We start from the raw sequence: 55846 nt of genomic DNA on the forward strand, positions 1-55846 counted from the left end.
CAGCAGCGGCATCCGCGCGGCCTGAAGTCCTAGACCAGCGCCCCGGCGTCGCGGCGAATGCGGGCGACCATCGAGGCCAGTCCATTGGAGCGCTGGGCCGAAAGATGGCCGCTCAGCCCCAGCTGGTCGAAGGCCTCCTTGGCGTCGAAGTCGAGGATCGCCTTGGCGGGCTTGCCCGAATAGAGCCGCAGCACCACCGCGATCAGGCCGCGCACGATGTGGGCGTCCGAATCCCCCCGGAAGGTGACGGTCCCGTCGGCGTGGGGCTCGGTCACCAGCCAGACCTGGCTGGCGCAGCCGCGGACCTTGTTGGCCTCGCTGCGTTCGGCGTCGCTCAGGGGGGCGAGTTCCTTGCCCAGGTCGATCACGTAGCGATAGCGTTCCTCCCAGTCTCCCAGGAGGTCGAACTCCGAGACCAGGTCGGCGAGGTCGTCTTGGATGGTGCGCATGCTGTCGGCGACTTAAGCGCCCGGCCGGGCCGGCGCAACCGCGGCGACGCAATCCACCGGCTCAGGCGGCGGGGAGCCGGACCTGGGCGGTGAGCCCGCCCGCGGCGCCCGGGATCAGCTTCAGACGGCCGCCCATGGCCTGGCACAGCAGGTTGACGATGGGCAGGCCCAGCCCCGCCCCCTCGCTGCGGCGGGTGAGCGCGCTGTCCCCCTGCTCGAAGGGACGCAACAGGCGGGGGATGTCGGCGACCTCCAGGCCCGGGCCCTGGTCGGCGATGCAGATCTCGATGTCGCCGCCGTCGCGCCGCGCCAGCACCTCGATGGCCGAGCCCTCCGGCGAGAAGACCACGGCGTTGTGCAGCAGGTTGGTGAGGATGGTGCGCAGGCCCCGCGGGTCGGCCTTCACCCGGGGCAGGGCGCCTTCGTCGCGGACGATGATCACCGTGTTGCGGTGGGCGATCTCCTCGCGCAGGCCGTCGAGGACGTCGTCCAGGGCGTGGTCCAGCGGCTCGTCGCGCAGGTCCATGTCCATGGCCCGGCCCTCCAGCCGCGCGATCTCCAGGATCTGGTTGACCAGGTTCAGCAGGCGCTGGCCGCTGGCGCGGATGATGCCGGCGTATTCCTTGTACTGCGGGGCGCCGAGCGGCCCGTAGAGCTCCTGGGAAATGATCTCCGAGAAGCCGAGGATGGAGTTCAGCGGCGTGCGCAGTTCGTGACTGACCATGCGCAGGAACGAGCGCTGGGTCTCGTCGAGGGCCGCTTCTCGCCGCGCGCGCGCGTCCCGCCGCGGCGAGCGGGCCGGCGGCGTGGCGTCGTCGAAGTCCGGAAGGGGGGCCGGTTGAGCCATGAAGGAGGGATCGCGCCTCTGTGTTGGTCCCCAACTTGGGCTCGCGCCGCTTACGATTTCGTTTCCTGTTGAAACTTCATGCACTTGGACTTCATCGCGCGGGACGCGAGCAGCCTCGCAGGGACTCACCTGCGACGGTAAGGTTCTGCGCTGGCGCCGTGCGTGCGCCTTGCGGGAGGTCCAGAGACAGATCGTGGTCGAGAACGCGTCCACCAGACCCATGGGGACCTCCGGCGGCCAGGCGCCGCGGGAGCTCCTGTGGTGGCACGCGACCTGGCTGGCGATCCTGGCCCTGGGGACGGGCGTCCTGCTGTTCTCACCCGTCATCCAGACCCCGGCCTCGATGACGGCCCTGGCCCTGGGGGCCGCCCCGGCCCTGGCCGGTCTGCTGCTGGCGCGCTCGCGCCACATCGCCGCCCACAGCCTGATCCTGTTCAACTGGGGCGCCGGCGGCGTGCTGGCCGCCCTGCTCACCGGCGGCGTCGCCGGGCCGATGGCCGTCTGGCACCTGGCCCCCCTGGCGGCGGCGGCGGCCATGGCGCGGATCGACCGCCTGGCCCTGGGGGCGGCCATCAGCCTGGCGGCCATCTGCCTGTCCCTGCTCACCGGCTACACCCTCAGCCTGCCTGCGCCGCCGCCCCCAAACCTGGCCGCCGGGCTCGGGGCCGTGGCGATCATCACCATCTCGGTCTGCCTGGGCGTGGCCCTGATCGTCCTGCAGCGCCGGGTGATCCTCGACACCCGCCGCCGCGCCCTCATCGAGGCCCGCCTGCGCGAAGCCCTGGGGGACCAGCCCCACCTGCTGATCTCCATCCATCCCGGCGGCAAGCTGGCGGCGGCCTGGGGCCCGGCGCCCCGCGGCCTCAAGGGGCAGATCCTGGTGGGCCGGTCCCTGTCGCAGCTGGCCACGCCGGCCGATCGGCCCCGGATCGACGAGGCCCTGCGCACCGCCATCGTCGAGGGCCAGGCCCAGGTGGGGTTCGCCCCCGCCGGCGCGCCCGCCCTGTGGCACGAGCTGACCCTGCGCCGGGTGAACCCCACCCGGATGACCGGCTCGATCCGCGACGCCGGCGCCCAACGGGCCCGCGAGGCCGCCCTGGATCAGGCCCGGATCGACGCCGAGACCGCCAACGCCGGCAAGTCCCGCTTCCTGGCCAATATGAGCCACGAGCTGCGCACGCCGCTGAACGCCATCATGGGCTTCTCCGACATCATGCGGCAGTCGCTGTTCGGTCCCATGCCCGACAAGTACGCCGAGTATTCGGCCCTGATCCACGAGTCCGGCGAGCACCTGCTGGAGCTGATCAACGACGTCCTGGACATGTCGAAGATCGAGGCCGAGCGCTTCGAGCTGCACCGCGAGGAGTTCGACGCCCGCGACGCCATCTCCGCGGTGATGCGGTTGATGCGCGGCCAGGCCGACCGCGCGGGAGTCAACCTGCGCGGCCTGATGCCCAAGGATCCCCTGGAGGTCACCGCCGACCGGCGGGCCCTCAAGCAGATCGCCCTGAACCTGATCTCCAACGCGCTCAAGTTCACCCCCAAGGGCGGAGCCGTGACGGTGACCGCCCACGCCGAGGGGCCGGTGCTGGAGCTGATCGTGGCCGACACCGGCACCGGCATCAGCGCCACCGACCTGCAGCGCCTGGGCCGGCCCTTCGAACAGGCCGGCGGCGCCGATCAGCGGGCGGCGGGCACGGGTCTGGGCCTGTCCCTGGTGCGGGCCTTCGCCGAGCTGCACGGCGGCGAGATGGCCATCGAAAGCCAGCTGGGGGAGGGGACCACGGTCAGCGTGCGCCTGCCGGTGATGGAGCTCGAGCCCCTGGCCGCGGCCCCGGCGACGGAAGAGACCACGAGCTAGGGCCTAGCGATTGGCGACCTGCAGGAAGGCGCGTCCGGCGGCGAAGTCGCCCACCTCCACATAGGCCCGCCGCGGGGCCCGGCCCTCGAACAGGAACTCCACCATCACCGCCTCGCGGGGATCGAGGCCGGCCAGGGTGCGGGCGGCCTGGGCCGGGAAGCGGAAGGCCCAGCCGCTCTTGAGGTCCTTGGGCAGCAGGTCCAGTCCGGCCCGGCTGCGCGCCTCCGCGGCGTAGGCGGTCTGGGCGGCCACCGGCGGCAGGCGTCGGGCCAGCGCCATGCGCTCCAGGCTGTCGCCGCGGGCGTCGAGATAGGGGCCCAGCGTCAGGGCGACGTCCCGCAGCACCAGGCGGGCGGCGTAGGGCGCCGCGCCGTCCTCGAAATTGGCGACCGCCATCAGGCGGTTGGCGCCGATGCGGCCGGCCAGGCCGAACACCATGGTTCCGCCGTCGAAGGCCGCGTCCTGGGCCAGGCGCCAGCGGGCCGCGGTGGCCGTGGAGCTGCGGTCGGCGCGCCATTGGGAGACGTCGCCGGGATAGTCCATCTTGATGAGCTTGGCGTAGCCCTCGAAGGCCGTGCGCACGCGGGAGGCGGCGAGGTTGAGGTCGGCGGAGTCGCAGGCCGCTCCTGCGGCCTTCTGCGAGGCGCGGCGCTCCACGGCGCTCAGGGTGGCGCGATCGGCGCCGGCGCGCAGGGCCGCGCCCCGGGCCTGGGCACGCGCCGCCGCCAGGGCCGAGCCCACGGAGGCGTCGAACAGGCCGCATCGGGCGTCGGCCGCGGTCATCACGGTGCGTTCGTAGAAGAGGTCCACGCTGCTCGCGCTTGCAAGCCCTGGCGCGGCGCAGATCGCCGCGGTCAGACTGAGCCCCACCCACCAACACGCCGCGCGCCGCGCAGTTGTGCGCGTTGTGCTCGTCATGCTCTCTGCCAGTCCCGTATGCTCGGGACATTGGATGGCAACCTACGCCATTCGCCCTTTCCGTTCCGTTACGAGAGCCGCTCATGATTCTGTCCACGGACATCTGGGTCGCCGCCCTGATCCGCCGCGCCGAGCTGGCCGGCGGCTTCGGCGTGGTGGCGCGCAAGGGCGACGCCCGGGCCGGCAGCGTCCTGGTCCGGGTGCTGAACCTGGAGGACAAGACCACCCGGCTCTATTCGGAGGCCACCCGCGGCGACGGCGAGCGCATCTGGATGCGGCCCCAGCTCTTCGACAACGAGGCCGACATCGACCGTTATATCCAGCGCGCCCTGCGCATCGACCCCGACCTCTGGGTCGTGGACATCGAGGACAAGCAGGGCCGCCACTTCCTCACCGAGCCTGTGGAAGAGGGTTAGCCGGGGATTCACCGCCTTTGTGCACCGGCCTGAAAGTCGGCGGCGCCAAGGTGCGCTGGTGCTCCCCCAAGCCCAGCAGTGACCAAGGCCGCATGCTCTTCCTGATGAACGACGTGGTCCTCAACCTCGCCGGAATGCGGCTGGCGCCGAAGCTCTCGGGGCGTCGGTTCAAGGCCCTGTCCTTCAACGCCGTCAGCCGGCTGGGGCAGGAACTCTATGCCGAGGACCCGCTGCTGCACCTGCGCCGGCCCGAGCGGGCCAGGCGGCTGGCCACCCTGATCATGGCCAAGGCGCCGGCCATCAACGCCGCCCTGTTCACCGCCCCGGGCTTCGGCTGCGATCCGGGCGAGGTCTCGATGCGCTACCTGAACCTCGACTTCGAGATCATGGCCCGGCTCAGCAAGCGCCAGGACGACGGCGAACTGGACACCATCTGGGCCGATCGTCAGGTCTGGAGACGTCTGGCGGCCTGAGCCGGAACCACTCCGGCCGAAAACGGTTTGCGGAGTCTTCCGGTCGGAGCCTTGCGTGAACCTCCCAGTCCCCCTCGATCTGTCGCCCATGGAGGCTAGGCTGGTGGCCGCCCTGCCCGATGAGCCGGGTTGGCGGTTCGAACCCAAGTGGGATGGCTTCCGCTGCCTGGCCTTCAAGGATGGCGCTGAGGTCCAGCTGCAATCGAAGTCGGGCAAGCCCCTCACCCGCTACTTCCCCGAAATGGCCGCGGCCCTGGCCGCCCTGCCCGTCGAGCGGTTCGTCCTGGACGGCGAACTGACCATCTCCGTGGACGACAAGCTCTCCTTCGACGCCCTGCAGGCGCGGCTGCACCCGGCCGCCAGTCGGGTGGAGAAGCTCAGCCGCGAGACGCCGGCCCAGTTCATCGTCTTCGACTGCCTGGCCGGGGAGGACAGCAAGTCCCTGGTGGCCCTGCCGCTCAGCGCCCGGCGGATCGCACTGAAGGCCATCGCGGGCAGATTCAAGGGCTCCGAGGCCATCCGCCTCTCGCCAGGAACGGAGGACCGCGGGGCGGCCGCGGCCTGGCTGAACCAGTCCGGGGGCGCCCTGGACGGCGTGGTCGCCAAGCGGCTGGACGAACCCTACCAGCCCGGCGAGCGCGCCATGCTGAAGGTCAAGCAGCTGCGCAGCGCCGACTGCGTGGTGGGCGGGTTTCGCTATGAGAAGGACTCGAAGTTCGTCGCCTCCCTGCTCCTCGGCCTCTACGACGAGCAGGGCCTGCTGAACCACGTCGGCTTCACCTCGATGATCAGCGACGCCGAGCGCCCCGGCCTGACGAGGAAGCTGGAAGCCCTGGTCGGGCCGCCGGGCTTCACCGGCAAGGCGCCGGGCGGTCCCAGCCGCTGGACCACCGATCGCACCGCCGAGTGGTCGCCGCTGAAGCCCGAGCTGGTGGTGGAGGTCCGCTACGACCAGGTCACCGGCGCCCGGTTCCGCCATGGGACCCGCCTGCTACGCTGGCGGCCGGACAAGGCGCCGGCCCAATGCACCCTGGAACAGCTGCAGCCGGAGGCCGCGCCGGCTCGGGTGATCGCCGCGATCGGCTAGCGTCGGGGCTCCGCCTGCGCTAGTCCCCGCCCATGAGCAATTCTCCCGCCGCCGAGGCCGCGCGCCGGCGCACCTTCGCCATCATCTCCCATCCGGACGCCGGCAAGACGACCCTGACCGAGAACCTGCTGCTGGCGGGCGGCGCGATCCGCGCGGCCGGCGCGGTGCGGGCCCGCGGCGAGAACCGCCGGACCCGGTCGGACTGGATGAAGATCGAGCGCGAACGGGGCATCTCCGTCTCGGCCAGCGTCATGACCTTCGACCACGCCGGCCTGATGTTCAACCTGCTGGACACCCCGGGCCACGAGGACTTCTCGGAGGACACCTACCGGACCCTGACGGCCGCCGACGCCGCGGTCATGGTGCTGGACGCCGCCAAGGGGATCGAGCCCCAGACCCTGAAGCTGTTCGAGGTCTGCCGCCTGCGCGACATCCCCATCGTCACCTTCATCAACAAGATGGACCGCGAGGCCCAGGACCCCATCGAGCTGCTGGACGAGATCGCGTCGAAGCTCGCCCTCGACCCCGCGCCGCTCTACTGGCCGGCCGGCTCGGGCGGGCGGTTCAAGGGCATGCTGGACCTGCGCACCCAGCAGTTCCTGCCCTTCGCCAAGAAGACCGCCGACAACAAGGACGAGGGCCACCCCGCCGCCGTCGCCTTCAAGGGCAATGCGATGGTCAGCTACCTCGACCCCGAGGAGCAGGCTGAGCTCGAAGAGACCTCCATGCTGGTGGGGGAGGCGTCGAAGCCCTTCGACCCCCAGGCCTTCCTGGAGGGCCACATGACCCCGGTCTTCTTCGGCTCGGCCCTGCGCCACTTCGGCATCGACCAGCTGCTGGCGGGCCTGGGCGCCTACGCCCCGCCGCCCAAGGCGGTGGCCGCCACCAAGGGCGGCGAAGCCACCCACATCGCCCCGGGCGATCCCGAGGTCACCGGCTTCGTCTTCAAGGTCCAGGCGAACATGGACCCCAACCATCGCGACCGCATCGCCTTCCTGCGCCTCTGCTCGGGCAAGTTCGCCCGCGGCATGAAGCTGAAGGTGCAGAACACCGGCCGGCAGCTGTCGGTCAACGCGCCGATCATGTTCTTCGCCTCCGACCGCGAACTGGCCGAGGAGGCCTTCGCCGGCGATGTCATCGGCATTCCCAACCACGGGGTCCTGCGGGTGGGCGACAGCCTGTCGGAGACCGGCGCCATCCGCTTCGCCGGCCTGCCCAACTTCGCCCCGGAAATCCTGCAGCGGGTGCGGGTGAAGGATCCGCTCAAGGCCAAGCACCTGAAGAAGGCGCTGGAGGGCTTGGCGGAGGAGGGGGTGACCCAGCTCTTCCGGCCGCAGTTCGGCGCGGACTTCATCGTCGGCGCCGTGGGGCAGCTGCAGTTCGAGGTGATGGCCGACCGCCTGGCCAACGAATACCAGCTCGAGGTCCAGTTCGAGGCCAGCCCCTTCGCCGAGGCCCGCTGGGTCACCGCCGCCAAGGCCGAGCTGGAGGACTTCGTCACCAAGCACAAGACCGCCATGGCCACCGACATCGACGACCAGCCGGTCTTCCTGGCCAAGTCGGCCTGGGAGCTGGGCTATGTGATCGAGCGCTATCCGCAGGTGGCCTTCCATCGCACCCGCGAGCGGGGCTAGGCCCGTGGCCGGCGCGATCGTCTACGGGAGCCCGCCCTATGGCCTGGTGGAGGTTCCTGCCGGCGCGGTTCAGGTCTCGCCGATCCTGACGGGCTCCACCGCCCTGGAGAGCCTGGCCGATTCCAGCGTCGACGAAGCCGTCATCGCCGCCCCGCCGGGCACGGCCGAGCGCGACCATGCCCTGGCCCAGGCCCTGCGGGTCATTAAGCCCGGCGGTCGCCTCACCGCCTTCGCGCCCAAGGACAAGGGCGGCTCGCGCCTGAAGAAGTCCCTGGAGGCTTTCGGCTGCGAGGTCTTCGAGGAGTCCCGCAAGCACAACCGCATCTGCACGGTGGAACGCCCTGAGCATCCCCCCGGCCTGGAGGCCGCCATCGCCAAGGGCGCGCCGCGCGCCGTCGGCGGGTTCTGGACCCAGCCCGGGGTGTTCAGCTGGGACCGGGTCGATCCGGGCAGCGCCCTGCTGCTGAAGAGCCTGCCGCCGCTGAAGGGCAAGGGCGCGGACTTCGGCTGCGGGATCGGCATCCTGGCCCTCCAGGTCCTGGCCGCCCCGGAGGTCACGACCCTGACCCTGGTGGACATCGACCGCCGGGCCATCGAGGCCGCGCGCCGCAATGTCGACGACTCTCGGGCCGCCATCGTCTGGGGCGACGTGCGGCAGGCCGGCCTCACCGATCTCGACTTCGTCGTGATGAACCCACCCTTCCATGACGGCGGGTCCGAGGACCGGGCGCTGGGGGTGGCCTTCATCGAGACCGCCGCCAAGGCCCTGCGCAAGGGCGGGACCTGCTGGCTCACCGCCAACCGTCACCTGCCCTATGAGCGGCCTCTGGCCGCGGCTTTCTCCAAGGTGGAGCTGAAGGCCGAGGCCGGCGGCTACAAGATCTACGAGGCGCGCAAGTGAGCAAGCCGCCGATGGCCCGGCTCGATCGGCTGCTGGCCAATCTGGGCTATGGCTCCCGGCGCGAGGTCAACGCCCTGGTCCGCGCCGGTGGGGTGGTGCTGGATGGGGTCACCCTGAAGGACGCCGGGGCGAAGGTCCCCATCGTCCGCGACCTGCCCGCCCGCATGACCATCTCCGGCGCTCCGGTCGATCCCCCCGCGCCGCTCACCCTGATCATGCACAAGCCGCTGGGCGTGGTCTGCTCCCACCGCGAGCCGGGGCGCAGCATCTATGAGCTGCTGCCCGCCCGCTGGCGCGCCCGCATGCCGGGCCTCTCCAGCATCGGTCGGTTGGACAAGGAGACCTCGGGCCTGCTGCTGATCACCGACGACGGGGATCTGCTGCACCGGGTGATCTCGCCGCGCCACCACGTGGCCAAGCGCTACCTCGCCACCCTGGACCGGCCGATGAGCGGGGAGGAGGGGGCGATCTTCGCCGCCGGCGCCCTGATGCTCGAGGGGGAGGACAGCCCGCTCGCGCCGGCCGAACTGGAGGTTCTCTCCCCCACCGAGGCCGCCCTGACCATCACCGAGGGCCGCTACCACCAGGTGCGCCGGATGTTCGCCGCCGTCGGCAACCACGTCACCGCCCTCCACCGCGACCGCATCGGCGGCCTGTCGCTGCCGGCGGACTTGGCCCCCGGCGCCTGGCGGGTGCTGGACCAGGCCGGCGAGGCCTCGATCTTCGGATAGGCGCCACTTTTCGCCTCAAACGCGAAAATTCGTATTCCGTTAACCATAAACCACTGATTAACCACTTGTTTACGATCTCGGACCCGGCTTTGCTCCTTCCGGTCTGAACCCAGGTCAGGCGTCCCGTGTTGAGACGCCAGGGTGATCGGAGCCGCGACATGTTCGAGTTCGGTCGAGAATTGAAGCGCCTGTTCGGCGCCGAGGGCCTGAACACCCCGCGCGACGGCCTGACCGGCGGGGACTCCTCCCTGCTGGAGCTGCTGGACCTGGAGCTGCTGAAGGCCGAGGCCAAGGCCGCCGACGTGGCCGCCGGCCGCATCGGCGCCGCCGACCGCGCCCAGCGCAAGCTCGAAGCCGCCATCGTCTGGCGCGAGGTCGCCCGCCGCTCCGGCGACGCCGTGGCCCTGCGCAAGGCCGCCGCCACCGCCGAGGCCGCCGCCGACCTCTTCGACCGCAACCGTCGTCCTGACGGCTGGGCCCGCGCCCGCTGCGAACAGGCCTACTGCGCCATGCTGGGCGCCGAGCTGTTCGGCGACGAGGGCCTCAACGCCGCCGCCGACCTGGCCTTCCGCGAGGCCCGCGCCGCCGCCCGCGGAGGCCTGGCCCTGCCGCTGGCCGATGTCGGCATCGCCGCCCTGGAGGGCCGCGCCCGCATGGCCGCCGGCGACGCCCAGGCCGCCCGCGTCGTCGCCGCCCGCTTCACCATCCCGATCCAGGGCCTCACCGTCCTGACCAAGCGCTGCCGCGCCGCCCGCCTGCTGGCCGTCGAGGCCCGCCTGGTGCGCGCCGACCTGCTGCTGGGCTGGGGCGCGCGGCTGAAGGACAGCGGCCTGCTGCAACAGGCCCTCGACGACGCCGAGGCCGCCATTTCCGGCATGGACCCCGCCTACGAGCCCCTGAGCTGGGCCCGCGCCGCGGCCCTGCGCGGCCAGGCCACGGCCCTGCTGGGGGACGCCGCCGGCCAGATCGAGAGCGTGGCCGCCGCCATCAACCAACTCGCCGACGTGCTCAACGACCTGTCGCGGGAGCACAGCCCCCTGGACTGGGCCCGCATCCAGACCTCGCTGGCCGAGAGTCTGCAGGCGCTCGGCGAGGCCGGCGCCAGCGAGCGCGCCTACGAACAGGCCGTCACCTGCTACGACCGCGCCGCCATGGTGCTCAGGGAGATCCCGGCGCTCGCCCTGCGCGCCACCGCCGCCTCCAACCGCGCGCTTTGCCTGGCCCGCTCGGCAGAGCTCTCCGGCGACCTCAATGTGCTGGACGCCGCCGAGACCGCCTTCCGCATCGAACTGACCGCCATGTCGCCGGGGCGCGATCCCACCGCCTGGGCCCTGCTGCAGGTGAACCTGGCCCGCCTCTACGAGGCCCGCCTGGACATCACCGGCCGCGACCGCGGCGAGCGCGCCGCCGCCGCCCACGCTCTGAACGCCGCCCTCGACGTCTTCGCCGAACAGGGCCTGCGCTCGCTAAGCATCATCGCGTCGGACGCCCTCAACCGCCTGACCCACGGCTCTCCGAGGCCCGCCTTCTAAGTCCCAAGATTTAGACTCCTCAACCCTCGGGTGCGCATGCCAAGCTGCGCCTTGGGTTGGGGGAGCGCCTGTGATGCGTTGGAATGTTCTGGGTCCCGTGCTGCTTGGCGCGGCGACGATGGCCTCGTCGGCCCTGGCCGCCGACACGATCGTCCACGCCACTTGGCTCACCCGTCCGCGAGCGGAAGACTTGCTCGGGGTCTGGCCATCCGAGGCGCTGAAGCGAGGGCTCGGGGGGCGCGCGGTCCTGTCCTGCACGGTCACCACCACCGGGGCTCTCGTCGAGTGCCAGGTCGCCAGTGAGAGCCCGCCGGGCGCCGGCTTCGGACAGGCGGCGATCGCCTTAACCCCTCAATTGCTGATGTCCCCGGCGACCCGCAACGGCGTCCCGTTCGCCGAGGCTGGGGTCAAGATCTCCATAAACTTCACCGGCGCCGGACCCGAGACCGGTTCCCGCATCGGCGGCCAGATGAGCCTGGCCCCCATCCCGGTCAGGGCCATCTCCGACGTGCCCTGGATCGAAGCGCCCACCTACGACCAGGTGGTGGCGGCCTATCCGCAGAAGGCGCGGGACAAGGGAGTCGCCGGCCACGTCGTCCTGAGCTGCACCTTCAAGTCCGACGGCCGCCTGACCGGCTGCTCCACCGTGCGCGAGGAGCCGGACGGCTATGGCTTCTCTGGCGCCGCCCGCAGCTTGGTGGGCGCTTTCACCGCGCCCACGACCATCAATGGCCGCCCGGTCAGGGCCGCCACCCTGCAACTGCCGGTCTCCTTCGAGCCCAAGATGCTGGACCCCAACCACCCCACGGTCGGCAAGCCGCAGTGGACGGTGCTGCCCGAGGCGTCCGACTTCCAGGCGGGCTATCCGAAGGCCGCCCTGGCCGCGGGCGTTCTCAAGGGCCGCGCGGTCGTCAGCTGCGTGGTGGCGCCCGAGGGCAGGCTGGCGGACTGCTCGGTGGCGAGTGAAGAGCCCACGGGCCTCGGCTTCGGCGCGGCCGCCTCCGCCATCGCGCCGCAATTCCGTATGGGAATCTGGACGCCGGACGGCCTGCCGACCGTGGGCGCGCGCATCAAGGCCCCGATCCGCTACGAGCGGCCCGAAGCCGACGCCCCCGCCCCCAAGCCCTAGGCGGCGGCGACGTCGCCGGTCTGGCGGCGCATGCGCCAGAAGCGGATGGTGCGCTGGGCGGCTTCCAGGGGCAGGGATTCGTAGAGCTGGCCATATTCCCGGGCCCGGCCCATGGCGTTGGAATCCCGGTCCAGGATCAGCACGGCGAAGGTCAGGTACAGCGAACGGTCGAAGCCCGCCGCCTTGCAGACGATGGAGAGCGCATCCAGCTCGCGGCGCTCCAGGATGCGCCGGGCGGTGTGGAAATCGATGTCGGCCAGCTCGCACAGGGCCACCAGGAACTTGGTGGTCTCGCGGTTGCGCAGGAAGCCGGCCAGGACCGGCGGGGTGATGGCGCCGCGCAGGCGCAGGATGCGGACCGCCTTCTCGGCCTCGGCATAGTCGCCGGGCAGGGCGCCGTCGCGGGCGGCCAGGCGCTTGCGGCCGGCGGCCAGAGCCTGATCCAGGGCCTCGGGGTCGACCTCGGAATTGCGCTCCAGGATCTGGTCGCGCAGCCGGGCCTCCACCACGAAATACATCTCGTTCAGCAGGTCGACGGGCAGGGCCTTCCGGGCCACCACGGCCTGGTGCAGGGCCGGATTGTCGAGCGCGCGGTCCACCACCATCTCGTGGGTCTCGCGCGACATCTCGGCCCCCGAATTGGCCAGCAGGGTCCCGAGCGTCTCGTCGTCGCCGCGTTCCACGATGGCCTCGGACACCGACATCGGCACCACGGGGCGCTGGGAGATGGCGCGCAGGTGGTCCTGGCCGCGCGTGCGGGCCACCGACAGCAGGTCGTCCTCGGTGAGCGCGGTGGAGCCTTCCAGCAGGGGACGGGCCACCTCGATGGAGGCGTCGCGCGCCAGCGCCCGGATCAGGCCCGCCGGCGCGGGATCGGCGCCGGACATGCGCTGGGCGAGCTCGGCGCGGACGGCTTCCTCCATGTCCCCGGCCAGTTGGGTCAGGACATCGTCGAACAGGGCCATCTCGCCGGGCGCGCGGGGATCGTCGGTGGTGAAGAACAGGTCGGTGACGCCGCGCAGCAGCTCACGCCGCCGCTCGCTGGAGGGCTCCTGGGCCAGTTCGATCAGGTCGTGGAGCTTGGTGCGCGTCATCTGGGCTCTCAGAACGGGCGGCCGTCGCCGTCGTCGGACTCGTCGCGGCTGTCGTCGTCGGTCGTCTTGGCCTTGGGCGCGTCGGGGGGGCCGATGAAGACGTAGCGGTCGCCGGCCGGCGGCTCGGGGATCAGGTCGGGCTCCAGGCCATAGGCGCGGTGCACGGAATAGAGCTTGGAGGAGCCGCCCACGCTGCGCGCCGTCGCCGAGGCGTCGGCCAGCCGCTGCGGCGCGGCGATCGCGGCCTGTTCCGGCAGGGGGGGCGGGCCGCTGTAGAGGCTTGAGGGCAGGGGCGCACGGATCGGCGGCGAGGCCGGCTGCTCAAGGGACGGGGCCGGCGGCGCTGCGCGCGGCGCCTGAAAGGGCGTCTGTGGCGTGAAGGGCTGGTAGGCGGGCGGCCGGTAGGTGGTCGCCTGGCGCTCGCCGGGGGGCGGGGCCAGCTCCGCCGGGGGCGGGGCCTCCTGGCGGCCGCGGGAGAACTGGCCGGCCAGGGCCATGGGCTCGGGCCGCGCATAGGGGCTCGGCTGGCCCGACGGGGTGGCGTAGGCGCGCTTGTTGGACCAGGTCAGCATCGGGCCGGCGGGCGCCGGCGCCTCGACGGGCGCGCGCGCCTCGTAGCGGGGGCGATCCTCCTCCTCGGAGGCCGGATGGGCCGCGCGGAGCATGGCGGCGATGGCGAGACCTAGGCGCATGATCGGCGAAAGCTAGCCGCCGCCGCTTAACCCTGAGCTAACAGCCGTCTTTAACCCTGGCCTAACGGGCGCCCTTAACGGCCGCGCCACCAGGCCAGTCCGACCCGCTCCGCCCGCTCCAGCAGGGCGTGCAGGACCACCCCCATCAGCCCCAGGACCACCAGGGCCGCGATCATGCGGGCCGTCTGCAGCTTGTTGCCCGCGTCCAGGATCCGCCAGGCCAGGCCGCGCACCCCGCCCGACCCCGCGCCGAACTCGGCCACCACCGCCCCGATCACCGCCAGGCCGGCCGCAACCTTATGACCTTCCAGCAGAAACGGCACGGCCGAGGGCAGGCGCAGGCGCAGGACCCGCTGCAGGCGGCTGGCGCCATAGAGATCGAACAGCCGCTCCAGGTCCGGGTCGGCGGCCTTCAGGCCGGTGACCGCCCCGGAGAAGATCGGGAAGAAGGCCACCAGCACCGCCAGGGCCACGATGGCCCGCTCGGGATGGTCGATGCCCGCCCAGATCAACACCAGCGGGGCGATGGCCACCACCGGGGTCACCTGCAGCACCGAGGCCAAAGGCCGCACCGCGCGGTCGGCCAGGGGGCTCAGGCCCACCACCAGGGCGATGGCCTGGGCCGCGATGCTGGCGATCACCAGGGCGATCAGGGCCACCGACAGGGTGTTCCAGGCCGCCTGCATCAGGCTCGTCGTGTCGGTGGCCAGCGCCACGGCGACGTCGGAGGGGGCGGGCAGGAAATAGGCCGGCACGCCGGTGACTCGGCAGGCGATCTCCCAGCCGGCCAGCAGCAGGGCGATCAGGGCGAAGGGCGCCAGCAGGTCCAGCAGCTTGCTCATGCCGCCGCCTCCGAGCCCTTCACCAGCAGGTCCGACACCGCCTCGGCGGCATGGCGGAACTCCGGGGTGGTGCGATAGCCGATCAGCCGGGGCAGGTGGCCCGCCACCTCGATCTCCCCGGCGATCCGGCCGGGGCCGCGGGTCATCACCGCCACGCGGCTGGCCATGTAGGCGGCTTCCTCGACATTGTGGGTGACGAAGACGATGGCCGGCTTGGTCTCGCGCCACAGCTTCAGCACGTCGTCGGCGAGAGCCCGGCGCGTGATCTCGTCCAGGGCCGCGAAGGGTTCGTCCAGCAGCAGCAGGCGTGGCTCGGTGACCAGGGCCCGGGCGAGGGAGGCGCGCATGGCCATGCCGCCGGAGAGCTGGGCGGGGCGGGCCTGCTCGGCGCCGGCCAGGCCGACCCGGGCCAGCGCTGCGGCCGCCAGGTCGCGGGCGCCATTGCGCGAGGCGCCGGCCAGCTCCAGGGGCAGGGCGACATTGGCCTGAGCGGTCATCCAGGGGGCCAGCGTCGGGGCCTGGAAGACCACCGAGGTCTCCCCGCGCCCGGCGGTCCGCGTCACCGTCCCCCGGGTCGGCTGCTCCAGGCCCGCCAGCAGGCGCAGCGCCGTGGACTTGCCGCAACCCGACGGCCCCACCAGGGCGACGATCTCGCCGGGCGCCACGCTCAGGGTGAACGGTCCCAGCGCGCGGCCGCGCTTGGGGTAGTCGACTTCAACGGCCTCGAGGGCGACGACGGGCGGCATCAGCGGCGGGCTACTTCGCCGCCGGCGGCGCCACGAACTGCAGGGTGTAGGCCTTCTTGTAGTCCAGGGTCTTGGGATAGACGCCCTGGTCGGAGGCGAGCTTGAAGAACTCGGCCCAGCGGGCGTCGCTCATCGTGCCGATGCCGGCGGTCTTGGCCTCGCCGCCGTCGACGATGCCGTACGACTTCATCTTCTCACGGGCCTGGTCGAGGACGTCCTGGGCCATCTCGGGATTGTCCTTGCGGATCAGCGCGTCGGCCGGCTTGGGATCGCCGTAGAGATAGTCGTGCCAGCCCTTGGCCGAGGCCTCCACGAAGGCCTTCACCGCCGCCGGATTGGAGTCGATCAGGCTCTGCGGGACCATGATCATGGTGGCGTAGCTGGGATAGCCGTTGTCGGCCAGGAGGAAGACCTTGGGCTTCATCTTGGCCTCCTTCTCCAGGGTGTAGGGCTCGCTGGTGACATAGCCCTGCTGGGCCACCCGCTTGTCGGCCAGGAAGGGAGCGGAGTTGAAGGTGTACTTGCGGATCTGGTCGTCGGTGAACCCGTACTTGGACTTGAGCCAGACCCAGAAGGCGGTGACCGAGGCGTCCGACAGCAGGATGGGATGGCCCTTCAGGTCGCCGATGCTCTCGATCCCCTGGTCGGGGTGGGCGATCAGGACCTGCGGGTCTTTCTGCATCATGGCCGCGACGGCCTTCACCGGCACGCCCTCCTGGGCCATGTTCAGGGCGATGAAGCTGTTGGAGCCCATGCCGGCCTGGACCGCGCCCGACGCCAGCAGCTGCGGCACGTTCACCCCGGGGCCGCCCTGGACGATCTGCACGTCCAGGCCGCGCTTGGCGTACTCGCCGTTGGCCAGGGCCTCATAGAATCCGCCGTGCTCGGCCTGGGCCCGCCAGTCGGTGGCGAACTTGATGACCGTGGGCTGGCCGGCGGCCGGGGCGGTCTCGGCCTTCTTGGCCGGAGAGCAGGCGACGGCGAGGACCGCGAGGGCGGCGACGGCGATGGCGCGCAAGGCGTTCATGATCTCTCCCCAACTTGGATCGCTCTTAAGCCTAGGGCGTGACGGCCCCGCTTCCAAGATGGGTTGGCCAGGTTTCTAGGCCGCGTTGTCCCTGGCTCGCGCCTCGTCGAGCCACCGGGCCAGGACGCCGTGCAGGGCCTCGATCTGGATCGGCTTGCCGACCGCGTCGTTCATGCCGGCCTTGAGGCAGCGGGCCTCCATCTCGGGCATGACGTCGGCGCTCATGGCGATGATCGGCAGGGTGGCGCAGCGGCCCCCAAGGGCCCGGATCAGGCGGGTGGCCTCCAGGCCGTCCATGCGAGGCATGTGGACGTCCATCAGGATCAGGTCGACGCCGCTGTCGCGGGCGGCGGCCACGGCGTCCTCGCCGTTCTCGGCCAGCACCACCTCGCAGCCCAGCAGGGTCAGGACGGTGGCCCCCAGCTCGCGGTTCACAGGGTGATCGTCCACCAGCAGCACCCTGGCGCCCAGGTCGCCGATCTTGCGCATGCCCGAGGCCGGTTGGGTCACGGTCTCGGCCAGGGGCGCGTCGATCTCGAACCAGAAGACCGAGCCGAAGCCCTCGGCGCTGTCGAGGCCGATGCGGCCGCCCATCAGCTCGGTGAGGCCCTTGCAGATGGCCAGGCCCAGGCCCGTGCCGCCGTGCTCGCGGGTGACCGTGGCGTCGGCCTGGCTGAACCGCTTGAACAGGCGGGTGGCCTGTTCGGTGGGGATGCCGATCCCGGTGTCGGTGACCACGAAGCGCAGGATGGCGGCGTCGCCCGCGACGGTCGCGTCCAGGTCCAGGCGGACCCGTCCGCGCTCGGTGAACTTGATGGCGTTGGAGAGCAGGTTCAGCAGAATCTGCCGCAGCCGCAGGTCGTCCATCATCACCGGGCGATCGACCTCGCCGTTGGCGGCGAACTGCAGGTCCAGGCCCTTGCGGCGGGCCGCCTCGGCGACGATCGCCAGGGTCTCCTGGGCCATGGCCCGGGGCTCGATGGCCCGGGGCGATAGCTCCACCTCGCCGGACTCCATCTTGGAGAAGTCCAGCACGTCGTTGACGACATTGAGCAGGGAGGAGCCCGCGCGGTCGATCAGGGTCAGCTGGCGGTGGGCGGCCTCGGGCAGGTCGCCGCGCTTCATCAGCACCTCGGTGAAGCCGATGATGCTGTTCATCGGGGTGCGAATCTCGTGGCTCATATTGGCCAGGAACTCCGACTTGGCGCGGCCGGCGGCCACGGCGCGGGCCTGGGCGGCGCGGGCCACCCGGGTGCGGCTGGCCCACAGGCGCTTCAGGCGCTTCTGGTCGGCGATGGCCAGCGCGGTGGCCAGCGCGGTGAAGAAGCTGATCCCGATCAGGAACTGGACCCCGCGGGTCTTCTGCAGCAGGGTCCAGGTGGCCCCGGTGTGGGTCTCCTGGGTCCCCAGAACCAGGCTGGTGGAGACCGAGGCCAGCATCATCGCCGCCACCGCCGCGCCGCGCGGGCGCAGGCGGAAGGCGATGAGGGTCATCAGCGGAAAGATGATGATCGGGGTCGGGAAACGCACCGGCGTGAAGGCCAGCACGCTGCCGGCCGCCATCAGGCAGTAGAGGCCGAACTGCTCGGGCCAGTCGCGGTGGAAGTCGCGCACTGCGTCGGACCGGGCGATCAGCAGGATGGCGGGCAGGGCGATCGCCATCCCCAGGCCGTGGGCGTAGAACCAGGTGCTCAGCACGGAATCGAAGCTGCGCCCGAACAGGGTCAGGACGTCGGCGGCCACCACCGAGCTGGCGGCCGTCGCCGGCACGACGGCGAACAGCAGCAGCTTGGCCACCCGCTTGAGGCTGGTGAGCCGCATGGTCTGGCCGCAGGCCTTGCGCGCCAGCCAGGCCGTCGCGAAGGCCTCGGCGAAGTTCAGCACCGGGAAGGCGAAGCCGATCCCCATGGGGTTGCCCAGCAGCAGGCCGGCGCCCCAGTTGAGCAGGAAGCAGAGCACCGCCGCCGGCACGCTCCAGCGCCAGGGCAGCAGCAGGAAGGAGGCCGCCAGGATGCCGTTCGACAGCCAGATGGCCGCGACCCCGGTCTCGCCCTTTGACAGGCCCAGGCTGAACAGCACGCTGGCCGTGAAGGCCAGGGTCAGGCTCACGGTCAGGATCAGGTTGCGCGATGGCTTGGGCGGCATCGAGGGTCCTTAAGAGGCCCCGCGATGATGACTCATTCTGGTGGCGAAAGGCTTAAGCTGTGCCAAGTCGGGACATATTGTCGCAACGAACCGGGTAGCGCCCATAGCAAGAGGGCGGCGCAGCGGTTTCCCGTCACGTCGCCCTCTCATCCAGATCCGTTGGGGGATCTGCGTCTCCAGGTCGGATGCGACTTCGAACGCGGGGTTACCCGCAGGTTTCCATCGCCGCCGGTGTCCTTTGGTGGTTCCGGTCCCGACTTTCGCCGCTTCCAGGTCCCCAGAGAACCTCCTGCTCGCATCGTCGAACCCGTTTCCGTGTCCGTCAGCGCCGCAGTCCCTCTCGACCCCTTGATCTTTCCCCCGAACCCTCTATCAAGCAAGCGTCGCGACTTGCCCCGATGTGGGCGAAGGCTCGAATCCCGGTGGACATCCTGTGGATGTTTTGGGGATTTTCCGGGAATTTCCTTTAAGAACCAGCGACGAAATCTATCCACAGCATTCGCGTGGCTGGAGCGAATCAGTCCCTACCGCCCCGCTTCCAGGGCCTCACGCATCTCCTCCAGGGTCATCCAGTCCTCCTCGGCCTTGGCCAGTTCAGCCTGGGCGGCGGCGTGGGCCTTGGTCAGCCGGTCGAAGCCGGCGGGATCGCGGGTGTAGAGGGCCGGATCGGCCATGTCGGCCTCCAGCTTGGCAATCTTGGCCGGCAGGCTGGCCATCAGGCCCTCGGCCTCCTTCAGCCGGTGCTGGTCCTTGAAGGAGAGCTTGGTGACCTTCTTGGGTTCGGCGGGCCTGGCCGCCGCCTTGGGGGCGCTGGCCGGGGCGGGCGCCTCGCCGATGGCGCGGAAGTAGCCGGGGTTCTGGCGCAGGAAGTCCTGCCAGCCGCCGGGGGTCTCCACCACGTCGCCGCGGCCGTTCAGGGCGATGGTGGAGGTGGCCAGGCGATCGATGAAGTCGCGGTCGTGGCTCACCAGGATAAGGGTGCCCTCGAAGTCGGCCAGCAGGTCCTCCAGCAGGTCCAGGGTGTCCATGTCCAGGTCGTTGGTGGGCTCGTCCAGGATCAGCAGGTTGGCCGGCGTGGCCAGCGCCCGGGCCAGCAGCAGGCGGTTGCGCTCGCCGCCGGACAGGCTGCGCACCGGCTGGCGGATCTGGGCGTCGGTGAACAGGAAGTCCTTGGCGTAGGCGTTCACGTGCTTGGGCTGGCCGCGCACCATCACCTGGTCGCCCCCCAGGGGGGTCAGGACGTCGCGCAGCATCATGTCGGGCTTCAGATCGGCCCGGGCCTGGTCGATATAGGCCGTCTCCAGATTGGCCCCCAGCTTCACCGAGCCGGTGTCGGGGGCGATCTCCCCCAGCAGCATCTTCACCAGCGTGGTCTTGCCCGCCCCGTTGGGGCCGACGATGGCCACCCGGTCGCCGCGCAGGATGCGGGTGGAGAAGCTCTTCAGCAGGGTTCGGTCGCCGAAGGCCTTGGAGATTCCCTTGGCCTCGATCACCCGCTGGCCCGACAGGCCGGAGGAGGCGATGCCCATGTTCATCTCGCCGCGGGTGTCGCGCAGGCGCTCGACCTTGACCTGGCGCAGCTCCATCAGGGCGCGGCGGCGGCCCTCGTTGCGGGCCCGGCGGCCGGTGACCCCGCGCTGCAGCCAGTACTCCTCCTGCTCCAGTTTCTTGTCGATGCGGCGGCTCTCCTCGACCTCGGCGGCCAGGATCTGCTCGACCCAGGCGTCGAAGGCGGCGAACCCCCTGTCGAGGCGGCGCACCTTGCGGTGCTCCAGCCAGAAGCAGCGCTGGGTGGTGCGCTCCAGGAAGGCGCGGTCGTGGCTGACGATGACCATGGCCGCGCGGCTGCGGGTCAGCTCCGCCTCCAGGGTCTCGATGGCCAGGATGTCCAGGTGGTTGGTGGGCTCGTCCAGCAGCAGCAGGTCGGGGTCCTCGGCGAAGGCGCGGGCCAGCGCCACGCGGCGGATCTCGCCGCCGGACAGGCCCGCCGTCGACTTGGCCGGGTCGATGCCGAAGATCGCCAGGGCCGCCTCGGCCTCGTGTTCGGCGGCGCCGCCGGCGGTGACGTGCTCCAGCAGGGTAGAGCCGACGATCTCGGGCTCCTGGGGCACATAGGCGATCCGCGTGGCCGGCTGCACGGCGCGCTCGCCGTCGTCGGGCTGGATCTGGCCGGCCAGCAGCTTCAGCAGGGTGGTCTTGCCCGCCCCGTTGCGTCCCACCAGGCAGGCGCGCGACCGCGGCTCCACCGACAGGTCGACGCCGTCGAACAGCATTTTCGGTCCGTCGGCCAGACGGACGTTCTTCAAGGCGAGGATGGGTGGCTTCATGCGGCGTCCGACATAGCGAGGCGCGGGCGCGAAGCAAGCCTTACAAGGACTAGAACGGAATCTCCTCGACCGGCGGCTTGTCGACGGCCTCCGGCTTGGGCTCGGCGGGTTCGGGCGGGATCGCGGCCTCGGCCTCGCGGGCGGCGGCGGAGAACTCGTCGGCCAAGCCCTCGTAGAAGTCGTTGCGCGGGTCGGCCTCCAGCTCGGGCTCCGGATCAGGCAGCAGCCAGTCGAAGTCGCGGACCGGCAGCTTCTCGTGGGCCACCACCATGAAGGACCGCCAGATCGCCGCCGACATCACCCCGCCGGTGATCCGGTTCATCGGCTTGTCGTCGTCGTTGCCGACCCAGACGCCCGCCACATAGTCGGGCGTGAAACCCACGAACCAGGCGTCGCGCCAGTTCTGGCTGGTGCCGGTCTTGCCGGCCGCCGGGCGGCCGAAGTTGGCCCGGGTGCCGGTGCCGCCGGTGATCACCTTCTTCATCATCTTCACCATCATGCTGGCGCGGGCGATGTCGTAGGCAGGCACGGGGGACGAGGTCTGGTGCAGGAAGACCGGCTGGCCGCCGATCGTCTTGATTTCGTCGACCATGTAGGGCGTGATCCGGTTGCCCCCGGTCTGGAAGACCTGGAAGCCGGAGACCATCTCGATCAGCGGCACCTCGTAGGAGCCCAGCGCCACCGACAGGTTCGGATTGGCCGGGATGGTGGTGATGCCGAAGCGGCGGGTCAGTTCGCTGATGGCCGGGCCGCCGACCTCCTGGGCCAGCTTCACCGCCACGGTGTTGATGGAGTGGGCCAGCGCCGTCTCGACGGTCACCGCCCCGCGATAGCCGCCGCCATAGTTCTCCGGCCGCCAGTCACCGAACTTCACCGGGCCGTCGATGCGCACGTCGGTGGGCATGACCCCCTTCTCCAGGGCCGCGGCGTAGACGAAGGGCTTGAAGGACGAGCCGGGCTGCCGCCGGGCCTGGACCGCGCGGTTGAAGACGCTGGCGTTGTAGTCGAGGCCGCCCACCATGGTGCGGATGGCGCCCTCGGCGGAGATGGCCACCATGCTGGCCTGAGAGGCTCCGGCCGCCTTGCCCTCGGTGGCGATCACCTGGCGCAGGATATTGGCGCCGGTGGCCTGCAGCTTGGGATCGATGGTCAGCCGGACCATCAGGTCGGGCGAGTTGGGCCCCACCAGCTTGAGGACCTCGTTGGTGGCGTAGTCGAGGGCGTAGCCCATGTCCCCGTCATTGGCCAAGGCGGCGGGGCTGATGCGGGGGGTGTCGGCCTCGGCGGCCTGGGCGTCCTGCGCGGTGATCCAGCCCTCGCCGGCCATGCGCTCCAGCACCAGGCGCTGGCGCTCCAGGGCCCCGGCCATGTTGCGGTTCAGCGCCATGCGCGAGGGCGCCTTGGGCAGGCTGGCCAGCAGGGCCGCCTCCGACAGGGTGAGCTGGCTGGCGGGCTTGCCGAAATAGGTGCGGCTGGCGCCGTCGACGCCGAAGGTGTTGGCCCCGAAATAGATGCGGTTGAGATAGAGCTCCAGCACCTCGTCCTTGCTCAGCATCTTCTCCAGGCGTTGGGCCATGACGGCCTCCTGGATCTTCCGCTTCATGGTCTGGTCGGGGGTCAGGAACAGGCCCTTGGCCAGTTGCTGCGACAGGGTCGAGCCGCCCTCCACCACCCGCCCGGCGGCGTAGTTGGCCCGCGCCGCGCGGACGATGGCCCAGGGATCGACCGCCCCGTGCTGGTAGAAGCGCTTGTCCTCCGCGGCCAGGAAGGCGCGCGGCACATAGGCCGGAAGCTGGCCGAGCGTCACCCGGTCGCCGTACTTCGGCCCCCGCGAGGCGATCAGAGCTCCGGTCTTGTCGAAGAACTTGATCGCCGGCGCCCGGTTGATCGCATAGAGCGCCTCGCGCTCGGGCAGGGCCGGGATGTCCTTCAGATAGACCTGCTGGACATAGACGGCCGCCCCCAGCACGGCCAGCGCCAGGACGGCGGCGGCGACCACCAGGGTGGTCCACAGCCAGCGCAGGTCGCGCCGCCCGCGCGGGGTCCCGCCGAAGTCGCCGCCGCGACCGCCGCCGCCGCCCTTGGCCTTGGGCGGCTTGGGGGGCTTGGGCGGCTTGGCCTTGCGCGGCCGGGGCAGGTCGGCCCGGAAGGGTTCCTCGGTCACGGCTTCAGGCGCCGGCGCGTCGGGCGCCCGCGGGCTCGGATGCGAGTCCGGAAACTTGTAAGGATCGAGGTTCCAGTCGGTCACTTGGTCAAACTAAGGAGGGCGGCGGGGAGGCTTTTGGTTTAGGACGCCACCACCATGGCGACGAGACCTTACTGGGAAACGAAATCACTCCGCCAGATGACGGCGGTCGAGTGGGAGAGCCTATGCGACGGCTGCGGGCTTTGCTGTCTGGTTCGCTTCGAGGATGAGGACACCGGCGAGATCATCCCCACCCGCGTGCATTGTCGCCTCCTGGACGCCAAGACCTGCGCCTGCAGTAACTATGCCGGGCGAAAGAAATATGTCCCCGACTGCATCAAGCTGACGCCGCAGAATGTCGAGACCCTGGAGTGGATGCCCCTGTCCTGCGCCTATCGCCGGATCAACGAGGGCCGCGGCCTGGCCGACTGGCACCCCCTGATCTCCGGCGATCCCGAGAGCGTCCACCGCGCCGGGGTCTCGGTCCGCGGCCAGACGATCAGCGAGAACGAGCTGGCGCGCTCCGAGGACGCCCTGGAGTTCATCGCCTACGACCTGATGGAAGAGCGTGGCGACGACTGAGGGTCAGCCTTCGCCCGCGCCGCGCCGATCCAGACCGTCGCGCCCAGGAAGATCAGCAGCCCCGCCAGGGGCCCGAAGACCCCGATCATCGTCGTCGGCGCCGGGGCCCGTCCGTCCAGCGCCCCCACCAGGAAGGCGGTCGAGGCCAGGCCCAGGACCAGGGCCGCGGCGGGGATCGCGGCCAGCAGGCGCGAGCGCCCGGCGTCCTCCAGCCGCTTGGCCGCCAGGCAGAGCCAGACATAGAGACCGGCCAGGGCCAGGTAGAACCTCACCTCCAGCGGATGGAACAGGCCGGCCAGATAGAGGCCAAGGTCGATGGCGAAGGCCGCCAGCGCCGCCATCAGCAGGGCGCGCCAGAAGCCGGCGCGCGACAGGCGGCCCCGGGGCCAGAGGAAGAGTTTGACGATGGTCATGGCGCCCCGGGCTTCAGGGGCGCAGGCTATCGGCTCATCGGGCGGGACAGTATGTGGCATTTTTGTCACATGAGGCCTTGCGCACGGTGGCGAACAGCCTAATTGAAGGCCACGCGTTCCCCACATCTGTCGAACAACCACCGAAGGTCTTTGTCTCTTGGCTGGCGATCCCTATCAGGAACTTGGCGTGGCCCGCGGCGCGAGCGCCGATGAGGTCCGCAAGGCGTTCCGCAAGCTGGCCAAGAAGCACCACCCCGACACCAATCCGGGCGACAAGGCCTCGGAGGAGAAGTTCAAGCGCGTCAGCGCCGCGTTCGACATCATCGGCGATCCCGACAAGCGCAAGAAGTTCGACGCCGGCGAGATCGACGCCGACGGCCGCGAGACCATGCGCGGCTTCGGCGGCGGCAGCCCCTTCGGCCAGCAGGGCGGCGGCGGCTGGAGCCCCCGGGGCCAGGCCGAGGGCCCGGAGATCGACCTCAGCGAGCTGTTCGGCGACATCCTGGGCCGCGGACGCCCCGGCGGCGGCGGCCAGGGCGGCGGCTTCGGCGGCTTCTCCCAGCGCGGCGCCGACGTCCGCGCCCGGCTCGAGATCGACCTGGAGGACACCATCCACGGCGCCAAGAAGCGCATCGCCTTCTCCGACGGCCGCACCATCGACGTCTCCATCCCCAAGGGGGCGGAGGAGGGCCAGACCCTGCGCCTGAAGGGTCAGGGCTCCCCTGGCCGCTCCGGCCCCGGCGACGCCTTCATCGAGATGACCATTCGACCCCACGCCATCTTCCGGCGGGAGGGCGACAAGCTGGTGATGGACCTGCCGGTCTCGGTTCCCGACGCCATCCTCGGGGGCAAGGTCCAGGCCCCGACCCCGGACGGCCCGGTCAATGTCACCGTGCACAAGGGCGCCAACACCGGCTCTTCCCTGCGCCTCAAGGGCCGCGGCCTCTCGGACTCCCACGGCAAGCGGGGCGACCTGCTGGCCCGCATCGTCCTGATGCTGCCCGAGACGATCGATCCGGAGCTGGAGGCCTTCGCCGAAAAGTGGCGCGCCGAGCGTCCCTACACGCCCCGCCGCCGCTGATCTCGGTCTAGGCCGATCGCAGACCCGTGTTATCCTTCGCATCGTGAAGGGGGCCGCGGAACGCGCCCCCACGCGACGGAGGCTCCATGCTCAGCGAGCGCCCCATCCAGCCCATGCTGGCCATCACCGATCCGGAGGCCGCCAAGCGCTTCTACGGCGACCTGCTCGGCCTCCACCTTGTCGACGAAGACCCCTTCGCCCTCACCTATGACGGCGCCAATGTCCCGCTGCGCCTGAGCAAGGTCTCCGCCCTGACGCCCCAGCCCTTCACCGCCCTGGGCTGGCGCGTCCCCGATGTCCGCGCGGCGGCCCGCGACCTGGCGGCCAGGGGCGTCAGGTTCGAACGGTTCGAGGGCATGGACCAGGACGAGCTGGGCGTCTGGACGCCGCCCGGCGGCGCGGGCGGCGTCTGCTGGTTCAAGGATCCGGACGGCAACCTGCTGTCCCTGTCCCACTAGGGCGCGGCGATGAGCCTGTCGGCCGCGACCCTGCAGACGGTCCTGGAGGGCAGGCCCGGCGCCGTCGGGTCGCCGTTGCCCTCGGCCCCTGGCGTGGTGCTCTACAAGGTCATGGGCAAGATGTTCGCCATCCTGACCCTGAAGGGCGAGCCCTCCGTCATCGTGAAATGTGACTCCCACCTCGTGGAGATTCTGCGCGAGCAGTACGAGGGGGTCGGACACCGCAGCCATCTGGACCGCCGCTTCTGGATCTGTGTCACCCTGGACTCCGACGTGCCTTCGGACGAGATCGAACGCTTGGTGGCCGGCTCCTACGACCTCATCCGCGCCGGGCTCACCCGCAAGCAGCGGGCGGAGCTTGACGCCCTCTCATAGACGTCCGTTGACCCGGCCCCTGGGACCGCCCCGATAAGCCTACGGTCAACCCGCAACGAGGTGATTCGTGAGCTCTCCCTTCCTCTCTCCCGCCGAGGCCGCTCGCCGTCTCGGCGTCTCCGCTAAGGCCCTGCGTCTCTATGAAGAGCGCGGCCTTCTGGCCCCCGACCGCACCGCCGCCGGCTACCGCGCCTACGGCCAGAAGGACATGGCCCGCGCCGCCGAGATCGCCGATCTCCGCGCCCTGGGCTTGAGTCTCTCCCAGGTGGCCCGCGTCCTTGACGGCGAGGCGGCAGGCCTGGAGCCCGCCCTGGCGGCCCACCAGGCCAGCCTCGAGGGCCAGGCCCGTCACCTTGCCAGCGCGATGGAAAAAGTCGCCCGCCTGCGGACCGACCTCGCCCGCGGACAGGCGCCGGGCGCCGGCGACCTGGCGGGCCTGCTGCGGCCCGGCCCCAGCGTCGGATTCGACCTGCCCTGGCCCTGGGGCGGCGAGCGGTTCGAACTGCGGGACATCGCGCCCCTGACCTTCATCACCGGCCCGCTGGGCAGCGGCAAGACCAGGCTGGCCAAGCGGCTGGCGGAGACCCTTCCGGGCGGCGTCTTCCTCGCGCCGGAGCGGCGCACGGACGGGGTGGCTCTGGCGCGGCTCAAGGCCGACCTCGCCCTCAAGGCGCGGGTCGACCGCGACCTGGCCTGGCTCGTGGAGGAGGGCGCGACGCCTTCGGACGCGCTCCTGATCCTGCTGACCGAACTGGAGAGGGAAGGCCCCCTGGTGATCGACTTGGTGGAACAAGACCTGGACGAAGCCAGCCAGGAGGCCCTCATGGTCCACCTGCGTCGCCGGGATCACGCCGCCCGGCCGCTGTTCCTGCTCACCCGCTCCTGCGCGATCCTGGATCTGGCGATGGTCACATCCGACGAGGCCATTCTGCTGTGCCCGGCCAACCACAATCCGCCGATCCAGGTCGCCCCCTATCCCGGCGCGCCGGGCTACGAGGCGGTCGCCACCTGCCTGAGCTCCGCCGAGGCCCGGGCTCGGACGGAGGGGGTCATCGCCCTGCGGCCGCAGGTGGCCTGACGGGCCGGCGATCTGGTGGCGGGGCGCTCATCGGTCCCGCCCCATTCGCCTCTCACACGCCTCCCGCGTGACAGACCGCCGCACCGCCTGCATAAACCCCTTATTCAGGCTGGGTTCAGTCGCGGGTCTCTAAACCGTCGGGCATGAAGCGTTCACTCGCCATAGCCGCTCTTCTCCTGGCGCTCACCCCGGTGGCGTCCCAGGCTCAGGGCTATCCGGACTACGGGCGGCCGTCCTACGGCGCCCGTGGGGACCAGGACCAGGCCCGCGACGCCGTGCGCGGCGGCCGCCAGGTGTCCTTGTCCCAGGTCATCGCCCGCATCGCCTCGCGCACCCCCGGCCGCCAGCTCAACACCACCATGGGCGACTATTCCGGCCGCCCCGCCTATTTCGTGCAGTGGCAGACCCCCGACGGCCGCGTGATGATCTTTATCGTCGACGCCGAGAGCGGCCAGATCCTGTCGCGCGAAGGCTGAAGAGGACACGATGCGTATTCTTCTGGTCGAAGACGATCCGGACCTGTCGCGCCAGCTGAAGGCCGCCCTGGGCGACGCCGGCTACGCGGTGGACCATGCCCCCGACGGCGAGGAAGCCCAGTTCCTGGGCGAGACCGAGCCCTATGACGCGGTGATCCTCGACCTGGGCCTGCCCAAGGTTGACGGGGTCTCGGTCCTGGAGCGCTGGCGGCGTGGGAACATGGCCGTCCCGGTGCTGATCCTGACGGCCCGCGGCGCCTGGAGCGAGAAGGTGGCCGGCTTCGACGCCGGGGCCGACGACTACCTCACCAAGCCCTTCCACACCGAGGAGCTGCTGGCCCGCCTGCGCGCCCTGCTGCGCCGCTCGGCCGGCCACGCGGCCCCCAGCCTGTCGGTGGGCGGCCTGCGCCTGGACCCCCGCGCCGCCCGGGCCACGGTCAATGGCGAGCCCCTGCGGCTCACCTCCCTGGAATACCGCCTGCTGCACTATCTGATGATGCACCAGGGCCGGGTGATCAGCCGCACCGAGCTGGTGGAGCACCTCTACGACCAGGACTTCGACCGCGACTCCAACACCATCGAGGTCTTCATCGGCCGGGTGCGCAAGAAGATCGGCGCCGACCGCATCGATACGGTGCGCGGCCTGGGCTACCGGCTGACCGCGCCGGCCGACGAACTTGGAGGCGAGGCGGCCGGCTCGTGAAATTCGAGGTCCTGAGCCGACCCTCCCTCGTCCGCCGCCTGGTGATCCTGGCGGCGGGTTGGTCCCTGGCGGTCCTGGTGGTCACCGCCCTGGTCCTGGCCCTGCTGTTCCAGCAGGCGGCCCTGCGCCGGTTCGACCAGGGCCTGGCCGAGCTGATCGACAACCTCACCGCCGGAACCACCATCAATGACGCGGGCGAGGTCCTGGCCCCGGCCCTGACCGACCTGCGGGCCCTGCGCGCCTATTCCGGCAAGTACTGGCAGATCAGCGTCCCGGTGAACGGGGTGCTCAAGCCCCGGGTCCGCTCCCGCTCCCTGTGGGACAGCGAGCTCAAGACCCCGCCCGACCTGGCCCTGCGCCTGGCCGCCGACCCCGGCAAGCCGATCGTCTACGACACCCGCGGGCCCCTGAACGAACCCCTGCGGGCCATGGCCACCCGGGCCGAGCTGCCCGGCGGCAAGGCCCCCGTGGTGTTCATGGCCGCCGAGGACCGCAGTCCCGTCGACCGCGACATCCGCAACTTCGTCACCGCCACCGCCGTGGCCTTCCTGCTGCTGGGGGTGGGCATGGTGGCCGCTGTGGTGATCCAGGTCCGCGTCGGCCTGACCCCGCTCTTCGCCCTGCGCCACGAGGTGGCCTATGTGCGGCGCGGCAAGCGCGAGCGGATCGAGGGGACCTATCCCACCGAACTGAAGCCCCTGGCCGACGAGCTCAACGCCCTGATGGCCCACAACCAGGAGGTCGTGGAGCGCCAGCGCACCCACGTTGGCAACCTGGCCCATGCGCTCAAGACCCCGCTCTCGGTCATGCTGGCCGAATCACAGGCCCAGCCCGGACCCCTGGCCGAGGTGGTGACCCGCCAGTCGGAGGCCATGCGCCAGCAGGTCGACCACCACCTGCGCCGCGCCCGCGCCGCCGCCCGCACGCAAGGTTCGGGGGAACGGACCTCCGTCGCCGACGTGCTGGACGAATTGTCGCGGACCCTCGAGCGCATCTTCCAGGACAAGGGCGTCACCATCGACTGGGACGCCGCCGACGACCTCTATTTCCTCGGCGAGCGCCAGGACCTGCTGGAGCTGGCGGGCAACGCCATGGAGAACGCCGCCAAGTGGTGCGCGGGCAAGGTCCGCGTCCGCGCGCAGGCCATTTCCCCCGAGCGGTTAAGGCTTTCCATCGAGGACGACGGGCCGGGCCTGTCGCCGCAGGAGCGCGAGGCCGCCGTCCGGCGCGGCGCCCGGCTGGACGAGAGCGCCCCCGGATCGGGCCTGGGCCTCAACATCATCGACGAACTGGCCCGCGCCTATGGCGGGGCTCTCACCCTGTCGCACGCACGCCTGGGTGGACTCGCCGTGGATCTGGAGCTGCCGCGGGCCGAGGCGTGATTTCCTTAGCCTTTGGAAAGCCTTAACCCGCGCGGAACCATGTTCTTCGCTGACGCGTGTCCCCCGAGCGCGTCAGGAGCGTACTCATGTCCGGTCTGTCCGACCGCAAGATCGAAATCGTCCGCCATCTCGTCGAATCGGCGCCCGACAAGGTCGTGGGCGGATTGCAGAACGCGCTGGCCGCCGCCTCCGGAGATTCGGTCCTGGCCGGAGTCCGCCGCCTGGTGGAGGGCGAGGTCGCCGACCGCCGGCTGCGCAACGCGGTGCTCGCTCCCGTCGCCCCCCTGTTCATCGGCGACGGCTCCGACCCCGAGCGCCTGGTCTTCCCCTCCCGCGTCCTGGCCCTGATCTGGCGCGCCCTGAAGGCGACCGCCCCCGACGAGGTGCTCAAGGCCGAGCGCACCCTGGTGGACTACCGGGCCGACGAGACCTCCACCGAACCCTTCGACGTCCTGGTCGTGCTCGCCGCCGACGGCCTGCGCGAGCGCGAGCAGCGCGATTTCGCCGCCGCCGCCGAACTCGCCGACCAGTGCCGCAAGGGCGGGGCCGAACTGCTGCTCTCCTGCCTGGCCCTGTCTCCCATCGTGCGCGAGGCCACCCTGCGCCTGCCCGAATGGATCAGCCGCACCACCGACGAGCGGGCCGCCGCCGCCCGCGTGGCCTACAAGGACGCCGTGGCCATCTCCGACGATGCGGGGCCCCGCTTCTTCGATATGCTCGCCGCCCAGCTGGCGGAGCGCTGGACCATCCTGCGCATCGTCTCGGCGGTGATGGATCGTCCGACCGAACACTATCTCGCCGCCTCGGAGCTCTCGGTCTTCGCCACCCGGGTGATGGACGAGATCGACAGGAACCTGCTGAAGGTCGTCCACATGGACCTCGACGGCGGCCCCCAGGCGGGACGCGACGCCGGCGCCACCGTCGAACTCATCACCCTGCAGATCGCCGAGATGGAGAACGCCATCGACCTGGGCCGCGAGGGCGGCTGGGGCGGGCGGGTCCAGAAGCAGAAGAAGGGCCTGGCCTCCGTGGTCGAGGGTCGCCTTCGCGAGTGCGAGAAGGTCATCGGCGCCGCTCTGCCCTCCCAGACCGTTCGCGTCGCCCGCATGATGAAGAGCCTGCCGCGCCTCACCGGCGAGCCGGACGCCAAGGCGGTGGGCCGCGCCATGACCCTGCTCACCTTCATCGAGTCGGTGCGCACCAGCGCCAACTACGGCGGCTTCGCGTCGACCCGCGCCAAGGTGGTGGAGAAGATCGGCGAGACCATCGACGACTATGTGGAGGAGGCCCTCGCCCTCATCCGCGAGGGCGCCGTGGAGGACCCCGAATCGGGCCGCGCCCACCTGCTGGTGGCCGCCGACTGCGCCGCCCTGCTGCGGGAGCCCCGTGCTGGCGACGTGATCCGCCGCCGCGCCACCGCCGCCCTGGGGGCGGTCAAGGCCGAGAGCCCGGCCGCCGCGGCGGAGTGACCCCCGCAAGGGCCTCGCGCTCGCCTGCGGTTTCGGCTACACGCCGCACATGTTCGCCTTTTGGGTGGTCGCCGGCCTGATCTCCGCCGCCGCGGCTTTCCTCGTCCTGCACACAGCCGCGCGCGCGGCGGTCAACGCCGGGTCGGAAGACCCGACGCTCGCCCTCTATCGTCGTCAGCTCGGCGAGATCGACGACCTCGCCGACCGGGGCCTGATCGCGCAGAGCGAGCGCAAGGGCGCCCACGCCGAGGCCGCCCGCCGGCTGCTCACCGCCGCCGACGCCGGGGCCGCCCCCTGGCGGGTCGACGCCGGCATGCGCCGCGTCCTGCTGCTGGTGGCCGGCCTGGCGCCGGTCCTGGCGCTCGGCCTCTATCTGGCCGTGGGCTCGCCGGGCTATCCCGACCAGGGCTTCAAGTCGCGCCTGGCGACCTGGCGCGCCGCCGAACCCTCCAGCCTCTCGCCGCCGGAAATGGCCGCCGTCCTCGAGGCCATGACCCTGGAACGGCCTAAGGACCCGGAGGCCTTCCGCTACCTGGCCATGGCCCAGGCCGCCTCCGACAACCCCTCCGGCGCCGCCCGCGCCCTGCGCCGGGCCATCGAGCTCTCCCCCCGGCAGGCCGATCTTTGGGAACTGCTGGGTGAGGCCCTGGTGGCCCAGGCCGGCGGCGAGGCGACCCCGGAGTCCTCGCGGGCCTTCGCCCAGGCCGTGAAGCTCGACCCCAAGATCGTCAACGCCCGCTTCTATCTGGGCCGGGCCCGGATCGCCGCCGGCGACAAGGTGGGCGGGATCGCCGCCTGGCGCGCCCTGCAGGCCGAGCTGGCGCCCGCCGATCCGCGCCGCGCGGCGCTGGGCCAGGCCATCGCCGAGGCCGAGCGCGGCCCGTCGCCGGCCGCCCCCCTGGCCGGCCAGATGGGCGCCATCCGCGGCATGGTGGCCAACCTCGCCGCCAAGCTGGAGGCCAATCCCGGCGACCCCGAGGGCTGGACCCGCCTGGTGCGCTCCTACGCCGTCCTGGGGGAGACCGAGAAGCGCGACGCCGCCCTGGCCACGGCGCGCAAGCGCTTCGCCGCCGATCCCGATGTGCTGAAGGCCCTCGACCTGGCCGCCAAGACGGAGCGCATGCGATGAGCGGCTGGTTGCCCAAGTCCCCCAAGGCGCGGCGTCGCCTGACCCTGCTGGCGGCCATCGCCCCGGTGCTGGCCCTGGCCGTCGGCCTGACCCTGTGGGGCCTCTCGGACTCCATCTCCTTCTTCTACACCCCCTCCCAGGCCGACGCCGCCAAGCCGCCCGTGGGCCGCTCGATCCAGCTCGGCGGCCTGGTGGAGACCGGCAGCGTCGTGAAGCATCCAGACGGCCGGGTGGAGTTCACCGTCCGGGACTCGCGGGCCGCCGACAAGGTGGTGTTCCAGGGCGACCTGCCCGACCTGTTCCGCGAGGGGCAGGGGATCGTCGCCACCGGATCCTATCGCCAGGACGGGGTCTTCCAGGCCAAGCAGGTCCTGGCCAAGCACGATGAACGCTACATGCCCCGCGAGGTCTCCAAGGCCTTGAAGGAACAGGGCGAATGGCGCGGCGACGGCGCCAAGCCCGCCTACGCCGTCCCCGGGAAGTCCCCCGTCACATGATCGCGGAGATCGGCGCCTTCGCTCTGGTCCTGGCCCTGGTCCTGTCCCTGGCCCAGGTGGGCCTGTCCGTGGCCGGCCGCTGGCGGCGCTCGGCCGTGCTGGCCGGAGCTGGCGCGGGCGCGGGCCTGGCTGCCTTCCTGGGGGTGGCCATCGCCTTCGCCGCCCTGATGCACGCCTTCGTCACCTCCGACTTCTCGGTGGCCAATGTCGCGGCCAACTCCCACACCGAAAAGCCCATGCTCTACAAGGTGGCCGGCACCTGGGGCAGCCACGAGGGATCCATGCTGCTCTGGTGCCTGGCGCTCACCGGCTTCGGCGCGGCCGTGGCCGGCTTCCGCCGCGGCCTGCCGGCGGGCCTCAAGGCCGTGACGGTGGCGACCCAGGGCGCGCTCGGGACCGTCTTCCTGGCCTATACCGTCTTCGCGTCGAACCCCTTCGAGCGGCTGGTGCGCATCCCCATCGAGGGCCGCTCCCTGAACCCGCTGCTGCAGGACCCGGCGCTCGCCTTCCACCCGCCCTTCCTCTACGCGGGCTATGTCGGCATGTCGGTGGTCTTCTCCCTGGCCGTCGCCGCCCTGGTGGAGGGCCGCGCCGACGCCGCCTGGGCCCGCTGGGTGCGGCCCTGGACCCTGATGGCCTGGAGCCTGCTCACCGTCGGCATCACACTGGGCGCCTTCTGGGCCTATTACGAGCTGGGCTGGGGCGGCTGGTGGTTCTGGGACCCCGTCGAGAACGCCAGCTTCATGCCCTGGCTGATCGCCACGGCCCTGCTGCACTCGGCCATCGTCACCGAGAAGCGCGGGGCGCTCGCCGGCTGGACGGTGTTCCTGGCCATGGGCGCCTTCACCTTCTCCATGCTCGGCGCCTTCCTGGTGCGCTCGGGCGTGCTCACCAGCGTCCACGCCTTCGCCGTCGACCCCACCCGCGGCGTCCTGCTGCTGATGATCCTGGGCGCCACGGCTGGGCTCGGCTTCGCCCTCTTCGCCTGGCGCGCCCCGGCGCTTAGCCCCGGCGGCGTCTTCGCACCCGTCAGCCGCGAGAGCGCGCTGGTGCTCAACAACATCCTGCTGGCGGCGGCCACGGTCACCGTCCTGCTGGGCACCCTCTATCCCCTGATCCGCGAGGCCGCGACAGGGGAGGCGATCTCGGTGGGCCCGCCCTTCTTCAACCTCACCTTCACTCCGCTGATGGCCGCCCTGCTGATCCTGCTGCCGGCCGGACCCCTGCTGGCCTGGAAGCGGGCCGACGCCCTGGGCGTCGCCCAGCGGCTCTGGGTCGCGGCCCTGATCGCGGCGGGCTGCGGCCTGCTGGCCTTCGCCCTCGTCAGTCCCCGCAAGGCCCTGGCCAGCGCCGGCCTGGCCCTGGGCGCCTGGCTGATCCTCGGCGCCCTGGTGGAGCTGGCCGAGCGCACCCGGGCCTTCCGCGGCTCGGCCGCCGAGACCTGGCGGCGGCTTACCGGCCTGCCGCGCGGCGCCTGGGGCATGACGCTCGCCCACGCCGGCCTGGGAATCTTCGTGCTCGGCGCCTGTTTCGAGACAGGCTGGAAGGCCGAGGCCGCAGAGACCCTCGCCATCGGCGGACATCTGAACGTCGGCGCCTACGAGCTGACCCTGGACGCCATCCAGGGGATCGACGGCCCCAACTATGACGCCGAGCGCGCGGTGATCTCCGCCCGCAAGGACGGCGCCCTGATCTGCGCGCCCCGGCCCGAGCGCCGCTTCTACCCGGCCGGCGGCCAGACCACCTCGGAGGTGGCCATCTGCACCCTCGGCGCCAGCCACCTCTATGTGGTGCTGGGGGAACGCCGCCCCGGCGAGGTCTGGCTGGTGCGCGCCTACTGGAACCCCTGGGCCCTGCTGATCTTCGGCGGCCCAGGCGTCATGGCGCTGGGCGGCCTGATCTCGCTCTCCGACCGCCGGCTGCGCCTCGCCGTCGGCCGCCGCGCGGTGGCGCCATGAAGAAGCTGCTTGCCATACTGGCGGCGGTCTTCTGCCTGGCGGCGGCCTCGGACCCGTCGGAGCGCCTGGCCGATCCCGCCCAGGAGGCCCGCGCCCGGGCCATCTTCGCCGAGGTCCGCTGCCTGGTCTGCCAGAACGAGTCCATCGACGACTCCCAGGCCGAGCTCGCCTCCGACCTGCGCCGCCTGGTCCGCGACCAGATCAAGGCCGGCAAGTCCGACAGCCAGGTGAAGACCTATCTCACCGACCGCTACGGCGAGTTCGTCCTGCTCAAGCCCAGCTTCTCCTGGGGCAACGCGGCCCTGTGGGGCGCGCCGTTTTTGGTGGTGGGTCTGGGCGTCTGGCTGCTGTCGCGGAACCTCCGCACCCCGCGCCCGTCCGCCGAACTGTCGGAGGAGGAGGCCGCCCGCCTGGCCGATCTCGCCGACGATGATCAGACGTGACACGATTGCGCCCAATATCGGTCGCCTTGCTGCGCGCAGCGTGACCTAAACGTAACTTGCAGCGCCATTGCGCTGTAAGGCATCGAACCTAGGTTGTTGGTGACCCGCTAAGGGCCCACAGGGAAATTGAAGGCATATGACCTCGAAGAAGAACGGTTATCTCTGGGGCGCCCTGGCCGGCGTCAGCATCGCGACCGCGGCCGTGGCCGGCGCCAGCGTCGGCAAGCCCCCCGCCGACCGCGTCGACCAGTCGATGCTCATCCGGGCTTCGACCGCGCCGATCTTCGCCCCGCCCCCCGGCGCGCCGCTCTCCTTCGCCGACATCTTCGAGAAGGTCGCCCCCGCGGTGGTCTCCATCAACGTCACCTCCAAGGTCGACGCCGCGGCCCTGCGCCGCCAGATCCCGGGCCTGCCCTTCGACATCGTGCCCCGCGCCGCGCCGGACGGCGAGGACGGCGACCAGGGCGGCACCACCCAGCAGGGCCAGCCCCGCCTGCCCACCCAGCAGTCCTCAGGCTCAGGCTTCTTCATCTCGTCCGACGGCTACATCGTCACCAACAACCACGTCGTGGAGAACGCCGACGAGATCAAGGTCGTGCTCAAGGACGAGCGCGAGCTGGACGCCGTGGTGGTGGGCCGCGACGAGGGCACCGACCTGGCGGTCCTCAAGGTCAAGGGCTCCGACTTCGCCTTCGTGAACTTCGAGAACTCCGCCAAGCCGCGCGTGGGCGACTGGGTGATCACCGTCGGCAACCCCTTCGGCCTGGGCGGCACCGCCACGGCCGGCATCATCTCGGCCTATGGCCGTGACATCGGCGAGACCTTCGTCGACTACATCCAGATCGACGCCCCCATCAACCGCGGCAATTCCGGCGGCCCGACCTTCGACATCTATGGCCGGGTGATCGGGGTCAACACCGCGATCTTCTCGCCTTCGGGCGGCTCGGTGGGTATCGGCTTCGCCATCCCCGCCGACGTGGCCGACGCCATCACCAAGCAGCTGATCGCCGGGGGCAAGATCACCCGGGGCTATATCGGCGCCTCGATCCAGAACTTCACCTCCGAGATGGCCGAGGCCAACGGCATGGCCGGCCAGAAGGGCGCCATCGTCGCCGACCTGGTCCCCGGCGGCCCCTCGGCCAAGGCCGGCCTGGTCCCCGGCGACGTGGTGGTGGCCGTCAACGGCGTCACCGTCCGCACCTCCTCGGAGCTGACCCGCGAGGTGGCCAAGGCCCGCGCCGGCGACACCCTGCACGTCGAGGTGCTGCGCGACGGCAAGCGCAAGACCGTCGACATCCGCTCGGGTGTCCGCCCGACGGAGAAGGAGCTGGCCTCCAACGACAATTCCGGCTCGCCCCGCACCCCCGGCGCCGAGGGCGGCCCCGCCGTCCAGCTCCCGGCGGTTCTCGGCCTGAAGCTCGCCCCCCTGGACGACGCCGCCCGTCGCCGCCTGAACATCGACGGCCCCGTGCGCGGCGTCGTGGTGGACAGTGTCGACCAGTCGTCGGACGCCGCCCAGCGCGGCCTGCGCAAGGGCGACGTCATCACCCAGGCCGGCGGCCGGCCGGTGACCAGCGCCTCGGAGTTCTCCGCCGCCGTGGACGTCGCCAAGAAGGGCGGCCGTCCCAGCATCCTGGTGGGCGTCCTCCGCGCCGGCCGCACCACCTTCCTGCCGATCAAGGTTTCCGGCTAAGCTGGCCGGGAACTGATTTGGGGGTTGCGATGCGGATTCTGATCGTTGAGGACGACCTCGAGGCGGCCGAGGCCATGGACCGCGGCCTCACCGAGGGCGGCCACGCCTGCGTCCGCGCCGCCGACGGGGAGGAGGGCCTCAAGGCCGCCCGCGAGGGCGAGTTCGACGTGATGATCGTCGACCGCATGATGCCCAAGATGGACGGGGTCACCCTGGTGGAGACCATCCGCCGCGAGGGCGACCAGACTCCGGTTCTGTTCCTCTCCGCGCTCGGCGAGATCAACGACCGCGTCGCGGGCCTCCAGGCCGGCGGCGACGACTACCTGGTCAAGCCCTACGCCTTCGCCGAGCTCAGCGCCCGGGTCCAGGCCCTGTCGCGCCGCCGCGAGACCGGTTCGGTCCAGACCCTGCTGCGGGTCGGCGAACTGGAGATGGACCTGATCGGCCGCTCCGTGCACCGCCAGGGCAAGGAGATCGACCTCCAGCCCCGCGAATTCCAGCTGCTGGAATTCCTGATGCGCCACGCCGGCCAGTCGGTGACCCGGACCATGCTGCTGGAGAAGGTCTGGGAATACCACTTCGACCCCCAGACCAATGTCATCGACGTCCACGTCTCGCGCCTGCGCTCCAAGATCGACAAGGGCTTCGACCGCGCCATGCTGCAGACCGTCCGCGGGGCGGGCTACCGCCTGGAGCCGTAGGCGGCCCAGCGATGCCTCTCCACTCCGCTCATCCCGGCGAAGGCCGGGACCCAGATTCATCCAGGGCGGTCGGAGATGATCTCCTCATCGCATCTCGGCATGTTTTGAGCTCGGAGTGGGTTTCACCTGGATCCCGGCCTTCACCGGGACGAGCGGAGTTTGGCGGTGGTGCGCCGCACTCCGCTGGAGCGCACTGATGTCCCCCGGCCTGCGCCTTCCGCGGATGTTCCGCACGACGCCGTTCCGGCTGACCCTGCTGTTCCTGGCCCTGTTCGGGGCCGCGGCCAGCGCCTTCCTGGCCTATATCTATGTCGCCACCGCCGGGGAGGCGACGCGGCGCACCGACCAGGACATCACCCGCGAGATGAACTCCCTGGTGGCGGCCTATGACCGGGCCGGCGTCGACGCCGTCAACCAGTCCCTGATCGAGCGGGCGGCCAGCGAGCGGCCCTTCCTCTACCTGCTGATGAAGCCCGACGGTACGCGGATCTCCGGCTCCATCGCCGAATCGCCCCTGGAGGACATCAACGCCGTCCCGGCCCGCGCCAGCTTCTCGGTCACCGACTTCGACGCTCAGGGGCGGCCCATCAAGCACCCGGCCCGCGGCTTCCAGGAGCACCTGAAGGGCGGGGAGATCCTCTTCGTCGGCGCCGACGTCAGCGAAGACCAGGCCTATGTCGGCAAGATCGTCAACGCCCTGCGCGGCGCCGGCACCCTGGTGGTGGTGCTGGGCCTGCTGGGGGGCGTCCTGGTCAGCCGCAATGTCAGCCGCTCCATGGCCGGCCTCACCGACGTGGTCACCGCCGTGCGCAACGGCGACCTGGCCGCCCGCGCGCCCGTGCGGGGCACCCGCGACGAGTTCGACGAACTGGCCGCCGGCCTCAACGAGATGCTCGACCGGCTGGAGCGCTCCATGGCCGGCCACCGCCATGCCGGCGACGCCATCGCCCACGACCTGCGCTCGCCGCTGACCCGCCTGCGCGCCCGGCTGGAGGTGGCCTATCTCGATGTCGAGGCCGGCAAGGGCGATCCGGAACAGGCGCTCGCCCAGGCCCTGGAGGACACTGACGGGGTGCTCAAGACCTTCGGGGCGGTCCTCGCCATCGCCCGTCTGCAGGCCGCCGGCCAGGCCCCCGACCAGATCCTCTTCGACCCGGCTCAGCTCGCCGCCGACATCGCCGAACTCTATGAGCCCCTGTGCGAGGACAAGGGGCTCGACTTCCAGGCCGAGATGGCCGACGGCCTCCAGGCCCGCGGCAATCAGGAGTTCCTGGCCCAGGCCCTGGCCAACCTGCTCGACAACGCCGTGAAATACACCCCGGCCGGCGGCGCCATCATGCTGCGCGTGCGCCGCCGCTCGTCCGGCGAGATCGAGTTCTCGGTCACCGACACCGGCCCCGGCGTGCCGGAGGAGGACCGCCCCCGGGTGATCGAGCGTTTCGTGCGCCTGGAGAACAGCCGCAGCGAACCCGGCGCCGGCCTCGGCCTCTCCCTGGTGGGCGCCGTCGCCGAGGCCCACGGCGGCCGGCTCGAACTGGCCGAAGGCCCCGGCAAGGTCGGCGAGATCGGCCCGGGCCTGCGGGTGGCGCTGATCCTGCCGCGGGCGGGGTAGGGTGACAATCGAGATCTAATCGTATATACAGATTGCCAATTGTCTTCGATCCGAGCAAAGACGTCGCGAATGTCGCGAAGCACGGTCTGTCTCTTGCGGACGCCGAGGCCTTCGATTTCGCTGCCGCGTCCGTCTTGATCGACGACCGGCGCGACTACGGTGAGGTGCGGTATCGGGCCTGGAGCAGGATCGGTGGCGTGGGCTTCATGCTCGTCTTCGTACAGGTCAATGACGAAACTATCCGGGCGATCAGCTTTCGGCGCGCCCATGCCAAGGAGATGAGACGCCATGGCCCCGCATAAGCCCGGCTTCGACGAAGACAATCCCGAATGGACGGAGGAGGATTTCGCTCGCGCCAGGCCTGCGAAAGACGTCTTGCCCGAGAAGCTCTTCGAAGCCCTCACCCGTCGTCGTGGCCCGCAAAAGGCGCCCGCCAAGACACCAGTTTCTCTTCGCCTTAGCGCCGAAGTGATCGAGCACTTCCGCGCCGGCGGCGCTGGCTGGCAGACCCGCATCGACGAGGCCCTGAAACAGGTCATCGCGCGCAAGCTCGCCTGAGGGCGAGCGCCCCCTAAACCTCCTTCAGAACCTTCTCCACCGCCATCAGCCGGCTGCGGACGTCGGCGAGGGTCGTCTCGAGGCCGGACAGCGCGGTGGCGGTCTGGGCCTGGGCCTTGACCGCCGTCTCCGACAGCTGGCGATAGGCCTCGTCGCTGGCGAGCTTCGCCTTGGCCTGGGTGATGGCCGCGTAGTAGCGCATGGCGAAGATGGCCAGGATCGTCGCCAGGACGAGGCCGATGCTCAGGAAATAGACGGGTTCGGACATGGGATCAGGTCTCGGTCTTGGGGGTCAGGGTCGCCGCCGCCTGGGCGATGGCGGCCGGGGTGAGGTCGAGGGCGAAGTCGGCGGCCTCGAAGAAGTTCAGCGCCTTGCCGTCCGCCGACAGCTCCATCTGGCTGGTCACCAGCTGGGCCTCCTCCAGCTTCTGCAGATGGAGGTGCAGCAGGGGTCGGCTGATGCCGATCTCGCGGGCGAGCTGGCTGATATAGCGCCGCCCCCCCGCGGTCAGGGCCGCGATGATCCGCAGGCGGTGCGGATTGGCGAGCGCCGCCAGCATGGCCAGCAACTGGTCTCCCGTCGGCGGCGGTCTGGTCTTCATGCGTCAGAAATATCTGACACATGATAGGCTGTCTAGGGAAATTCCGCGAGCGGTCTGACCGACCTCAGGGGAGGGGCGTGGCCGCCGGCCGGCGTAGGGCCTGGTGGACGCCAACCGCGACGGCGGCGATGAGCAGGGGCGCAGCGGCGTGGACCAGCCGATAGAGCAGCAGGCCCGCGGCCATCTGCTGCGGGGTGGCGAACCGTCCGCCCAGGGTCAGGACCACGGCGTCCAGCACCCCGAGCCCGCCGGGAAGGCCCGCGGTCAGGCCGGCCAGGGCGCCGAGGACGAAGATGGCGATGAAGGGCAGGAAGTGGGGGAGGCTGGGGTCCGGCAGCAGCAGGAAGAGCACCAGGCCCGAGAACACCCAGTCCAGCATCCCCGCCGCCAGGGCCAGCAGGCTCGAAGGCCAGGGCGGCCGGCTCAGGCTCACCGCCCGCCAGCCCCGCGCCAGGCCCTGCCAGGGGACGAACCAGAAGGCGATGGGGGTCAGCAGCAGCAGGCCGAGGCCCCGATAGAGCGGCGACAGGCCTGGCGCCAGCAGCAGGGCGAGGCCGGCGGCCACGCCCCCCGCGCACAGGGCGGCGATCCCCGCCAGCAGGATCACCAGGCCGGTCTCCGCCGGGCTCAGGCCCCAGTCGCGATAGAAGCGCAGCCGCGCCGCGCCCCCGGTGGCGGCGCTGAACCCCAGGCCATTGGCCAGGGCGCAGGCGACGAAGGTCGCCAGGAAGATGCGCCAGGCCGCCAGCCGCTTGCCCACCGTGGTCAGCGCCCACCAGTCCGACCCCGTCGCCGAGGCGTAGCTGAGGGCCGAGGCGCAGGCCGCCGCCACCAGCGCCCAGGCCGGGACCGCCCCCAGGGCGTGGCCGATTTCTGCGCCCGTCACGCCCCGGAACTCCCGATGCAGGACCCAGGCGGCGGCCACCAGCATGGCCACGGCGAACAGGGGCTGGACGGCGCGCGACCCCAGGCGCCACAGGCTGGCGGGGCGTCCGGTCGGCGCCGTGCGCGATCGGGGGACGGCCGGGGCCGCAGGGGTCTCCTCGGGCGCGTCTTCCGGCAGGGCCAAGCGCTCATCCTTCTGGCCGGCCGCGGGCGCGGCGGCATTGAAGTGGTCACCACGGCCAAGCTTCACGTCAAGGCGCTACTAGGGGTTGCCAGTCCGCCTCCGAGACGCAAATGATTTCAGTCAATGTCCACGGTTGGCGGGCATGGCGTAAAGGCTGCGGGAAAGCGTCTCACCCGCTGTCGCCCTCGGGGAGGCGTGCATGAAGATCGTTTTGGGAGTCGCCGGCACGGCGGGCGACCTGAACCCCTTCGTCGCCCTGGCCCTGGAGCTCAAGCGCCGCGGCCATGAGCCGGTGATCGCCACCCAGGACGACTTTCGACAGATCATCGAGGACGAGGGCCTGGGCTTCCATCCGGTGCGCCCCAGCGTCTCCGAGGTCATGGCCGAGCTCGGCCTGGACGCCCCCGACATCATTCAGCGCGCCTCACGCGGCAGCACGGGGCTTGAGTTCGCCGTGCGTCGCATCGCCATGCGCTTCCTGCGGCGGGCCTATGGCGACATGCGGCGCGCCACCGCCGACGCCGACCTGGTGATCACCCACACCTCGGCCTTCGCGGCCCGGCTCGCGGCCGAGACCCGGGGCCTGCCGTGGATTTCGACGGCCCTGTCGCCCTTCACCTTCATGTCGGCCCATGAGCCGCCGGTGCTCAGCGGCCTGGCCATCGCGCGGCGGCTGAGGGACTTGACCCAGGGCCGGTCCGACGCCGTCATCGTCAAGCTCGCCCGTGGCCTGACCGGGGCGTGGACGCGGGAGTTCCAGCGGCTGCGCCGGGAGCTCGGCCTGCCGCCCTGTCCCAACCCGCTGTTCGACGGCCAGTTCTCGCCCTACGGAACCCTGGGCCTGTTCTCGCCGCGCTTCGGGGCGATGCAGCCCGACTTCCCCCAGCCCTGCGCCCTGACCGGCTTCTGCTTCTACGACCACCGGCACGGGGTCCCGGCCACCCTGTCGGAGGAGATGGCCGCCTTCCTGCGGGCCGGCGAGGCCCCCATCATCTTCACCCTGGGCTCCACCCTGGTGATGAAGCCGGGACATTTCTACGAGGTCGGGCTCGCCGCCGCCCACCAGCTCGGCCGGCGCGCCATCCTGCTCACCGGCCCCGACAGCGGCCTCCTGGCCCGGCCGCCCACGCCGAACGTCCTGGTGGCCGACTACGCCCCGCACTCCGAGCTGTTTCCCCACGCCCTGGCCATCGTCCACCACGGCGGGGTGGGAACCACGGCCCAGGCCCTTCGCGCCGGCAAGCCCCAGCTGATCATCCCCTTCTCCGCCGACCAGCCCGACAATGGCGAACGGGTCGCGCGGCTTGGCGTCGGACGCGCCGTCCCTCACCGCCGGCTTGGGGTCCAGACGATGCGCGGCGAGCTGGAGGCGCTGCTGGCCGGCGACTACGTCGCCGCCGCCGGCGGCTTCGCCGCGTCGATCGCCGGGGAGAACGGGCCCGCCGCCGCTGCCGACGTCATCGAGACGGCCCTGGCCGGAGGCGCGCTCCGGCGTCATGCCTGAACGGGCCTGGCGAAGGCTGGACCAGGAACTGCTGCGATGGGAGGCCCTGGGGCGCGCCTGCCCCCTCTGGTGGCGCGACGATGACGCCACGGAGGTGACGCTGCAACTGGAACGCCTGGTGGCGCTGAGCCGGGCCGCCCAGGCGCCCCTGCTGCTCTCGGTCATCCCTTCGCCCACCGCCGCCGAGATCTTTCCCCTGATCGCGGAGGCGCCGATCGGCGTGGCCCAGCATGGGGTGGATCACCACAACCGCCTGCGGCTTCCCCGTCACGCTCAGTTCAAGGCCAGCGAACCGGCGTCCTGGGTGGCGGGCGAGCTGTTCCGAGCCGGCGCCAGCCTGCGGGGCCATCGCCGGGTCCTGCCCATCTATGTGGCCCCCTGGAACCGGCTCTCCGCCAACCTGGTGGCGGCCCTGCCGGCCGCCGGCTTCGAGGCGGTCTCGGCCTTCGGCGGTCCGGTTCGCGCCTATCCGGGGCTGGTGCGGATCGACACCCATGTCGACCTGTTCCGCTGGGCGCCGGCCCCGGCCTTCCGGGGCGTCGTTCTCTGCCTGCACACCCTGAGGCTGGCTCTCCGCCGCCGCCGCCTCGCCCGGGCCTGGTCAGAGCCGGTGGGCCTCCTGACCCATCACCTGCGCCTGGAGGCCGAGGCCTGGGACTTCCTGCAGGCCCTGCTGCCCCGCCTTTCGGCCGCCCCCGGCGTCAGCTGGCTGGGGCCGGAGGACCTGCCGGGGCTCACGCCGCAGACCTGACGGGACCCTGACGGTCACTTGCTGGCCTTCGTCGGGCGGCTGCGGCGGCCGCAATCCCTTGCCCCTCAAGACCCCGTGGCGCGTCGTCGGCCGGTAAACGGCCTTGTCTTCCATCCACGGCGACCGACAATGTGCCGATGACTCGCCTGATCGACGGCCTGAAGCCCTGCGGACCCGTCGCCGACCCGAAGGCCGCCGAGCGCGCCCGCACCGTCTTCGCCGCCGCCGCCGAGGAGACAGGCTGGGGCGACCTGCTGGCCGCCGCCTGGCCCGCCCTGGCCCCGGTCTTCGGCGCCTCCCCCTACCTCACCAGCCTCGCCCGCCGCGACCTGGCCCGGCTGAAGGCCTTGCTGGAAGCCGATCCCGACGCCCGTTTCGAGGAGCTGCTCGCCCGCACCACGGCGCTCTCCAACGCGCCCTGGGAGGCCGCCAAGGTCGGCCTGCGCCAGCTCAAGGCCGAGGCCCATCTGCTGATCGCCTTGGCCGACCTGGGGGGCGTCTGGGACCTGGACGCCGTCACCGGGGCGCTCGCCGGCTTCGCCGACGCCGCGCTCGCCGCGGCCCTCACCGTGGCCGCGCGCTCCGAGGTGGAGGCCGGCCGCCAGAGCGCGCTGGGGACCGGCCCCGCCGGCCCGGTTCCCGGCTATTTCTGCATCGCCATGGGCAAGCACGGCGCCTACGAACTCAACTATTCCAGCGACATAGACATCTCGGTCTTCTACGAGCCCGAGCTCCTGCCGCTGGCCGACGGCCACGAGACCCAGGGCTTCGCGGTCCGCCTGACCAACAAGCTGGCCGAGCTGATGCAGGACAAAACCGGGGACGGCTACGTCTTCCGCGTCGACCTGCGCCTGCGCCCCGACCCCTCCTCGACGCCGCTCGCCGTGCCGGTGGCCGCGGCCATGGACTACTACGAGAGCGTCGGCCAGAACTGGGAGCGGGCGGCCTTCATCAAGGCCCGCGCCTGCGCCGGCGACATCCCCCGCGGCGAGGCCTTCCTCGCCGAACTGACCCCCTTCGTCTGGCGCAAGAACCTCGACTTCGCCGCCATCGCCGACATCCACTCCATCAAGCGCCAGATCCACGTCCACAAGGTCGACGACCGCCTGACCGCCAAGGGCATGGACCTCAAGCTGGGGCGCGGCGGCATCCGCGAGATCGAGTTCTACGTCCAGACCCAGCAGCTGATCCTGGGCGGCCGCCACCCCGACCTGCGCTCCCGCCGCACCCTCGACGCCCTGCGCGCCCTCCATGAGGCCGGCCACGTCGGGGCCAAGGCCTGCGAGGAGATGACCGAGGGCTACCACACGCTCCGCGCCGTCGAGCACCGCATCCAGATGCTGGCCGATGAGCAGACCCACAAGCTCCCGGAGTCCGACACCGACCGCCAGCGGGTCGGGGCCCTGGCCGGCTTCGACCGCCTGCGGAGCTTCGACGCCGCCATCGAGAAGACGCTCAAGAGCGTCAACCGCCGCTACGGCGAGCTCTTCCCGGACGAGGAGCAGCTCTCGTCGCGCTTCGGCAGCCTGATCTTCACCGGCGTCGACGACGACCCGGAGACCCTGGCCACCCTGTCGCGCATGGGCTTCTCCCAGCCGGCGCGGGTCTCCCAGACCATCCGCGGATGGCATCACGGCCACATCTCGGCCACCCGCACCGAGCGCGGGCGCGAACTCTTCACCCGCCTGGCCCCGCGCCTGCTGGAGGCGGCCAACGCCACCGGCGCGCCGGACATGGCCTTCAACCGCTTCAGCGACTTCTTCGGCAAGCTGTCCTCCGGCGTGCAACTGCAGTCCCTGTTCCTGGCCCAGCCGCAGCTCTTCGAGCTGATCGTCCAGGTGATGGCCTACGCCCCGCGACTGGCCACCACCCTGGCCCGCCGGCCCGCCGCCCTGGACGCCATGCTGGACGGGGACTTCTTCTCCGACATCGCCATCGAGGAGGACCGCCGGGTGATGGCCGCCGCGGTGGCCCAGTCCCAGGGCTTCGAGGGCGCCATGGACGCCGTGCGCCGGGTGCACCGCGAGCAGGCCTTCCGCATCGGGGTGCAGGTGATGAGCGGCTCGGCCAGCGCCGAGATCGCCGGCCACGCCTTCGCCGACCTGGCCGACCTCTGCATCGACACCCTGGCCCCGGTGTCGCTCGCCGAGGCCGAGCGCCTGGGCGGGGCCTTCCCTGGCCAGGTGGCGGTGGTGGCCCTGGGCAAGTGCGGCTCCCGCGAGATGAGCGCGGGCTCCGACCTGGACCTGATGACCCTCTATCGCGCCGACGCCGAGGGCGCCGCCTCGGCGGTCAAGGAGTGGAGCGCCGACGTCTTCTACGGCCGTTTCACCCAGCGCCTGATCGCCGCCCTGTCCACCCCCACCGGGGAGGGGGAACTCTACGAGGTGGACATGCAGCTGCGCCCGTCGGGCACCAAGGGCCCGGTGGCCGTCAGCTTCGCCGCCTTCCAGGACTATTACGACCGCGAAGCCGAGACCTGGGAGCTGCTGGCCTTGACCCGCGCCCGGGTGGTGTGGGCCAGTTCGCCCGCCTTCGCCGAGGCCGCCGTGGCCGCCATCGAGGCCGCCCTGCGCCGCCCGCGCGACGCGAAGAGGACCTCCGCCGACGTCCGCGAGATGCGCCAGCTCCTGGAGCAGGAACGGCCGCCCAAGGGCCCCTGGGACCTCAAGCTTTCGCCCGGCGGCCTTGTGGACATCGAGTTCGCCGCCCAGTTCCTGCAACTGGTCCACGCCGGTTTCGGCGGGCCGCTTTCCCCCAATACGGCCGAAGCGCTCGAGGCCTGCCTGGCGGCCGAGCTGGCGCCGAAAGGGGCCCTGGCCGATCTCCAGGCCGCCTGGCGGCTGCAACAGAACCTAACCCAGCTCCTCAAGGTGGCCCTGGCCGATGGGGAGGATCCGAGCGAGGAGCCGAAGGCCTTCAAGGCCCTGCTGGCGCGGGCCGGCGGCGCGCGGGACTTCCGCGCCCTGAAGACCCGACTCGACAAGGCCCGGGTCGCCGCGCGGCGCGCCTACGACATCATTGTGCAAACTTGAGCGACGGAAATGCGCGCGCGCGCCGTGGAACGGTTGACGCTCCGCGCCCGGCCGATCGTCGAAAGGACCCTTCATGAAGCGCCTTCTCATCAGCGCCGCCTTCCTCGCCATGGCCGGCTCGGCCCACGCCCAGATGGGCCGCGGCCCCAGTCCCGACCTGGACCGCGACGGCAAGGTCACCTTCGCCGAGTTCAAGAGCGCCCAGGCCGACCGGATGATGGCGCGGCTGGACGCGAACAAGGACGGGAAGATCAGCAAGGCCGAGAGCAAGGTCATGGAGGACATGGCCCAGCGCTTCGGCGGCGCCGACGCCGCAGCTCGCATCGCCCAGATGTGGACGCTCGGGGACACCAACCGCGACAGCCAGCTGTCGCGCGCCGAGCTCGAGGCCGGCTCCAAGCGCCGCTTCGACGCGGCCGACAGCAATCATGACGGCTGGCTCAGCAAGGGCGAACTGCTCACTATGCGCCAGAACCGGGGCCGTGACGGATAGGGCGCGCAGGCCGCCCCCGGGCGAGGTGAGGCTTGGACTCCGATCCGGACGAGGCGTTGCTGGCGGCCGTCGCCCAGGGCGATCCGGCCGCGGTGCGGGCGCTCGCGGCCCGCAAGCTGCCGCGCCTGCTGGCCCTGGCCGGCCGGATGCTCGGGGAGGCGGCCGAGGCCGAGGACGTGGCCCAGGAGGCCATGATCCGCGCCTGGCGCCAGGCGCCGATCTGGAAGCCGGGCGTCGCCCGGTTCGACACCTGGCTGCATCGGGTGACGCTGAACCTCTGCTACGACCGCCTGCGCCGGCGTCGCGAGATCGCCACCGACCATCCCCCGGAGCAGGCCGACGACGGCCCGGCGCCGGACCGCGGGCTGGAGGCCGCCGATGTGGGCCGCCGGGTGGCCGCAGCCATGGGCGCTCTGCCCGACCGTCAGCGGGAGGCCGTGGCCCTGTGCCACTATCAGGACCTGACCAATATCGAGGCCGCCGCGATCATGGGGGTCAGCGTCGACGCCCTGGAGAGCCTGCTCTCGCGGGGCCGACGGGCCCTGCGCGCGGCGCTTTCGGATATGATGACGCCATGAGAGGACGGCCATGACCCGCGAACGGTTCCTGGAACTTGCGGACGCCCACGGCGGCGCGGTCGCCCGCTGGCCCGCCGAGGTGCGCGAGGCGGCCGCGGCCCTGATGGCGGCGGAGCCCGACTTCGCGCGTCGAGCCCTGGAACAGGCCGACCGCCTGGACGCCGTCCTCGACGCCTGGGGACCCTTGAGCGTTTCGCACGGCCTGCGTGAGGCGGTGATCGCCGCTGCGCCGGCGCCCCGACGCAGGGGTGGCCTGAGGGCCTGGCTTCTGGGCGCCGGGGTCGGGGCGGGCCTGGCGGGCGCCTGCGCCGCGGGCCTGGCCCTGGGGGTGGCGCTGTCGGGAAGCCTGACCGCGACCGACGCTCCGGAGGCGGTCAGCGCGGCGATGAACGCCTATGACGACCTCGCCGACACCAGTGAAGGCGCCTGAGGTGAGCCCCCGCGCCCTGACCCTGGCCCTGATCGCCTCGGTGGCCCTGAACCTCTTCGTGATCGGAGCGGTGGTGGGCGGTGTGGTGGTGGGTCACCGTCTGCGGGAGGCCGCCCCGGCGACCGTCCATCCGCGTCAGCCACTGTGGACAGCCGCCGACGCCCTGCCGCCCGAACATCGCCGCGCCTACCGCCAGATGCTCCGAGGCGAGGCCGTGGGGGTGGGCGACCAGCTTCGGCAGGCCCGCCGCGCCCGCCGCGAGGCCTGGACCCAACTGGGGGCCGAGCCTCTGGACCGTCCGGCCGTGGCGCGGCGGCTGTCGGAGGCCCGAGCTCTGGAGATGACGGTTCGGGGCGGGGTGGAGGACCGGATCGTCGACTTCGCCGCCGACCTGCCGCCGGCGGAACGGGCGGCCTTGGCTGAGGGTCTGGTTCGCAGCGGGCCGGTCGGCGGACAGCGGGCCCTGCGCCCGCCGCGACAGCCCTAGGCGACGGCGAGTCCGGCGAGCGCCGCGCCGGTCTGGCGGATCGGCAGGGAGAAGCTGACCATGGTGCCCTCGCCGGGCGCGCTCTGCATGTCCAGCGAGCCGCCGTGCATCTCCACCAGCGACTTGGTGAGCGCCAGGCCAAGGCCGGTGCCTTGCGTGGTCTTGGAGTGCTGGTTCTCCACCTGCTCGAAGGGCCGGGCCAGGCGGGCCAGGTCGTCCTCGGCGATGCCGATGCCGGTGTCCTGCACGCTGATGCGGATGCGCTCCCCCAGGGGGTCATGGCGGCCCTCGGCGCGCACCGTGACCCGGCCGCCGCGCGGCGTGAACTTGATGGCGTTGGAGAGCAGGTTCAGCAGCACCTGCTTGACCGCGCGATAGTCGGCCTCGATCTCGGGCAGGTGTTGCGGGAAGTCGATGCTGAGCGTCAGGCCGGTGGCCTCAGCGCGGTTGCGGACCAGGCGAACGGCGTCCTCGGCCACCTCCTCCAGGGCGATGGGCTCGAACTTCAGGCTCATCTTGCCGGCCTCAATCTTCGACATGTCGAGGATGTCGTTGATCAGCGCCAGCAGGTGCTGACCCGATGACAGGATGTCCTGGGAGTAGCCCTTGTAGCGGGCGTCGCCCAGCGGCCCGAACATTTCCTGGGTCATGATCTCGGAGAAGCCGTTGATGGCGTTCAGCGGGGTGCGCAGCTCATGGCTCATATTGGCCAGGAACTCGCTCTTGGCCTTGTTGGCCCCCTCGGCGCGAACCTTCTCCATCTCGTACTTGCGGGCCAGTTCGGAGAGCTGCTCCTGGCTGCGCTCCAGGCCCACGACGGCCTTCTGGAGCTGCTCCTCGTTGAGGCGGCGGGCCTCCTCCTGGGTCTTGATGGCGGTGATGTCGGCGGCGCTCATGACGAGGCCGCCCTCGGCGGTGCGGCGCTCTGAGATCTGGATCCAGCGGCCGTCATTGAGCTCGGCCTCGCGCACGCCCTTGCGGCCGTCGGAGCTCTCCATCTCCTGCTTGATGGCCAACTGGGCGAAGCGGTTGACCTGTTCGCGCGAGGCGCCCGGTTTCAGCAGCCGGGGTTCGAGGGAGAAGAAGGCCCGGTAGTTCTTGTTGCACATCAGCAGCCGGCCGTTGCGGTCCCAGAGGACGAAGGCTTCCGACACGCTCTCGATGGCGTCGCGCAGGCGGTTCTCGGCGGCCTGGGCCCGGGCCTGGGCCATACGCTCCTCGGTGACGTCCAGGGCCACCCCGATGATCCGCGAATAGCCGTCGCCGTCCTTGCCGCCGAAGGCCTGGCCGCGGGCGTCGATCCAGGTGGGCCGCCCGCCCTGCATCGAGGGTACGCGGAAGGAGACGTCGAAGCCGCCATAGACGGCGGCTGTGGACAGCGCCTGGCGCAGCCGGTCGCGGTGGTCGGCGGAGACCCGCTCCAGCACCTGCTGACCCTCGACGATGCCGCCGCCGCCCCAGCCGAAGATGGCGCCGGTGACGTCGGACATGAACATCTTGTCGTTGGCCAGGTCCCACTCCCAGATGCCGCAGCGGGCGGCCTCGACGGCCAGGCGGAAGCGCTGTTCGGAATCGACGAAGGCCTTCTGGGCGTTTTCGACCTTGTTGCTCTGGTTGAGCAGCAGCAGGCCCAGCAGGAAGGCCGCGGCCAGGGGGGTCAGCAACCAGGCCAGTTGCTCGGTGGAGGTCTGGACCTCCATGGGCGCCGAACTTGCCCCGGCCAGGGCGTAGAGGGCGCCGCTGAGCGCCGGCCGCGCGGCCAGGTCGAGGGCGGCGCCGTCCGGACCCTGGGCGCGGCTCAGGCCACCGTCCAGTTTCAGTTCCTCCGGCGAGAGCGCGAAGGCGGCGTTCACCGTGTCGGCGGCGGCGACGCCGTGGGCCGGGCTGGCGGCCAGCACCCGGCCGTCCGGGGTCGCGATCAGCTCGGGCTTGGACTTGGAGAGCCAGGCGCCCAGGCGGGCCGGGTCGCCGGCCACCACGACCCAGCGCGGGCCCTTGCTGGTGGAGGCCAGCGCCGCGGCGGCGAGCGCCGGGGTGGTCTGGCTGGTGACGCCCAGCCAGATATCGCGCTTGGAGGCCTCGGCGCCCTTGGCGAGCTCCAGCCAGTCCAGGCCGCCGGCGGGGCCGGACACGGCCACGACTCCCTCGTCGGAGACCACCGCCACGGCCAGGGCCGCGCCGGAAGCGGCGCGCAGGCCGCTCTCGGCCGCGGCCATGGGCTCGTCGCCCTCCCGCTGCAGCGCCTCGCGGGCCGCCAGCAGGCCGCCGCGCAGGGTGGCGGCCTCGCCGTCCAGGTGGGCGGCGATGGCCTCGGCCCGGCTGGGCAGGGCGGCGTTGGCGACGGTGGTGATCTGGGGTTCGCGCTGGATCCTGGCCACGGCGAAGGCGGTGTAGACCGCCAGCAGCAGCAGAGTGGCGAGGATGGCGATGCGCGCGAAGGTTTGGGTCGGCAGCGGCCGGACGCCGGGCGCGGCGTCGCGCTCCTGAGGCCGGCTGGCCTCGGTGTCCTCACCCCCGCGTCTGGCCAACGCCCGCCGCTCCTTCACGCTGAACCGAGTCACCCAAGGTCAGAGTCTAGGCGAGCCCGCCCCGCGCGTCACGAGAGTCATAGGGTCACAGAGGCCAGGGCGGATTCTATTTCCGGCGGCGGTCCTTCCGGCGCTCGGGGCCCTTGTATTTGGGGTCGTCCACGCGCCGTCGGTCGGGGCCGAAATAGCCGGAGCTGGAGCGCACGAAGGCCCGAGGGTGGTCGATCACCGCCATGATTCGCTTCATCAGGTCGGCCGGCGTGAAGGGCTTGACGCAGAACTCGTTCACCCCGGCGTCGCGGGCGGCGTAGACCCGCTGGCGGTCGGCGTGGCCGGTCAACATGATGATCGGGATGTAGGGCGCCGGGCTGGCCTCGTGGGTGCGCAGCCAGCGGGCCAGGGTCACCCCTTCCTCCTCGCCCATCATGTAGTCGAGGATGATGATGTCGATCACCGCCGCGCCGGGCAGGGTGCTGGCCTTCAGCTTGGCCTTGGCCTCGGCGATGGTCTTGGCTTCCACCACCGCGTCGACGCCGAAGCCGCGCAGCATGGTCTTGACCAGATCGATCGCGTGGATGTTGTCATCCACCACCATGAAGTTGATGCGGCTCAGCGAAATGGACATGCAGTGGCGACTTCCCTAGCCAGACTCGTGGGAGCCGGTCTGCGCCAACAATTCCACGGGTCTGATTTTCAACAAGATTCGGCTCAGCGGCAATCGCCGATCTCGGCTTAGTCCGCCAGGGCCTTGGTCGCCAGTTCATAGACGTTCTTCGACAGGCCTTCGGTCCCGGCGACGCGCTCGAGCTGCGCCTTCATCAGGTTTCCCAGCTCGGGCTTGTAGCGCCGCCAGCCGCCCAGGGGCTCCACCAGCCGCGCCGCCGTCATCGGGTTGAACCCGTCGACGGCCAGGATCGTGTCGGCCAGGAAGCGATAGCCCGCGCCGCCGGGATCGTGGAACTGGGCCTGGTTGGCCGCGAAACTGGAGATCAGGGCGCGCAGGCGGTTGGGGTTCTTCTGGTCGAAGGCGGGGTGGGCGGTCAGGCCCATCACCCGGCCCAGGGCGCCGGCGGAGGGGTCGCGTCCCTGCAGGGCGAACCACTTGTCGATCACCAGGGGCTCGGACTTCCAGCGGTCGTAGAAGTCGGCGAGGGCCGCCTCGAAGGCTTCGCCGCCCACCAGCATCAGGGCGTTCAGACCGCCGATGGCGTCGGTCATGTTGATGGCCGCCCGGTAGTGGCCGTCGGCCAGGGTGGCGATCTCGGCCCGGGGATTGGCGGCCAGCAGTTCCAGGGTGGCGTTGCGCAGGGCGCGGCGCCCGGCGCTGGCGGCGTCGGGGGAGAATTCGCCCAGCTCCTGCAGGCCGATGTGCAGGCGCTTCAGGTCGTCTTCCAGATGGAGGGCCAGGCGGGTGCGCAGGGCCTCGCGGGCCGCGTGGATGGCGGCGGGATCGGCGGGTCGCATGGCCAGGGCCAGGTCGGCCTCCGAGGGCAGGGCGAGCATCAGGGCCTTGAAGGCCGGATCGGCGGCCTGGTCGGCCAGGCCGCGGCCCAGGGCCTCGGCGTAGCGTTCCTCGCCCACCTCGTCGGGCTTGCCGGCCGCGCGGCTGGTGATCAGGGCCCGCGCCAGGTCCTGGCCGGCCTCCCAGCGGTTGAACAGGTCCGGGTCGCCGGCCAACTGGACATAGCGGTCCTTGGGCGCGGCGTCGGTTTCCAGGGTGACCGGGGCCGAGAAGCCGCGCAGGGCGGAGACCACGGGCTCGGAGTCCACGCCGGTCAGGGTCACGCTGGTCGCGGCGCCGTTCAGCACCACGACGGTTTCGTCCAGGGCGGTCCCGTCGCGCAGGAAGGCCTGGGTGCGGCCGTCGCCGTCCAGCAGGCCCACGCGAACCGGGGTCGGCAGAGGGCGCTTGGTCGGCTGGCCGGGAGTCGGGGCCGTCTCCTGGGTGAGATCGAGCCTCAGGGTGCGGGCGTCAGGGTCATAGCTGTGGCTGAGGGTGACCTTCGGGGTGCCGGCCTGCTCGTACCAGGCGAAGAAGTCGGTCAGGTCCTGGCCGGTGACGTCTGCGAAGCAGCGGATGAACTCCTCCACCGTGGTGGCGTGGCCGTCCCAGCGGTCGAAATAGAGGTCCATGCCCTCCCGGAACTTCTCGTCCCCGATCAGGGTCTTGAGCATCCGGATGACCTCGGCGCCCTTCTCGTAGATGGTCGCGGTGTAGAAGTTGTCGATCTTCAGATAGCTGCCCGGACGCACGGGGTGGGCGAGGGGGCCCTGGTCCTCGGAGAACTGGCGGGCGCGCAGGGTCTTCACATCCTTGATCCGCTGGACGGCCGCGCCGCGCATATCGGCGGAGAAGCTCTGGTCGCGGAAGACCGTCAGGCCCTCCTTCAGGCACAGCTGGAACCAGTCGCGACAGGTGATGCGGTCGCCGGTCCAGTTGTGGAAGTACTCGTGGGCCACCACGCTCTCGATGCGCTCATAGTCCAGGTCGGTGGCGGTCTTCTCGTCGGCCAGCAGCAGGGACGAGTTGAAGATGTTCAGCCCCTTGTTCTCCATGGCCCCGAAGTTGAAGTCGCGGACGGCGACGATCATGAACAGGTCCAGGTCGTACTCGCGGCCGAAGACCTCCTCGTCCCACTTCATCGCCCGCTTCAGGGAATCCATGGCGTAGGCGGCGCGGTCGGACATGCCGGGGTCGACATAGATCTTCAGATCCACGGTGCGGCCGCTCATGGTCACCAGCTTGTCGGCCAGTTCGTCCAGCTCTCCGGCCACCAGGGCGAACAGATAGGCGGGCTTGGGGAAGGGGTCGTTCCAGACCGCGTAGTGGCGGCCGCCGGTCAGGGTCCCGGACTCCATCAGGTTGCCGTTGGAGAGCAGCCGGTGGAAGGCCTTGTCGGCCTCGATGCGCACGGTGAAGCGCGACAGCACGTCGGGCCGGTCGGGGAACCAGGTGATCTTGCGGAAGCCCTCGGCCTCGCACTGGGTGCAGAAGCGGCCGCCGGACATGTAGAGGCCGTCCAGGGCCTTGTTGGCCTCCGGGTCGATCTCGACCTCGGTCTCCAGGACGAAGCTGTCGGGGACGTCGGGCACCGTCAGGTTTTCGGCGTCGATGGTGCGCTCGGCCCCGTCCAGGACCCTGCCGTCCACGGCCACCGAGATCGGCTTCAGCCGCTCGCCGTTCAGCACCAGGGGCTCGTTGTGCTGGCCGTTGCGGGTGATGGACAGGCGCGCCTTCACCCGGGTGGCGTGGGGGGCCAGGTCGAAGACCAGCTCGGTCGTGTCGATCCGGAAGGCGGGCGGGCGGTAGTCGGTGAGCCGGATGGGCTGGGGAGTCTCTGTGCGCATCTGCAAGGATTTAGGCCATCCCGGCCGTCAGGGCGAGCGCCACGGCTGCGAAAGTCGCGCCGACCGCTGTGTCGCCCGCGCCACGCGCAACCGACGTCAAACAGTTGTTTGAGTTTTGTCAAAGCTGAGCTTGCCCGATGGCGCGATGTCCCCGCCAGCACGGCGCTCCCTCCGTGCCTTGAGGGGAAAAGAAGATGAAAGTTTCCACCTACGCCCTGGCCCTTGGCGCGGCGCTCGCGCTGGCCGGGACCGCCCAGGCCCAGGATTTCCAGGTCAAGGAAAAGGGCCTGTTGATGCTGAACGTCCGCGCCACGGCGATCTCGCCGACCGCCGACGACGCCATCACCACCGCGGCCGGCGCGCCCACCGGCCTGCACGTCGATGTCGGGGACGACTACAAGCCGTCGCTCGGTCTGTCCTACTTCCTGACCGACCACGTCGCCGTCGAGGTGATCGCCACCACCAGCCAGCACACCATCAAGGCGCAGGGGCCGGGAACGGACGTCACCGTGCACAAGACCTGGGTCCTGCCGCCGGTGGTCTCGCTGCAATATCACTTCGCGCCGACCGCCAAGGTCAGCCCCTATGTGGGCGCCGGCGTGAACTACATGCTGTTCCACAGCGGCAAGGATCAGAACGGCTTCAGCGTGAAGCTGAAGGACGGCTTCGGCTACGCCCTGCAGGCCGGCGTGGATGTCGCGGTCAAGGGGCCGTGGAGCGCCAACCTCGACGTCAAGAAGGTGTTCTTCGAGACCGACGCCAAGATCAATGGCGGCGCTCTGAAGTCCAAGGTCAAGCTCGACCCCTGGGTGGTGTCGGCGGGCTTCGGCTACAAATTCTAGGCGCCTATTCCGCGGCGTGGGTGGCCGGCTCAGCCATCGGCTCATCCACGCTGGCGGGGACTTCCTTCAGGTACTGATCCACCTTCAGAGCCTGTTCGGCCAGGCGTTGCAGTTCCGGCGGCGCGCCTGGCGTCTCCTCGATCATCGCCATCAGCCGCCGCGCGATGGACAGCAGGCGCGGGGCCGAGGTGATGAGCCTCGCCTGGAACTCGATCTTGTGCGGATCACGGTCGTATTCCGCGCCGGGCGTGCGCCAGCCGCCCCAGTCGTTGGCGTCGGTGACCACCACCGGGTAGCTGCCCGGATAGGGATGGTGGCGGCAATTGTCGGGCGTCTGCCATTTGTTGCGCGCCCGCAGCAGCCGCCAGTGGGCGCCGTCCTCGGCCAGGATGTCGTCGCTCTCCTGCTCGGGCTTCAGCTCATGGGCCTGGAACTCGCGGCCCAGGCCGACGTCGTAGCTGACCCGGACAGGCTCGTCGAAGCCGCGGGCCCAGACCGGCACCAGCTTCTCGATCACCGCCCAGGCGCCGACGCT

At 71.1% G+C, this 55846-nt stretch carries 55 protein-coding genes (2 of these 55 only partly in view); 36 read left to right on the forward strand and 19 right to left on the reverse strand.

The window, feature by feature from the left end; genetic code table 11:
- Nucleotides 1–25, forward strand: the end of a protein-coding gene (locus ACO06I_RS23010; protein WP_421934948.1) for a PAS domain-containing protein. The gene continues 470 nt to the left of window position 1, outside the view; the window shows 25 of its 495 coding nt (coding positions 471–495); its start codon lies off the left edge, out of view; its stop codon occupies nt 23–25.
- Nucleotides 26–29: 4 nt separating this feature from the next.
- Here ACO06I_RS23010 and ACO06I_RS23015 read toward each other — a convergent pair whose 3' ends face one another.
- The gene (locus tag ACO06I_RS23015; RefSeq protein ID WP_421934949.1) at nt 30–449 is read right to left on the reverse strand and encodes a SufE family protein; all 420 of its coding nucleotides are present in this window, start codon (nt 447–449) and stop codon (nt 30–32) included.
- Between the two features lie 61 nt (nt 450–510).
- Nucleotides 511–1296, reverse strand: a complete 786-nt coding sequence (locus ACO06I_RS23020) for a sensor histidine kinase (protein ID WP_421934950.1) — start codon at nt 1294–1296, stop codon at nt 511–513.
- A gap of 193 nt (nt 1297–1489) precedes the next feature.
- On the opposite strand from ACO06I_RS23020, the gene ACO06I_RS23025 reads away from it, so the two are divergent.
- Nucleotides 1490–3157, forward strand: coding sequence for a sensor histidine kinase (locus ACO06I_RS23025; protein ID WP_421934951.1), 1668 nt, complete (start codon nt 1490–1492; stop codon nt 3155–3157).
- A gap of 3 nt (nt 3158–3160) precedes the next feature.
- On the opposite strand, the gene ACO06I_RS23030 is transcribed toward ACO06I_RS23025, so the two are convergent.
- Nucleotides 3161–3967: a hypothetical protein gene (locus ACO06I_RS23030; protein WP_421934952.1), complete on the reverse strand. Its 807-nt coding sequence runs from the start codon at nt 3965–3967 to the stop codon at nt 3161–3163.
- A gap of 191 nt (nt 3968–4158) precedes the next feature.
- Here ACO06I_RS23030 and ACO06I_RS23035 point away from each other — a divergent pair, with 191 nt between their 5' ends.
- The 8 genes from ACO06I_RS23035 (at nt 4159) to ACO06I_RS23070 (ending at nt 11978) form a co-directional block, all read left to right on the forward strand.
- Complete coding sequence (locus ACO06I_RS23035; RefSeq protein WP_304701944.1) at nt 4159–4491, forward strand: DUF1491 family protein; 333 nt, start codon at nt 4159–4161, stop codon at nt 4489–4491.
- A gap of 17 nt (nt 4492–4508) precedes the next feature.
- The gene (locus ACO06I_RS23040) at nt 4509–4964 is read left to right on the forward strand and encodes a hypothetical protein (protein WP_421934953.1); all 456 of its coding nucleotides are present in this window, start codon (nt 4509–4511) and stop codon (nt 4962–4964) included.
- A 55-nt stretch (nt 4965–5019) separates the two neighbouring features.
- Complete coding sequence (locus ACO06I_RS23045; RefSeq protein WP_421934954.1) at nt 5020–6051, forward strand: ATP-dependent DNA ligase; 1032 nt, start codon at nt 5020–5022, stop codon at nt 6049–6051.
- 32 nt (nt 6052–6083) lie between these two features.
- Nucleotides 6084–7685 (forward strand): peptide chain release factor 3, encoded by a 1602-nt coding sequence (locus tag ACO06I_RS23050; protein ID WP_421934955.1) that lies wholly within the window; start codon nt 6084–6086, stop codon nt 7683–7685.
- A 4-nt stretch (nt 7686–7689) separates the two neighbouring features.
- Complete coding sequence (locus ACO06I_RS23055; RefSeq protein ID WP_421934956.1) at nt 7690–8586, forward strand: class I SAM-dependent methyltransferase; 897 nt, start codon at nt 7690–7692, stop codon at nt 8584–8586.
- Nucleotides 8583–9317 carry a pseudouridine synthase gene (locus ACO06I_RS23060; RefSeq protein ID WP_421934957.1) on the forward strand — a complete coding sequence of 245 codons (735 nt, stop codon included), beginning with the start codon at nt 8583–8585 and terminating at the stop codon, nt 9315–9317. Before ACO06I_RS23055 ends, ACO06I_RS23060 begins: the two co-directional genes overlap by 4 nt.
- Before the next feature lie 158 nt (nt 9318–9475).
- Nucleotides 9476–10849, forward strand: coding sequence for a hypothetical protein (locus tag ACO06I_RS23065; RefSeq protein WP_421934958.1), 1374 nt, complete (start codon nt 9476–9478; stop codon nt 10847–10849).
- Between the two features lie 73 nt (nt 10850–10922).
- Nucleotides 10923–11978 carry a TonB family protein gene (locus ACO06I_RS23070; protein ID WP_421934959.1) on the forward strand — a complete coding sequence of 352 codons (1056 nt, stop codon included), beginning with the start codon at nt 10923–10925 and terminating at the stop codon, nt 11976–11978.
- Here ACO06I_RS23070 and ACO06I_RS23075 read toward each other — a convergent pair.
- From ACO06I_RS23075 to ACO06I_RS23110, 8 genes are all read right to left on the reverse strand, one after another.
- Nucleotides 11975–13072, reverse strand: coding sequence for a DUF2336 domain-containing protein (locus ACO06I_RS23075; protein ID WP_421934960.1), 1098 nt, complete (start codon nt 13070–13072; stop codon nt 11975–11977). The two genes, ACO06I_RS23070 and ACO06I_RS23075, sit on opposite strands and share 4 nt — an antisense overlap.
- An 8-nt stretch (nt 13073–13080) precedes the next feature.
- A complete protein-coding gene (locus tag ACO06I_RS23080; protein ID WP_421934961.1) occupies nt 13081–13764 on the reverse strand; it encodes a hypothetical protein in 684 nt (227 codons plus the stop codon).
- 74 nt (nt 13765–13838) lie between these two features.
- Nucleotides 13839–14597 (reverse strand): ABC transporter permease, encoded by a 759-nt coding sequence (locus ACO06I_RS23085; RefSeq protein ID WP_421935118.1) that lies wholly within the window; start codon nt 14595–14597, stop codon nt 13839–13841.
- A gap of 5 nt (nt 14598–14602) precedes the next feature.
- Nucleotides 14603–15352, reverse strand: coding sequence for an ABC transporter ATP-binding protein (locus ACO06I_RS23090; RefSeq protein ID WP_421934962.1), 750 nt, complete (start codon nt 15350–15352; stop codon nt 14603–14605).
- A 10-nt stretch (nt 15353–15362) separates the two neighbouring features.
- Nucleotides 15363–16379, reverse strand: a complete 1017-nt coding sequence (locus ACO06I_RS23095; RefSeq protein ID WP_421934963.1) for an ABC transporter substrate-binding protein — start codon at nt 16377–16379, stop codon at nt 15363–15365.
- Between the two features lie 75 nt (nt 16380–16454).
- The gene (locus tag ACO06I_RS23100) at nt 16455–18524 is read right to left on the reverse strand and encodes an ATP-binding protein (protein WP_421934964.1); all 2070 of its coding nucleotides are present in this window, start codon (nt 18522–18524) and stop codon (nt 16455–16457) included.
- 524 nt (nt 18525–19048) lie between these two features.
- On the reverse strand, nt 19049–20851 hold the full coding sequence (locus tag ACO06I_RS23105) for an ABC-F family ATP-binding cassette domain-containing protein (protein WP_421934965.1): 1803 nt from the start codon (nt 20849–20851) through the stop codon (nt 19049–19051).
- A gap of 49 nt (nt 20852–20900) precedes the next feature.
- A complete protein-coding gene (locus tag ACO06I_RS23110; RefSeq protein WP_421934966.1) occupies nt 20901–23099 on the reverse strand; it encodes a transglycosylase domain-containing protein in 2199 nt (732 codons plus the stop codon).
- A gap of 54 nt (nt 23100–23153) precedes the next feature.
- Between ACO06I_RS23110 and ACO06I_RS23115 the strand changes: the two genes are divergently transcribed.
- Nucleotides 23154–23618, forward strand: coding sequence for a YcgN family cysteine cluster protein (locus ACO06I_RS23115; RefSeq protein WP_421934967.1), 465 nt, complete (start codon nt 23154–23156; stop codon nt 23616–23618).
- Here the strand turns inward: ACO06I_RS23115 and ACO06I_RS23120 are convergent.
- Nucleotides 23585–24031: a hypothetical protein gene (locus ACO06I_RS23120; RefSeq protein WP_421934968.1), complete on the reverse strand. Its 447-nt coding sequence runs from the start codon at nt 24029–24031 to the stop codon at nt 23585–23587. The two genes, ACO06I_RS23115 and ACO06I_RS23120, sit on opposite strands and share 34 nt — an antisense overlap.
- Nucleotides 24032–24188: 157 nt before the next feature.
- Here ACO06I_RS23120 and ACO06I_RS23125 point away from each other — a divergent pair, with 157 nt between their 5' ends.
- From ACO06I_RS23125 to ACO06I_RS23205, 17 genes are all read left to right on the forward strand, one after another.
- The gene (locus ACO06I_RS23125) at nt 24189–25112 is read left to right on the forward strand and encodes a DnaJ C-terminal domain-containing protein (RefSeq protein ID WP_421934969.1); all 924 of its coding nucleotides are present in this window, start codon (nt 24189–24191) and stop codon (nt 25110–25112) included.
- 86 nt (nt 25113–25198) lie between these two features.
- Nucleotides 25199–25570: a VOC family protein gene (locus tag ACO06I_RS23130; protein ID WP_421934970.1), complete on the forward strand. Its 372-nt coding sequence runs from the start codon at nt 25199–25201 to the stop codon at nt 25568–25570.
- Between the two features lie 9 nt (nt 25571–25579).
- The gene (locus ACO06I_RS23135) at nt 25580–25945 is read left to right on the forward strand and encodes an MmcQ/YjbR family DNA-binding protein (protein ID WP_421934971.1); all 366 of its coding nucleotides are present in this window, start codon (nt 25580–25582) and stop codon (nt 25943–25945) included.
- Between the two features lie 67 nt (nt 25946–26012).
- Entirely contained in the window at nt 26013–27023 is a 1011-nt protein-coding gene (locus ACO06I_RS23140; RefSeq protein ID WP_421934972.1) for a MerR family transcriptional regulator, read from the forward strand.
- 143 nt (nt 27024–27166) lie between these two features.
- The gene (locus ACO06I_RS23145; RefSeq protein ID WP_421934973.1) at nt 27167–27499 is read left to right on the forward strand and encodes a PepSY domain-containing protein; all 333 of its coding nucleotides are present in this window, start codon (nt 27167–27169) and stop codon (nt 27497–27499) included.
- Nucleotides 27500–27509: 10 nt separating this feature from the next.
- Nucleotides 27510–28202 carry a response regulator transcription factor gene (locus tag ACO06I_RS23150; protein WP_421934974.1) on the forward strand — a complete coding sequence of 231 codons (693 nt, stop codon included), beginning with the start codon at nt 27510–27512 and terminating at the stop codon, nt 28200–28202.
- The gene (locus ACO06I_RS23155) at nt 28199–29584 is read left to right on the forward strand and encodes an ATP-binding protein (RefSeq protein ID WP_421934975.1); all 1386 of its coding nucleotides are present in this window, start codon (nt 28199–28201) and stop codon (nt 29582–29584) included. The genes ACO06I_RS23150 and ACO06I_RS23155 overlap by 4 nt, the downstream gene beginning before the upstream one ends.
- Before the next feature lie 86 nt (nt 29585–29670).
- The gene (locus ACO06I_RS23160; RefSeq protein WP_421934976.1) at nt 29671–31053 is read left to right on the forward strand and encodes a hypothetical protein; all 1383 of its coding nucleotides are present in this window, start codon (nt 29671–29673) and stop codon (nt 31051–31053) included.
- Nucleotides 31054–31102: 49 nt separating this feature from the next.
- Nucleotides 31103–32182, forward strand: a complete 1080-nt coding sequence (gene ccmI / locus ACO06I_RS23165) for a c-type cytochrome biogenesis protein CcmI (RefSeq protein ID WP_421934977.1) — start codon at nt 31103–31105, stop codon at nt 32180–32182.
- A complete protein-coding gene (gene ccmE, locus ACO06I_RS23170; protein ID WP_421934978.1) occupies nt 32179–32679 on the forward strand; it encodes a cytochrome c maturation protein CcmE in 501 nt (166 codons plus the stop codon). The genes ccmI and ccmE overlap by 4 nt, the downstream gene beginning before the upstream one ends.
- The gene (locus ACO06I_RS23175; protein ID WP_421934979.1) at nt 32676–34637 is read left to right on the forward strand and encodes a heme lyase CcmF/NrfE family subunit; all 1962 of its coding nucleotides are present in this window, start codon (nt 32676–32678) and stop codon (nt 34635–34637) included. Before ccmE ends, ACO06I_RS23175 begins: the two co-directional genes overlap by 4 nt.
- Nucleotides 34634–35080 carry a cytochrome c-type biogenesis protein gene (locus ACO06I_RS23180; RefSeq protein ID WP_421934980.1) on the forward strand — a complete coding sequence of 149 codons (447 nt, stop codon included), beginning with the start codon at nt 34634–34636 and terminating at the stop codon, nt 35078–35080. The genes ACO06I_RS23175 and ACO06I_RS23180 overlap by 4 nt, the downstream gene beginning before the upstream one ends.
- Nucleotides 35081–35216: 136 nt before the next feature.
- Nucleotides 35217–36773: a Do family serine endopeptidase gene (locus ACO06I_RS23185; protein WP_421934981.1), complete on the forward strand. Its 1557-nt coding sequence runs from the start codon at nt 35217–35219 to the stop codon at nt 36771–36773.
- A 29-nt stretch (nt 36774–36802) separates the two neighbouring features.
- A complete protein-coding gene (locus tag ACO06I_RS23190) occupies nt 36803–37474 on the forward strand; it encodes a response regulator transcription factor (protein WP_421934982.1) in 672 nt (223 codons plus the stop codon).
- 208 nt (nt 37475–37682) lie between these two features.
- Nucleotides 37683–39086: an ATP-binding protein gene (locus ACO06I_RS23195; RefSeq protein ID WP_421935119.1), complete on the forward strand. Its 1404-nt coding sequence runs from the start codon at nt 37683–37685 to the stop codon at nt 39084–39086.
- Between the two features lie 32 nt (nt 39087–39118).
- Complete coding sequence (locus ACO06I_RS23200) at nt 39119–39388, forward strand: BrnT family toxin (RefSeq protein ID WP_421934983.1); 270 nt, start codon at nt 39119–39121, stop codon at nt 39386–39388.
- The gene (locus ACO06I_RS23205; RefSeq protein WP_421934984.1) at nt 39375–39644 is read left to right on the forward strand and encodes a BrnA antitoxin family protein; all 270 of its coding nucleotides are present in this window, start codon (nt 39375–39377) and stop codon (nt 39642–39644) included. The genes ACO06I_RS23200 and ACO06I_RS23205 overlap by 14 nt, the downstream gene beginning before the upstream one ends.
- A 13-nt stretch (nt 39645–39657) precedes the next feature.
- Here ACO06I_RS23205 and ACO06I_RS23210 read toward each other — a convergent pair whose 3' ends face one another.
- The 3 genes from ACO06I_RS23210 to ACO06I_RS23220 all read right to left on the reverse strand — a co-directional run bounded on the left by ACO06I_RS23210 (nt 39658) and on the right by ACO06I_RS23220 (nt 41381).
- Nucleotides 39658–39912: a hypothetical protein gene (locus tag ACO06I_RS23210; protein ID WP_421934985.1), complete on the reverse strand. Its 255-nt coding sequence runs from the start codon at nt 39910–39912 to the stop codon at nt 39658–39660.
- Between the two features lie 4 nt (nt 39913–39916).
- Complete coding sequence (locus ACO06I_RS23215; protein WP_421934986.1) at nt 39917–40246, reverse strand: ArsR/SmtB family transcription factor; 330 nt, start codon at nt 40244–40246, stop codon at nt 39917–39919.
- A gap of 64 nt (nt 40247–40310) precedes the next feature.
- Nucleotides 40311–41381, reverse strand: a complete 1071-nt coding sequence (locus ACO06I_RS23220) for a lysylphosphatidylglycerol synthase transmembrane domain-containing protein (RefSeq protein WP_421934987.1) — start codon at nt 41379–41381, stop codon at nt 40311–40313.
- Nucleotides 41382–41514: 133 nt separating this feature from the next.
- Here ACO06I_RS23220 and ACO06I_RS23225 point away from each other — a divergent pair, with 133 nt between their 5' ends.
- The 7 genes from ACO06I_RS23225 (at nt 41515) to ACO06I_RS23255 (ending at nt 48593) form a co-directional block, all read left to right on the forward strand.
- The gene (locus ACO06I_RS23225) at nt 41515–42819 is read left to right on the forward strand and encodes a glycosyltransferase (protein ID WP_421934988.1); all 1305 of its coding nucleotides are present in this window, start codon (nt 41515–41517) and stop codon (nt 42817–42819) included.
- Nucleotides 42812–43570, forward strand: coding sequence for a hypothetical protein (locus tag ACO06I_RS23230; protein ID WP_421934989.1), 759 nt, complete (start codon nt 42812–42814; stop codon nt 43568–43570). Before ACO06I_RS23225 ends, ACO06I_RS23230 begins: the two co-directional genes overlap by 8 nt.
- Nucleotides 43571–43707: 137 nt before the next feature.
- Nucleotides 43708–46605, forward strand: a complete 2898-nt coding sequence (locus ACO06I_RS23235; protein ID WP_421934990.1) for a bifunctional [glutamine synthetase] adenylyltransferase/[glutamine synthetase]-adenylyl-L-tyrosine phosphorylase — start codon at nt 43708–43710, stop codon at nt 46603–46605.
- A 73-nt stretch (nt 46606–46678) separates the two neighbouring features.
- Nucleotides 46679–47098: a hypothetical protein gene (locus tag ACO06I_RS23240; protein ID WP_421934991.1), complete on the forward strand. Its 420-nt coding sequence runs from the start codon at nt 46679–46681 to the stop codon at nt 47096–47098.
- Nucleotides 47099–47130: 32 nt separating this feature from the next.
- Complete coding sequence (locus tag ACO06I_RS23245) at nt 47131–47676, forward strand: RNA polymerase sigma factor (RefSeq protein WP_421934992.1); 546 nt, start codon at nt 47131–47133, stop codon at nt 47674–47676.
- A 10-nt stretch (nt 47677–47686) separates the two neighbouring features.
- Nucleotides 47687–48106, forward strand: a complete 420-nt coding sequence (locus ACO06I_RS23250) for a hypothetical protein (protein WP_421934993.1) — start codon at nt 47687–47689, stop codon at nt 48104–48106.
- A 1-nt stretch (nt 48107) separates the two neighbouring features.
- Nucleotides 48108–48593: a periplasmic heavy metal sensor gene (locus ACO06I_RS23255; protein WP_421934994.1), complete on the forward strand. Its 486-nt coding sequence runs from the start codon at nt 48108–48110 to the stop codon at nt 48591–48593.
- On the opposite strand, the gene ACO06I_RS23260 is transcribed toward ACO06I_RS23255, so the two are convergent.
- The 3 genes from ACO06I_RS23260 to pepN all read right to left on the reverse strand — a co-directional run bounded on the left by ACO06I_RS23260 (nt 48590) and on the right by pepN (nt 54469).
- A complete protein-coding gene (locus tag ACO06I_RS23260; RefSeq protein WP_421934995.1) occupies nt 48590–51121 on the reverse strand; it encodes an ATP-binding protein in 2532 nt (843 codons plus the stop codon). The genes ACO06I_RS23255 and ACO06I_RS23260 overlap by 4 nt on opposite strands.
- 106 nt (nt 51122–51227) lie before the next feature.
- Nucleotides 51228–51746, reverse strand: coding sequence for a response regulator (locus tag ACO06I_RS23265; RefSeq protein WP_421934996.1), 519 nt, complete (start codon nt 51744–51746; stop codon nt 51228–51230).
- Between the two features lie 107 nt (nt 51747–51853).
- The gene (pepN, locus tag ACO06I_RS23270; RefSeq protein WP_421935120.1) at nt 51854–54469 is read right to left on the reverse strand and encodes an aminopeptidase N; all 2616 of its coding nucleotides are present in this window, start codon (nt 54467–54469) and stop codon (nt 51854–51856) included.
- 194 nt (nt 54470–54663) lie between these two features.
- Between pepN and ACO06I_RS23275 the strand changes: the two genes are divergently transcribed.
- A complete protein-coding gene (locus ACO06I_RS23275) occupies nt 54664–55311 on the forward strand; it encodes an OmpW/AlkL family protein (RefSeq protein WP_421934997.1) in 648 nt (215 codons plus the stop codon).
- Nucleotides 55312–55315: 4 nt separating this feature from the next.
- Here the strand turns inward: ACO06I_RS23275 and ACO06I_RS23280 are convergent, their stop codons facing one another.
- Nucleotides 55316–55846, reverse strand: the 3' portion of a protein-coding gene (locus ACO06I_RS23280; protein WP_421934998.1) for a hypothetical protein. The gene runs 45 nt beyond the window's last position; only the last 531 of its 576 coding nucleotides appear in the window; its start codon lies off the right edge, out of view — the gene reads right to left on this strand; the stop codon is at nt 55316–55318.

It is taken from the genome of Phenylobacterium sp., assembly GCF_965229015.1.
Lineage (GTDB): Bacteria > Pseudomonadota > Alphaproteobacteria > Caulobacterales > Caulobacteraceae > Phenylobacterium.

Coding starts and splice junctions, on each gene's coding strand:
- ACO06I_RS23275 (WP_421934997.1), top strand. CDS start 54,664: ATGAAAGTTTCCACCTACGCCCTGGCCCTTGGCGCGGCGCTCGCGCTG.
- ccmI (WP_421934977.1), top strand. CDS start 31,103: ATGTTCGCCTTTTGGGTGGTCGCCGGCCTGATCTCCGCCGCCGCGGCT.
- ACO06I_RS23075 (WP_421934960.1), bottom strand. CDS start 13,072: ATGACGCGCACCAAGCTCCACGACCTGATCGAACTGGCCCAGGAGCCC.
- ACO06I_RS23015 (WP_421934949.1), bottom strand. CDS start 449: ATGCGCACCATCCAAGACGACCTCGCCGACCTGGTCTCGGAGTTCGAC.
- ACO06I_RS23190 (WP_421934982.1), top strand. CDS start 36,803: ATGCGGATTCTGATCGTTGAGGACGACCTCGAGGCGGCCGAGGCCATG.
- ACO06I_RS23115 (WP_421934967.1), top strand. CDS start 23,154: ATGGCGACGAGACCTTACTGGGAAACGAAATCACTCCGCCAGATGACG.
- ACO06I_RS23225 (WP_421934988.1), top strand. CDS start 41,515: ATGAAGATCGTTTTGGGAGTCGCCGGCACGGCGGGCGACCTGAACCCC.
- pepN (WP_421935120.1), bottom strand. CDS start 54,469: ATGCGCACAGAGACTCCCCAGCCCATCCGGCTCACCGACTACCGCCCG.
- ACO06I_RS23160 (WP_421934976.1), top strand. CDS start 29,671: ATGTCCGGTCTGTCCGACCGCAAGATCGAAATCGTCCGCCATCTCGTC.
- ACO06I_RS23205 (WP_421934984.1), top strand. CDS start 39,375: ATGGCCCCGCATAAGCCCGGCTTCGACGAAGACAATCCCGAATGGACG.
- ACO06I_RS23250 (WP_421934993.1), top strand. CDS start 47,687: ATGACCCGCGAACGGTTCCTGGAACTTGCGGACGCCCACGGCGGCGCG.
- ACO06I_RS23120 (WP_421934968.1), bottom strand. CDS start 24,031: ATGACCATCGTCAAACTCTTCCTCTGGCCCCGGGGCCGCCTGTCGCGC.
- ACO06I_RS23180 (WP_421934980.1), top strand. CDS start 34,634: ATGAAGAAGCTGCTTGCCATACTGGCGGCGGTCTTCTGCCTGGCGGCG.
- ACO06I_RS23240 (WP_421934991.1), top strand. CDS start 46,679: ATGAAGCGCCTTCTCATCAGCGCCGCCTTCCTCGCCATGGCCGGCTCG.
- ACO06I_RS23150 (WP_421934974.1), top strand. CDS start 27,510: ATGCGTATTCTTCTGGTCGAAGACGATCCGGACCTGTCGCGCCAGCTG.
- ACO06I_RS23265 (WP_421934996.1), bottom strand. CDS start 51,746: ATGTCCATTTCGCTGAGCCGCATCAACTTCATGGTGGTGGATGACAAC.
- ACO06I_RS23210 (WP_421934985.1), bottom strand. CDS start 39,912: ATGTCCGAACCCGTCTATTTCCTGAGCATCGGCCTCGTCCTGGCGACG.
- ACO06I_RS23230 (WP_421934989.1), top strand. CDS start 42,812: ATGCCTGAACGGGCCTGGCGAAGGCTGGACCAGGAACTGCTGCGATGG.
- ACO06I_RS23145 (WP_421934973.1), top strand. CDS start 27,167: ATGAAGCGTTCACTCGCCATAGCCGCTCTTCTCCTGGCGCTCACCCCG.
- ACO06I_RS23105 (WP_421934965.1), bottom strand. CDS start 20,851: ATGAAGCCACCCATCCTCGCCTTGAAGAACGTCCGTCTGGCCGACGGA.
- ccmE (WP_421934978.1), top strand. CDS start 32,179: ATGAGCGGCTGGTTGCCCAAGTCCCCCAAGGCGCGGCGTCGCCTGACC.
- ACO06I_RS23020 (WP_421934950.1), bottom strand. CDS start 1,296: ATGGCTCAACCGGCCCCCCTTCCGGACTTCGACGACGCCACGCCGCCG.
- ACO06I_RS23095 (WP_421934963.1), bottom strand. CDS start 16,379: ATGAACGCCTTGCGCGCCATCGCCGTCGCCGCCCTCGCGGTCCTCGCC.
- ACO06I_RS23065 (WP_421934958.1), top strand. CDS start 9,476: ATGTTCGAGTTCGGTCGAGAATTGAAGCGCCTGTTCGGCGCCGAGGGC.
- ACO06I_RS23135 (WP_421934971.1), top strand. CDS start 25,580: ATGAGCCTGTCGGCCGCGACCCTGCAGACGGTCCTGGAGGGCAGGCCC.
- ACO06I_RS23070 (WP_421934959.1), top strand. CDS start 10,923: ATGCGTTGGAATGTTCTGGGTCCCGTGCTGCTTGGCGCGGCGACGATG.
- ACO06I_RS23080 (WP_421934961.1), bottom strand. CDS start 13,764: ATGCGCCTAGGTCTCGCCATCGCCGCCATGCTCCGCGCGGCCCATCCG.
- ACO06I_RS23035 (WP_304701944.1), top strand. CDS start 4,159: ATGATTCTGTCCACGGACATCTGGGTCGCCGCCCTGATCCGCCGCGCC.
- ACO06I_RS23215 (WP_421934986.1), bottom strand. CDS start 40,246: ATGAAGACCAGACCGCCGCCGACGGGAGACCAGTTGCTGGCCATGCTG.
- ACO06I_RS23050 (WP_421934955.1), top strand. CDS start 6,084: ATGAGCAATTCTCCCGCCGCCGAGGCCGCGCGCCGGCGCACCTTCGCC.
- ACO06I_RS23235 (WP_421934990.1), top strand. CDS start 43,708: ATGACTCGCCTGATCGACGGCCTGAAGCCCTGCGGACCCGTCGCCGAC.
- ACO06I_RS23100 (WP_421934964.1), bottom strand. CDS start 18,524: ATGCCGCCCAAGCCATCGCGCAACCTGATCCTGACCGTGAGCCTGACC.
- ACO06I_RS23090 (WP_421934962.1), bottom strand. CDS start 15,352: ATGCCGCCCGTCGTCGCCCTCGAGGCCGTTGAAGTCGACTACCCCAAG.
- ACO06I_RS23185 (WP_421934981.1), top strand. CDS start 35,217: ATGACCTCGAAGAAGAACGGTTATCTCTGGGGCGCCCTGGCCGGCGTC.
- ACO06I_RS23175 (WP_421934979.1), top strand. CDS start 32,676: ATGATCGCGGAGATCGGCGCCTTCGCTCTGGTCCTGGCCCTGGTCCTG.
- ACO06I_RS23130 (WP_421934970.1), top strand. CDS start 25,199: ATGCTCAGCGAGCGCCCCATCCAGCCCATGCTGGCCATCACCGATCCG.